We start from the raw sequence: 56,534 nt of genomic DNA on the forward strand, positions 1-56,534 counted from the left end.
GCCCAGTACCACGGCTGTCCATACAGCCAGGACCCACCAGCGGCGCCGGTAGGCCAGCCGGCCCAAGTGGTAAAGCATGGCGCCAAACCAGCCACCTGCCCAGCCGCCGGGCCCGCCCGCACCGGCCCAGCCGCCTGCCGCACCCGTCCCAAACCAGCCTCCCGCCCCGCCTCCGGGACCGCCCGCTCCGCAGTTGCCGCCCGTCCCGGAGACCGTGGTGCTTGACTGGCTGCCCATCGGCCCGGTTGGCAGGGGCGACCCCATTTGGTACAGGAACCTGAGGGGAATGGACTGCGGCTCCCTTCCCGACTACGCCGAGCCCTTCAATACGGTGGAAGAAGCGTCGAAAGCACTGTGCCTCGGCTTGACGGGAGACCAGGCTGCCTGGGATGCGGGAGCCTCTGCGCTGGACACGATGCCGCCGCCGTTCGAGGGCGACTGCTGGTCCGCCACCGCCATCGAGATCCTCCGCACCATAGCTGTGGTCCGGCAACAAAAGCCCGGTGTTTCCGTGAAACTCGCCCCTCTCCCCGGAACCGCATGCCTGCCGGAACTGACGGGCCTGGAGGACAGCGAAGGCAATTCGCCGCCCTTCCTGGTCTGCCCGGGGCAGGCAATTGTCCTGTCCGGAAACGTCACCGGCCTGCCTACCGGGACCGTCCGCTCGGTTTACGTAGGTGCCACGATCGCAGCGGTCCTGCAGCGCCAGAGCTTCATCGACACTAACCATCCGCTTGAGTTCTATTTCCTGGCACCGCCCCTCGACCCGGGGCAGCCAACCGCTGCCGAGGTTCGCATCGCCGACGCCGATTGGCCGGTGAGCGGATCCGCTTCCTTCGAGTACGCAACGGACCAGGGCACATGCCCGCAGGCGCCAGGCACCGCGCCATGACGGAGGCCGGCGGGGACGAGCGTTCCTCCTGGTCCCGCGCCCTCGGAGTGATCTCGGCTATCGGCCCGCCGGTCACGGTGGCCACAGCGCTGTTGTTCTACTTCGGCTGGGCCCGCGCCGAGGCGCAGGCGGCACAGATGGGCCTGAACGTCAGCCTGTTCGGGTATGCAGTGCAGGACTACATCCTGATCAGCATCAACGCGCTGTTCCTGCCGCTCGTCTGCATCCTGGCGGCCAGCGTCGTCTGGCTGGCCCTGGACCGCTGGCTGCGCCGCCGCATCGAAGAGGACCGCGGCCGGGCCGTCATCCTGAAGGCCGCCGGCATAACAGCCCTGCTCAGCGGACTCCTCGTGGGCGTCAGCCTGGTCCTGGCGGTTGTGGAACCCGCCCGGACAGCGCTGTTCACTCCGTATCTGATGGCGTTGGGCGTCCTGGTGGCCAGCTGGTGCATGCGCCTGCGCCGGCTGGGCCGGGACCGTACATCACCAACCCTCAGCTCCGAGCAGCGGGCGGTGGAAACCACGCTGATCCTCAGCATCGTGACGCTGCTGCTCTTCTGGGGCACGGCCGACTACGCCCAGGCGGTGGGCCGGCGGCTCGCCTTGAACTTCGAGCAGGGGGTCCAGTACATGCCCCGGGCGGAGGTTTATTCGCCCAAACCGCTGGGCATCGGTTCGGCTGCGGTCACGGAGGTCCAGGTGGGAACCGGGGACGCAGCGCTCTACCGGTACGACGGCCTCCGCCTGCTGGTCCTCAGCGGCGGACGTTTCTTCTTCCTGCACGACGGCTGGACACCGCGGGACGGAACGGTCATCGTGCTCCCGGACGACAACTCGGTACGTATCGAATTCAGGCGGTAGCGCTGTGTGGCACGGCTGATGTCAGCCGAGAACAAGTGTTACGGCCAGGGCGAGCATCACAACACCGATGGCCAGGTCCACAATCCGCCACGTCCGCGGGCTGCTGAGCACCCCGGAAAGCTTTCGGGCACCATACCCCAGGGCCGAAAACCATAGGGCGCTTCCCACCACGGCCCCGGACGCGAAGACCCACCGCGCGTCCGGACCGTGCTGGTTGGCCAGGCCGCCCAGGAGCACCACGGTGTCCAGGTAGACGTGGGGATTCAGGTAGGTCAAGGCCAAGGTGGTGGCGATGACCGACCCCTTGGACCGTGGCGCCTCAGCCGTCAGTGTTGAAGGCTTGAGTGCAGACCTGAAGGACCGCAGCGCCCACCATGCCAGGTACGCAGCACCGCCCCACCTCAGCACGTCCAGTGCCAACGGGAACCGGGACACCAAAGCACCGATCCCCACCGTGCCGCCGAGGATCAGCAACGCATCGCTGAGCATGCACAGCGCCACCACGACGCCAACGTGTTCACGGCGGATTCCCTGCCGCAGCACAAACGCGTTCTGCGCGCCGATGGCAATGATCAATGCCAGGCCCGTCATCAGCCCGGTACTCCAGATGCTCCACATGCCTTGACCGTAGCCCGGCGTTGCAGATGAAGACAAACGATAGATTCTATACTTCCATTAGAATGTCTTCATGAACTTCGAGCATCTCAGGGCCCTCGCTGCGATCGTGGACGAGGGTACTTTCGAGGCCGCGGCTGATCTGCTGGGGATCAGCCCCTCCGCCGTCAGCCAGCGCATCAGGGCCTTGGAGAAGTCCGTGGGGCAGGTGGTGGTTCGCCGCAGCGCGCCGTGCACCCCCACCGATGCTGGCTCGATCCTGCTGCGCATGTCACGTCAGGTGCAGGTCCTCGAGGCGGAAACGTGGGAGTCGCTGGGAAACGGGGTTTCCTCCCGGGCCATAACCCCTATTGCCGTCAACGCCGACTCCCTGGCCACATGGTTCGTGGACGTACTTCACGAGGCCAGCACGTGGGCGGAGACCACCCTGGACCTTCATGTGGAGGACCAGGACCACAGCAGCCAACTCCTGCGCCGCGGAGACGTACTCGGGGCGATCACCTCCGACCCCACACCGGTCAACGGCTGCCGGGTGGAACGGCTTGGCGCTATGCGGTACCTGCCAGTGTCCACCCCGGGGCTGCGCAAGCGCTTCAAAGCCGGCAACGGTGTGGACTGGCAGAGCATGCCCATGCTCCAGTTCAATGCCAAGGACAACCTGCAGCAACTGCAGCTCAAGGCCCGCGGCGTACAGCAGGCGCCGCCAACACATTTCATCCCTTCATCCGAGGGATTCCTTGCAGGTTTGAGGGCAGGCCTGGGTTGGGGCATGATTCCCGAGTTGCAGCTGGGAACGGACCTCGCCGACGGCTCCCTGGTAGTACTGAAGGAACGCGAGCACCATGACGTGGCCCTTTACTGGCAGACCTGGACCCTGGACTCACCACGGCTTGACCGCGTCACCAAGGCCATCCGCAAGGCAAGCCGCCAAAGACTGCGCGGCGCACACCCGGGTAGCTAAGTTCGAACCAGCTTCGTGGCACGCACCAACTGACCAGCCACCGGGCTTCCGGGTGGTGGGGGTGCCGTTGAGTGGTAGGTGTGTCCGGTGGGCGTCCGGTATTCGATGGTGTGCCTGGAACCCGGCCGGGGGACGGTTGTCCAGCCGTGGTTTTCCTTTGTATGGTTGCAGGCCTCGCAGAGCCCGGCCGCGTTGCCGAGGCTGGTGGCTCCGCCGGCATGCCAGGCCACCACGTGGTCGTGATGCCGGATGGGCGCATCACAATAGGGCGTGCGGCAGGTGTCATCACGGGCCTGGATAAAGCGGCGCAACCCTGACGGGAACAACCGCGCCCGAGAATCCATCCCCACCAGGTCCCCCGCCCCGGGGGCCACGTACAGCCGCCGCAGCCACACCCTGAAATCCTGCTTCCCGGGCTCGGTCTCAAGCGCTTCGGCTGCGGGCTGGCAGGCGCCGGCGGCGGGCGTCCTGCTGCCCGGACTTTCCGGTCCATCCAGCGCAGGCTCCCTGCCGCCGGCAGCTGATCCCGGACTCCTGGCTTTGCCGCCCTTGCCACCGCTGGTGGCCAGGCCGCGGGCCCAGCCGGCCGGGACAATCCCGTAACCGGGAAGGCGTGCCGGTTCAGAATCACCCTGGAACAAGGTCCTGTCGGTCATCACCAGCTGGATTTCCACCCCACTGACACCGCCCGGGGTGCCGGTGGTCCGTTCCACCAGGGCATCGGCCATGATCTGTCCCCGGGAACGGTCATCACCGCCGGCGCGCAAAGTGTCGGCATGTGCGCTCAGCGCCGCATAAGCCGCCACACCCTCCGCGACCGGCAGCAGCGCCGTCAGATGCGCCATAGTGTCCGGGGCCGGACGCAGACTCACACACCGCTCCCCGGCAGCACGGGCAGCCCGCTGAGTCACCGAACGCGGATCCCGACGGTACGCCGCCGCCCGCGCCGCAGCCACAACCGCCCGGTCCCCGGCCCCAGCAAAAGTACCCGTATCGGCGGCAAGCTCCTCATCAACAGCGCACCGGTCCGCCGCGCCCAGGCACGCCGTCTCCCTGACCACCAGCGTGGCCCGCCACTCATTCAGCCGGCCGGCATCCAGCGCAGCCAGGGTATGCGGCATCTCCGCCACCAGCGCCTTGGCCAGCCCGAGCAGCCTGCCGCCCCGGGACGGCGACTCACCCCGGGCCAGCGCAACCTGCGCCGCTACGCCCTGCCCCTGCTCCGCAACCGGTATCCCGGCCTCGGCCTGCTCAGCCCGCTGGGCAAGATCGAACGCCACAGCAACTTTCGCCTGCGCAGCCGCAGCAGCCGCCTTCAGCTCCTCCAGGCCCCGCAACTGATCAATCAGCCCGGCACCTTCCGAGGACACGGGCAAACAGCGAACCCGGCTAATCAAGTCCTGAACGGTGCCATCCATAACCACAGTCTTCCAGCGACCCCTGACAATCAGAGGCTGCCCAGACCCTATGTGGACAACGCCCAGATTCGGGCAAATGACCCTACCCGGCAGCGCCGCCCAACACCACGTTCACCGGCTCCTTGCCCTCCAGCATCAATCCAATCTGCTGCTGGACCAGCCGGACCATCCGGGGGAACATCGCCGAGCTTGCCCCGCCCACGTGCGGGGTGATCAGCACGCCGGGCGTGGTCCACAGGGGGTGGTCCGCGGGCAGCGGTTCGGGGTCCGTCACATCTACAGCGGCACGCAACCGGCCCGAGGACGCCTCGGCCAGCAGCGCATCCGTGTCCGCCACGGCGCCGCGGGCCACGTTGACCAGCAGCGCCTCGTCCGGCATCGCGGCCAGGAACTTCGCGTCCACCAGCTGGTGGGTCTGCTCACTGAGGGGCACGCTGACCACCGCGATGTCGTGCAGCGGCAGCTGCTCATACAAGGAGTCGATGCCGAAGATCTTCCCGCTGGGATCCTCGCGTTCACGGCTCGCCATCCGGGTCACCTTCGTTTCGAAGGGCAGAAGCCGGGCCTCGATGGCCTTGCCCACTCCCCCGTATCCCACCAGCAGCACCCGCCGGTCCGCAAGGCTGGGCCGCTGGCTGTTATCCCACGTGCCGCTGGCCTGGTTGCGCGCGAAGCCGTCCATGCCGCGCTGGCTGGCGATCATCATGCCCAGGGCAAGTTCCGCCGTCGACGTTTCATGGACCCCTGCCGCGTTGGCGAAAAGGCACCCTGCGGGCAGCACGTCCGCCACGCCGTCGTACCCTATCGACTGGCTCTGGACCAGGCCGATCTCCACGGACTCCAGCGCGGCCAGCACCTCCGGCCCGCGCATGTAAGGCGGCACCACAATGTCCAGCCGTTCGGCGGGGGCGGGCCCGGAAAAGTCCCACACAAAAAATTCGACGCCGGCAGTGGGCGCGAGCGCGTCCAGAAGTTTCTGGTCGGGAAGGGAAACCTGCAGCGGCGCGCTCACGCCGCCACCACAAGCTTCACGTCCGCGGCACGCAACGCCGTCTCGATTTCCCGAGGCGGGGGCGCGTCCGTCACCAGCACGTCCGCCGCGTCGAAGGCTGCCAGCCGGGCCAGCGCATACCGCAGCATTTTCTGGTGTGTTGCCACCACTACCACCTGTTCCGCAGAGTTCATGAGGGCGATCTTAGTGGCGCGCTCCACGTCCCGCTCAATGTAAAACGCTTCGTCGTGGATTCCGCTCACGCCAATGAAGGCCGTTTTGGCGCGGAGGCCCGCCGCGGCACTGACAGTCATGGGACCGTTGAATGCCTGGCTGTCCAGGAGCAGTTCACCTCCCAGGCAGATGGTCCGGGCAGCGGTCAACTGCAGGCAGCGCTGGATGGCCGGTGCGGAGTGCGTAATGATGGTGCCCGTAAAAGAGCTGGGCAGCTCCTGGGCGATCTGGTACGTGGTGGTGCCGGCGTCCAGAATGATGGCATCGCGTTCCCCAATCATGGAGATGCAGGCACGGGCCACCCGGAGCTTCGCGTCGGAATCCTCCCGCACGCGGGCGGCGAAGTCCGCGTTCTGGCCTTGGCCATGGATGGCGCTGACCCCGCCGTGGACCACCCTGGCCAGGCCCAGTTTGGACAGTACCCGGGTGTCCCGGCGCACGGTCATGTCCGATACCGCAAAAGTCTCGGCCAGGTCCGTAGTGGAAATAAACCCGCGCCGGCCAAGTTCCTCCAGGATGGTGCGCTGGCGGGGCGTCAGCGGCGCCTCTTCACGTGCGGTGCTCATATCCCCTTCTTCCCGCCCCATTCGCCGGCCCGCAAGCCCGCGAAGTGTTGCTTTTCCAACACCAACTTACCTAGTGACGTACCCCGGCACCGGCATTCGTAAGCTCAACGGGGCGTCCTTCCACGATCGAGCGCTCGGCCGCCAGCCCCATGCGGACCGACTGCAGGCCATCTGCCACCGTTACCTCAACCGGACCTTCGCCCAGGATCGCCTTCCGGTAGCCCAGGTGCTCGTAGTAGGTGGAGCCGTGGTGGGCACCGGCAGCAAGCACTGCCTCATCCACCGGAACCTCATGCTTTTCCGGTCCGAGCGGCGAGCGCGGGCTGAACTCAACCGTGGCTTCCGCTTCATCACCTTCGATCCAGTGGTTGGCCGCCACGGGGATGAGCGTCTCGATCTTCGCGGCATCCCCCACGATGGAGATCCGCTCCTGGAACTTGGAGCCCTCGGCGAACATGGACAGCTCCAGCATCGCGCGGCGGCCGCCCTTGAAGTCCACAATCACGTAGGCGTTGTCGATCATGTCCGATACCCGGCCGTCGTACACCTCATCCATGTGGTTCACGTCGTGGCCGCCGCTGGCGTACACACGGACGGGCTCATCCTGCAGGATCAGCCGCATCAGGTCGAAGAAGTGGCAGCATTTCTCCACCAGGGTTCCGCCGGTCCGCTCAGCGAAACGGTTCCAGGAGTCCACCTTGTGCAGGAACGGGAAACGGTGCTCCACGATGGACAGCATGTAGATGTTGCCGAGCTTGCCGTTGTGCGCGGCCTGGATGACTTCCTGGACCGGCGGCATGTAGCGGTATTCCATGGCAACCCATACAGGTGCCGGGTAGTCCGCGGCGAGCGCTTCCAGTTCATCTGCCTGCGCGGCGGTGGTGCACACCGGCTTTTCCACGAGCACGGGCAGATTGGTTCCGCTGGCGAAAATGTCCTTGAGGATGGCCAGGTGGGTGTCGTTGGGGCTGGCAATTACCAGTGCGTCCACCAGGCCTGAAGCGAGCAGCTCCTGGTGCGAGGGGAAGGTCTGAACCTCGTAGCCGATCTCAGCGGCGGTCTCCTCCAGGGATGCGGGCTGGGGATCGGAGACTGCGGTGATCCGGCTGCCGGGAATCAGGGCGAGGTTCCGGACGTGTTCGCGGGCCATGTGGCCTGCGCCGATGAGGCCGTATCGGATGGTCCGGACCGTTTCCGCAGAAGGCAATGACATGTGCTGCTCCGTTTCTCTACGTTGAGTTTTTGGGGGGACCGTGGCGTTGCATCCCAAACAGAACTATACAGAAAGTGTTGTTATTCCAACATAGCGTGTGTATATTTCTTCAGTACCAGCCGGAACTACAACGAGGTGGAACGTGCCCCAACCGTCAACTGGAACCCTGCTCTTCGTAGGCTGCGCCACGCTTGACTCCATCGCTTTGGTGGAGGATTACCCCGCAGCGGACAGCCGCACCGTCGCTTCGGACTTCGCGACGGCGGGTGGCGGCCCGGCCGCCACCGCAGCCGTGGCGGCCGCCCGTGCCGGAGCAAACACGGCCTTCGCAGGCGTCCTCGGCACCGACGAGGAAGGCGACCGCATCATCGCCGGCCTGCAGGCCGAAGGCGTGGACACTTCCGCGGTGATCCGCGATCCCAACGTCAAAACGGGTGCCAGCGTGATCGTGGTCAGCAAGGCATCCGAAAGCCGGGCGATTGTCACCCGGCCCGTGCCGCCGGTCAGTTTTCCGGCCGGCAGCCGGTTCCATGAACTGGTGGAATCGGCAGCCTGGGTCCACGTGGACCACCTGGGCTGGAACGCCGTCGCATCCCTTCCGGCCTTCAGCGCCGGAAGCCTGAACATCAGTGTGGATGCCGGCAACCCCATCGCGTCCTTCAGCCCGCGGGGCGTGGCCCTTTACGTCCCAACCATCGAGCGGCTCCAGGCAGAGTACGGCGGGCACCACTCCCCCGAGGCGCTCCTGGGCAAAGCAGCCGACGACGGCGCCTCCGCCGTCGTCGCCACCGCCGGCTCTGACGGTGCCTGGGTCAAGGACGGCAATGCGGACCCGCTCCACGTGCCCGCAACCCCAGCCACGATCGTCTCCACCCTGGGCGCCGGCGACGTCTACCACGGCGCCCTGCTCGCCGCCGTCGCCGCCGGCCTTTCCCTGGCTGACGCGGCAGCCTTCGCTGGCCGCACCGCCTCAGCATCCTGCGAAGGGCTGGACGGCCGCTCCGCCATCCCGCGCCAGACCATCACACCTGTCCTTACTTCCAACCACACCGCCTAGCTGAAAGAAGCAGCCCATGAGCCACACAGACCTCTCACCCCTCCAGCGCCCGTCAGGCGCCTTCGCAATGCTCGCCGTCGACCAGCGCGAAGCCATGCGCAACATGTTCGCCGAACACACCGACCAGCCCGTCACTGACCAGGACCTGCAGGACTTCAAGCTGCAGGCCGCCAAAATCCTCACCCCCTACGCATCCGGCGTCCTCATCGACCGGCAGTTCGCCCTGGACCAGGCCATCGCGGACAACGTGGTGAATCCCAGCTGCGGGCTGATCGCCTCGGCGGACCACTTCGAATCCGCGCACGGCGAGCTGGTGGGCGAGGTAACCATCGACCGTCTGGTGGACCCGCACAAATACAAGGCCCTGGGCGTCAAGGCCCTCAAGCTCCTGGTGCTGTACCGCCCGGACGAGCCCGCCGAAGGCAGGGTGGAAATGGTCCGCGAATTCGTGGACAGCTGCCGGTCCGCGGGTCTCATCAGCATCATCGAGCCCGTCTCCCGCAAGCCCCTGGCCGGCGGGGACTTCGACTGGAACGCCGGCATCCTCGCCGCCGCCAGGGAGCTGGGCAGCCTGGGGGCGGACCTGTACAAGGCTGAAGTCCCCTTCCACGGCCAGGCCCCCGAAGCCGAAGTCCGCACCGCGTGCGCCGAGCTCACCAACGCCATCGACGGACCCTGGGTGGTGCTCTCCTCCGGCGTCCCCGAAGACGTCTTTCCGGATGCAGTCCGGTGGGCCTGCCTGGAAGGTGCCAGCGGCTTCCTGTCCGGACGCGCGGTCTGGGCGTCCTGCATCGGTGCGCCCGACGTCGTCGAATCCCTGTCCACGGACGCCGTCCGCCGGCTGCAGCGCCTCTGCGCCGTGGTGGACGACGTTGTCACCGCGCAAAGGACCAACGCTTAACCACTCCGGGAGCGCCACAGCGTCAGGGCCGTGGCAAGCCCCTTTCCGCAGTCAAGCAAGCAAGGCACAGCAAAACACTCAACGAGGAGATTATTGTGAGTCAGATTTCACGCAGGCAGGCCATCGCACTCCTGGGGGCCCTGGGCTTCGGCGCCACCGCGGCAGCATGCGCCGGTCCCGGCGGTTCCACGGCGCCCGGCGGTGCCACCGGCCCCGCCGCCCCCGCCACGGGGGACATCACGGGCAAGGTGTCCTTTGCGCACTGGCGCGGTGAGGACAAGGTGGTGTTCGACGAGCTGGTCAAGCGGTTTGCTGCACTGCACGACGGCGTTGAAGTGGCCCAGGACATCTCGACGTCCAACGACTACAACGCCCAGGCCCTGCAGAAGCTGCGCGGCGGCTCCATTGGCGACGCGTTTGCCACCTTCCGCGGGTCCCAGTTCAAGAACTTCACCGAGGCCGGCATCTACACCGAGCTCAAGGACAGCAAGGCCGTCTCGAACTACCAGGAAGGACTGCTCTCCGCCGGAAAGTCCGGCGAGAGCCAGCTGGGACTGCCGTACCAGGTGGTGTTCCCCATGCCGATGGCCAACGTGGACCTGTTCGACAAGGCCGGCGCTGACCTCGCCCCCAAGAACTGGGACTCATTCCTTGCCATGTGCGAGAAGCTGGCGTCCTCCGGCGTCATCCCCATCTCCTGGCCGGGCGGCGATGTTGGAAACGGCGGCCAGCTCTTCAACTGCATGATCGCCAACAACGCTCCTGTGGACGACATGTGCGCCCAGATCGAACAGGGCAAGCTGAAGGTCACGGACGACTGGTTCATCAAGATGCTCAATCAGTACAAGGACCTGGTTCCGTACCTCCAGCCCAACGCCACCGGCACCGCCGTGGAGCCGGCCCAGAACCTGTTCTCGCAGGGCCAGGCAGCCATGCTCGCCACCGGCTCGTACCACATTGCCGCCGTCCGCGGCCTGGGCGCCCAGTTCCCCATCGAGCTGGTGTTCCCCAACACCTCCGACGGCAACGCCAAGTATGAGGGCGTCTACAACGCCACCTTCATCCTGGGCGTCAACTCGGCCAGCAAGAACCAGGCCGCAGCGGCTGCCTGGATCGACTTCCTCTCCGAGCCGGAGAATGCCGCCTACTACGCCAACGAGACGGCGCAGCACGTGTCCGTGAAGGACGTGGACTACACCAACCCGGACCTGAAGCGCCTGAGTCCCTGGCTGGATAAGAACACAGCACTGGCCGCGCGGTTCCAGTTCCAGAACCTGGATGTCCGCAACGCCGTGGAAGCCAGCGCCACCGCCGTCATCTCGGGCACCAGCCCCGAGCAGGCTGCAGAGGCCGCCCAGAAGATTGTTGACGAACGGATATGAGCACCCATACCGGGCTGCCTGCGAAGCGGAAGGCACCAGGCAGCCCTCCCGACGTGAATGCCAATAAAGGACGCCGCCGCTCCCCCACCCGGGTGAATCCGGCGCTGTACCTCTTCCCGCTTCCCGCCGTAGCCGTCATTGCCTTCTTCCTGGTAATGCCCACGCTGCAGGCCTTCCAGTACGCCCTCACGGATTGGAACGGTTTCTCGGCAGCGTTCAACTACGTGGGGCTGGACAACTTCATCCGGGCGTTCACCAACGACTCACTGTTCACGAACGCCCTCATGAACAACCTCAAGTTCGTGCTGCTGGTGGTCATCGCGCAGACCTTCTTTTCGCTGATCCTGGCGCTGCTGCTGACCAAGAACTCACGGGGAAGCGTCCTGCTCCGCGCGCTGTTCTTCTTCCCCACCATCCTGTCCTCGGTGTCCGTGGCCTTCATCTGGAAGTTCATCTACGATCCCAACTTCGGCCTGGCCAACGCGGTGCTGGGCGGGGTAGGGCTGGAAGCACTCCAGAGCTCCTACCTCGGCAACGACGCCCAAGCCCTGTACTGGGTGGCCGTGACCCAGGTGTGGTTCCACGCCGGCCAGATGATGGTGGTCTACATCGCCGGCCTGCAGGCCATCCCGCGGGAACTCTACGAGGCAGCTGAGATGGACGGTGCCAACAAGTGGCAGCAGTTCAAGTCCATCACCTGGCCCTTCGTGGCCCCGGCAACGTCCATCGTGGTGGCCTACACCACCGTGCAGTCGTTCAAGGCCTTCGACCTGATCCTGGGCATCGCCGGCAACCCGCCCAAGCAGTCCCTGGACATCCTCTCCACCCGCATCTACAGCACCTTCGCCAACTCGGAGTTCGGCTACGCCGCCGCCCAGTCGATCATCTTCATGGCCATGATCGCCCTGGTCACCTGGCTCCAGCGCCGGCTGCTCCGCCTCACCCCGAAGGGGGAATGACAGCATGCTCTCGTCAATAACCCGCCGCGGAATCCTCGCGATCTACGCGGTCATCATCATCGTTCCGCTGACCGTGGTGGGGTTCGGCAGCTTCAAGTCCACGCAGGAACTGTTTGCCGGGCCGTTCAGCCTGCCGCAGTCCCTCTCACCGGGCAACTACGCGGAGGTGATCGGCGGCCAGGACCTGGGCTCGTCCTTCATGAACAGCGTGATTGTCACCGCCATCTCCGTCCCGCTCACCCTGTTCCTGGCCAGCCTGGCCGGCTACGCCGTCGCCCGGCTCAAGGGGTTCATGTCCTGGGCCATCTTCGGCTTCCTGGTCCTGGGCATGGCCATCCCGGCACAGGCCAACATGGTTCCGCTGTATGTCCTCTTTGGCCGCCTGGGGCTGCTGGACAGCCTGGCCGGGCTGGTACTGGCGAACCTGGTATCAACCCTCCCCATCGCCGTCTTCATCCTGGGCGGGTTCATGCGGACCCTGCCCAAGGAACTCTACGAAGCATCCTCGATTGACGGCACCGGCCCGTGGCGGACGTATATCTCCATCGCACTGCCGCTGTCCGCCCCGTCCATCGCCGCGGCTGCCATCTTCCTGTTCGTCATCCACTGGAACGAACTGCTGTACCCGCTGCTGTTCATCCAGTCCCCCGGCAACCGCACGCTGCCGCTGGCGCTGCTGAGCTTCCAGGGCGAGTTCCAGACCAACTACCCGCTGCTGTTCGCCGGCGTCATCCTGGCCTCCCTGCCCGTGGTGGTGGCCTACGTCTTCCTGCAGCGGTACTTCGTTGCCGGCATCACCGCCGGCGCCAGCAAGGGATGAGCATCACGACGACGGCGGCGGGCTTCCACGCCCGCCCCGCCGTCCCGGACCTCTCCCCGCCCCACGAAAGGCATCATCCGTGAACCTCAAATCAGCCCAGCACCTCGTCAACGGCACCTGGCACGCCACCGGCACCTCCAAGCACGTGACGGACCCCGGAAACGGCAGCACCGTCGGTGAGGTTGTCTGGGGCACCGCCGGGGACGCCACCCAGGCAGCCGACGCGGCCGCCGAGGCCTTTGGGTCCTGGTCCCGCACCACGGTGCGGAACCGCGCCGACCTGCTCCGCAACGCAGCCGACCTCCTCGCCGAACGCCGTGATGAACTCGCACAGACCCTGGCCCTCGAGGCCGGCAAGCGGCTCCCTGAAGCCCAGGGCGAGGTGGACTTCTCCGTGGAATACTTCCGCTGGTTCGCCGAGGAAGTCCGGCGCACCACCGGCACCGTCAGTCCGCCCGAGCTGCAGGGCCGCCGCCACCTGAGCCTCCGGAAGCCCATCGGCGTGGCCCTCAGCCTCACGCCGTGGAATTTCCCGGTCTCCATCCAGGCCCGCAAACTCGCCGCGATGCTCGCCGCAGGCTGCACCGTGGTGGGCAGGGTCTCCGAAAAAGCGCCGCTGGCCGCCACCGGCCTGTTCGAGGTCCTGCATGACGCCGGTTTCCCGGCGGGCGTGGTCAACCTGGTCCACGGCCCGTCCCGGGAGATCACCGCGGCGCTGCTCAAGCACCCGGCCGTACGGGCAGTCAGCTTCACCGGCTCCACAGGCGTTGGCAAGCAGATCATGGCATCCGCCTCGGACCGCGTGGTCCGGCCGCTTCTTGAACTGGGCGGCAATGCGCCCTTCATCGTCTTTGAGGACGCAGACCTGGACGCAGCCGTGGAGGGGGCTGTGCTGGGCCGGCTCCGCAACACGGGCCAGTCCTGCGTGGCCGCCAACCGCTTCCTGGTCCAGGACAGCATCGCCGGGGAGTTCGCCGCCAGGCTGGCCGCGCGCTTCGACGCGATGAGCATCGGCCACGGCGTTCCCGACGACGGCACGCCGGTCCCGGACCTTGGCCCGGTGATCGACGCGGAGCGGGTCTCCGCCGTGCAGGCGCTGGTGGACGACGCCCTGGAACGCGGCGCCCGCCGCGTCACACAGCGGACCGATGTGCCCACCCACGGCTCTTTCCTGGCACCAACGCTCCTGGCGGACGTCCCGGACGACGCACCCCTGGTGACCGAAGAGGTCTTTGGTCCGGCAGCCGGCGTCGTGACCTTTTCCTCGGAGGAGGACGCCATCCGGAAGGCCAACGCCACCGAGATGGGCCTGGCCGCCTACGTCTGGAGCAGCAGCCCAAAGCGGGGCTGGGACATTCCGGAGCAGCTCGAAGCCGGCATCGTGGGCGTCAACGATCCCCTGCCGTCCGTGGCCTTCGCACCCATGGGCGGTGCCAAGCAGTCAGGCCTGGGCCGGGAAGGCGCAAGCCTGGGGCTGGAGGAGTTCGAGGAGGTCCAATACGTGGCCTGGCGGCCCTAAATGCTGACCACCGGGCTGGTGCTGGGCGCCGTTGTCATGGGTGCCGGGATGCAGCGCATCACCGGCATGGGCTTCGCCCTGGTGGCTGCCCCCTTCCTGGTGCTGCTCCTGGGCCCGGTGGAGGGGGTGGTGCTGGTGAACGTGTGCGGCGCCGTGACTGCCGGTGCCATCATCTTCCGGGTAGCCCGGGACATCGACTGGAAACGGTACGCGGCCCTCACGGCGTCGGCGGTGCTGGGGATCGTGCCGGCGGCCTTCCTGATCCGGCTCATCCCGCCGGCGGTCCTGGAGATTTCCATCGGGGTGATCCTGGCGGTCGGGCTGACCGTCCTGCTGGCCCTGAAGTCCGCCACGCTGCCGCCCCGGCGCCGCTACCTCCTCACCGCGGGCGGCCTCAGCGGGTTCATGAACACTGCGGCCGGCGTCGGCGGACCGGCGGTGAGCATGTACTCCATCGCCACACGGTGGCAGCACAAGTCCTTCGCCGCCACCATGCAGCCGTACTTCTTCACCATCGGCGCGCTGTCCCTGGCCTCGAAAGCCCTCACGGCGCCCGCCACGTTCCCCTCTCTTCCCGTGGCCATGTGGGCGGCGGTCGCCGGAGCCTGCCTCGTCGGGCTGGTCCTCGGCGATGCCGCTGCCCGTTTTGTCCCCGCCCGCGCGGCCCAGATCCTGCTGATTGTCCTGGCCTACCTGGGCGCGGCGGCCACCATTGTCCGCGGCCTGCTCGACGCCGTCGGGTAGCCAGCCACACCCATCCAACCAAACCAACCACCAACGAAAGGGCGGCCATGCCTGCCATCTCCCCGCACAAAAGCCCCTTGCGCGTGTCCACCAGCAACGGCGAGACCATCTCGCTGACGGTTGATGCCGGTGCTCCGGTGACCATTCAGCTTGACGTTGGACACGACTGCAGCCGTGGCGGCGCCGCCCGGCGCGCCGGCGCATACACAGATACCGACTTCGGCACGCGCTAACTGGACTAGTTTCGGACGTGCACCCGCATCAGAAAGAGGAAATGACATGACGTGGCTGAACAGTGCCGCCCACGCACGATGGCTCGAGGCAGAAACCGACCGGCTGATCAATTTCGCCGCGGCGTCAAAGGTGCCCACGGGATTCGGCTGGCTCGACGACAACGGCAAGGTATTCACCGACAAGCCGACCCATCTCTGGATCACCGCCCGGATGGTCCACAGTTTCGCTGTCGCCGCGCTCATGGGACGGCCGGGTGCGGGGACGCTCGTGGACCACGGCATCGCGGCGCTCAACGGTGTGTTCCGCGATGACGAGTTCGGCGGCTGGTTCGCCGAGGTGGACGGGAACGGGCCGGTGAACGACACCAAATCCGGCTACCAGCACTCCTTCGTGCTCCTCGCCGCCGCCAGCGCCGTTGCGGCAGAACGCCCAGGAGCCCGGGAACTGCTCGACGAGGCCCTGCGGATAGCCGACAGAAGGTTCTGGGACCATGAAGCCAACATGTGCTTCGACTCGTGGAACCGGGAGTTTACGGAAACCGAGGCCTACCGTGGCGGAAACGCGAGCATGCACTCAGTCGAGGCGTACCTCATCGTGGCCGATGTCACCGGGGAGGACCGCTGGCTGGAACGGGCCCTCCACATCGCCGAGGTGCTGATCCACAAATTTGCGCGCAACAACAACTACCGGGTGTTCGAGCACTTCGACCCCGAATGGACGCCCCTGCCGGAATACAACACCGATGACCGTGCCAGCCAGTTCCGGGCTTATGGCGGAACGCCCGGCCACTGGGTTGAGTGGGCACGGCTGCTGCTCCACCTCCGTGCCGGACTCGAGGCCCGCGGCCTGGACGTCCCGGACTGGCTGCTCGAAGACGCTCGCGGCCTGTTCGACGCCGCCATCCGCGACGCCTGGCAACCGGACGGCAATCCCGGATTTGTGTACACAGTCGACTGGGAGGGCAAGCCGGTGGTCACTACCCGCATCCGCTGGGTTCCCGCGGAGGCGATCGGCGGGGCGGCGGCCCTGTACATCGCCACCGGTGAGAAGAAGTATTCCGACTGGTACGAGCGGATCTGGGACCACGCCCGCGATTGGTTCATCGACTACGAGCACGGATCCTGGAAGCAGGAGCTCGACGAGCACGGCAATGTCACCTCCACCGTATGGTCCGGCAAGGCGGACATCTACCACCTCTGGCACTGCCTGGTAGTGCCGCGCCTTCCGCTGGCGCCGGGGCTCGCTCCCGCCGTCGCGGCCGGTCTGCTGGACGCACGGCTGACCGCCGCCGCGCAGGTCAGGGAACCGGCAGCCCGCTGATTCCCGAAGTGCCGCCCGACGCGCCGAAAACGGCAACGGGGACGCGCCGGGAACGGCACGGAGCAGGGGGCGGGATCCTGTAAATTTAAGGGAGGAATTCGTCCGGCCAGCGAGCCGCGTTCCACCCCTCCCCCTTGAATGGATCCCTCCCCCATGTCTTCCGCGATTTCCGCGCCGGCGCCTGCCCGTTTTCCGTACGCCGCGATGGTGGTCCTGGCCACCATCGCCTTCACGGCCATCACCACTGAGCTCCTCCCGTCCGGGCTGCTGCCGCAGATCAGCGCCGGCCTGAACGTGTCCGAGCCGGTGGCCGGCTACCTGGCTGCCGCCTATGCCGCGGTCATTGTGGTCACGGTGGTTCCGGCTGCCCGGCTGCTGGTGAAGATACCGCGGCACGCGCTGCTGGTGGGGCTGGTCCTGACGTTCGCCGCCAGCAACGCCATGGTGGGACTGGCGCCTGACTTCACGTCCGCCATGATTGCCCGTTTGGTGGGCGGCCTGGCCCATGGCCTGCTCTGGACCACCATGGCCCCGTTCGTCACCAGGGTGGTCCCGGCGGACAAGGTGGGCAAGGCCCTGGCCATCGTCTTCAGCGGGAACAGCCTGGGCCTGGCCATCGGTGCACCCGTGGGCACCGCGCTGGGCGGTTTCCTGGGCTGGCGTGCCGCGTTCATGGTGCTGGCCGGGTTCGGCCTGGTCCTCACCGTGCTGGCGTTCTTCCTGCTGCCGCGCGTCCAGCGGATTTCCGACGCCGTCCGCCCCTCACTGCGCAAGGCCATCGCCCAGCCCGGGGTGAAGCCGGTGGCCATTGCCTGGCCGCTGCTGGTCCTGGCGCACTTCGCCCTGTTCACCTACATTGCTCCGTTTATCCGCGACGCCGGCTTCCCGGACTACGCCATCAGCCTCTCGCTCACCGTGCTGGGCGGCTCCGGGCTGCTGGGCATCTGGATCGCGGGCCTCACTGTGGACTCCCGGCCCCGGCGTTCCCTGCTGGTCACGACGGCGGCGATCGCCCTGTCCATGTTTTTCCTGCCCCTGGCGGTTGGCAACTTCGCCGTGGCGTTGGTCCTCATGACCGTCTGGGGTGCAGGGCTCGGCGCGATCGGCATCTACAACCAGTCCGCCATCCTTCGGGCGGGCGGCGAGTACCAGGAAGCCGCGAACGGCCTCACCGTGCTGACTATCCAGCTCGGCATCACCGTCGGCGCACTCTACGGCTCCGCGGCGCTGGTGGTGGGCGGTCCGCTGCTGGTTCCCGTGGCCGCGGCGCTGCCGGTAGTGGCAGCCTGGATCATCACCCTGGCCAACAAAAAGCACGCCTACCCGCAGGGCCCACGGGAGCGGGTGTGGCTGGAGCCGCGGCCCATCGCCGAAGCGGCGCCGGAAAAGGTGGGCGGGCGCTCCTAGGTTCCTCTCACGAACCAGAGAAAAACCCTTGATAGGTGACCATATGGTCACCTATCATTTTCTATATGGACGCAGTGTTCAAGGCACTCTCCGATCCCACCCGCAGGGACCTCCTCGATGAACTGTTCCGCGAGGACGGGCAGTCCCTGAGTGCGCTTGAGGCCCGCTTCGACATGACCCGCTTCGGGATCGCCAAGCACCTCAAGCTCCTGGAAGATGCAGGCCTGGTGGTGACCCGCCGTCGGGGGCGGGAAAAACTGCACTTCCTGAATCCCGTGCCCATCAGGCTCATCCACGACCGCTGGGTGAGCAAGTATTCAGAACCATGGGCCGCTGGGCTCAGCGACCTCAAATCCAGATTGGAAAGTCCCATGGAAAAGATCTTCGAAATCTACATCAAGACCACGCCGGAACGGCTCTGGGAAGCCATCACGGACAGTGACATCCGGAGCAAGTACCAGTTCGGGAACACCATCGAAACGGACTGGACGCCGGGCAGCAGCTTCACTATGAACAACGTCAAGGCGGGTGCTCCGCTGGGCGAGGGCGAGAACCTGGAGGTGGACCCGCCCCGCCGGCTGGTCCAGACCATGCGGGCCCTCTGGGGCGAGGACGTCAAGGCCGAGGGAACCTCGAAGATCACGTGGGAGATCGAGCCTGTAGGCGATTCCTGCCGTCTGACCGTCACCCACAGCGACCTCCGCGAAGGCGCCAACGAACAGCTGTACGGCGGCTGGCCGATGATCCTCTCCGGCCTGAAGACCTGGCTGGAGACTGGCGAGAAGCTGACCACCCCAGGCTCGCTGATGTACACCTAGGCGCGCTTCGTGCCGGCTACTCCGTCCGCTGCCGCCACAGCAGGCTCACGGCGAACGTCACCACGCATAAGGCCAGCATTGCCAGGACCATCCGGGCCCAGCTTTCCTGGTCCACGCCGCCGCCCGCGAACATGCCGATCATCACCGTGGCCGTGATCGCGCCGACGTACCGGCATGTCTGGTAGATGCCCGCCGCGACACCCCGCTCCTGCGGCCGGATGGATACGAACATGCCCTGGTTCGTGGCGATGCCCACGGTCCCGTACGGGATACCCATCAGGGCTGTCAGCACCACCACCAGCGGGATCGCCAAGGTGCCGGTGAGCAACCACATCAGGGCGGCGGCCGCAGTCAGGAGCATGACGCCGGCAACCAGCACCCGCCGCACGCCGAACCTTCCCATCGCTTTCACCGCCCAGGGGGTGGCCAGGACGGACATGCCCGCCAAGGGCAGCATCAGCAGGCCCACCACGCCGGGCTCATAGCCGCCGGCCTCCTGCAGGAGCTGGGGCAGGCCGAAGAAGACGAAGTAATAGACGCTGCTGAACACCGCGAAGGCGACGTAAATGAGCATGAGGGGCCTGTTGCGGCCCAGGAGCCTCAGGTCCAGGAACGGGCGGGCGAAGCGGAGCTCCCGCCAGGCAAACAGTGCCGCCACTGCCGTTCCCGCTCCCAGCATCCACCAGCGGTAGCCCGGCAGGACATTCAGGGCGGCCATCATCACCAGCAGCAGCGCGGTGACGAAGCCAAGGATGCCGGGAATGTCCGAGTCCCGCAGCAGCTCGGCCACGCTGCCGCGTTCCCGGGCTTTGTCCGCCGGCGCCGCCTGCCGCACGATCAGCAGCGCGGCCAGTGCCAGCGGAATGTTGACCAGGAACAACGCCTCCCAGCCCACAAAGCCCACCAGCAGCCCTCCGGCCACAGGCCCCACCGCTGCCGCCGATGTGTTGGCCATCTGCAGGATGCCCAGCGGGCGTGCCGGTTCCACGTTGGCCCGGTGCGCAATGGCGCCCACCATCACCACGGCGCTGGGATAGGCAGTGGCCGTGCCCAGCGCCATCACGGCCCGGGCCGCGCAGAGCAGCGCAAAGTTCGGGGCAAACGGCGCCAGCGCGCAGGTGGCCGCCACCAGCGCCATTCCCAGCATGAACATCCGCCTCGGCCCAAACCTGTCGGCAAGCCTGCCCATCACCGGCTGGCCCGCAGCTGAGGCCAGGTAGAACGAGGTGACCACCCAGGTGACGGCGGCGACGTCGAGCCCGAAGTCAGCGCGGAGCACCACCAGGGCGACGGCGATCATCGAGGAGTTGAGGGGGTTCAGGGCCGTGCCCAGGCTGAGGCCGGCGACGGCCAGCGCAGTCCGGGGTTTGTTGCTCACGGAAACAGTCTGCTGCATACCGCCGGGCTGGCGCGACTTTATGGAACCTGCCGCCCTGGCACGCCCGCCTGCACGGGCGGGAACAGGGTTTCTTCAACAATGCCGGTGAGCTTGCGGATCACCTCGGACTGCCCGGGCGCAGCCGCGGGTCCGCCACCAGCGGAGCTCCTGCCAACTCGGCGATCACACAGTCGGGCGGATGCCCTGCACGTCAGCGGGCGCGGCTCGCCAGGGCTCCATCGAGGAACTCCAGGTGCGCGGGCTTCACGGCCACAGCATCGCCCGAGTATTCGGGGTGCTTGGCGAGGAACTTCTTGATGAAGGGGCAGACGGGAACAATGCCCACGCCCGCCTTGACCGTCTCGTCCAGGGCAACGGTGGCGAGCTGGCCCGCAAGGCCCTGCCCGCCGTATTCCTCGTTGATCACCGTGTGGTAGAAAATCCGCTGCGGCGAGGCGCCGCCGTCGTACTCCTTGTACGCTGCCTTGCCAATCACATTGCCAGCGTCGAGGATCTCGAAGCGGTCGCGGTCGGGGTTGTGGCGGACGGTGATGTCACTCAAGGGGATCTCCTTCGATGCGGTGTGTCCTTCAGCCTAACCTCAGCCGAAGGGCATCTATTTCCGCACCCGTCCCTTACCGGACAGCACCGTCCGCCGCCCCGCTGACGGCGGCGCCGCCTTGCCCCGTTTCGGCCTAGCTCAGGTAGCCGTTCGGATTGAGGACGTACTTGGTGGCCGCACCGGCGTCGAACTCCGCGTAGCCCTGGGGCGCCTCCTCAAGCGTGATGGCCTTGGCGTTCACGTTCTTGGCGATGTGCACCTTGTCGTTCAGGATGGCCATCATCAGTTGCCGGTTGTACTTCATCACAGGGCACTGGCCCGTGGTGAAGCTCAGCGACTTCGCCCAGCCGGTACCCAGGCTCAGGCTCAGGGCACCCTTCTTGGCCGCCTCGTCAACGCCGCCCGGATCGCCCGTCACGTACAGCCCCGGGATGCCCAGCGCACCGCCGGCAGCGGTGATGTCCATCAACGAGTTCAGCACCGTGGCCGGAGCTTCCTCGGCGTCCTTGCCGTGTCCGTGGCCGCGTGCTTCGAAGCCCACCGCGTCCACGCCGCAGTCCACTTCCGGTACGCCCAGGATCTGCTCGATCTGCTCCGCCGGTCCCCCCTTGGTGAGGTCCACCGTTTCGCAGCCGAAGCTGCGCGCCCGCGCCAGCCTGTCCTCGTTCAGGTCGCCAACAATCACGACGGCGGCGCCCAGCAGGTGTGCGCTGGTGGCCGCTGCCAGTCCCACGGGACCGGCGCCGGCAATGTAGACGGTGGATCCTACGCCCACTCCGGCGGTGACGGCGCCGTGGAAGCCTGTGGGGAAGATGTCCGAAAGCATGGCCAGGTCCAGGATTTTCTCCATGGCCCGGTCCTTGTCCGGGAACTTCAGCAGGTTCCAGTCGGCATACGGCACCAGAACGTAGTTGGCCTGTCCGCCCACCCAGCCGCCCATATCAACGTATCCGTAGGCGCTGCCCGGGCGGTCCGGGTTCACGTTCAGGCAGATGCCCGTCTTGCGTTCCTTGCAGTTCCGGCAACGGCCGCAGGCAATGTTGAACGGGACTGAACAAACGTCCCCGACCTTGATGAACTCAACGTCGCGGCCAACTTCCACCACTTCGCCGGTGATCTCATGCCCCAGCACCAGGTCCGGCGGTGCGGTGGTGCGGCCGCGCACCATGTGCTGGTCCGAGCCACAGATGTTGGTGGCCACTGTCTTCAGGATCACGCCATGGTTGACGGCGCGCCCGACGTTTGCCGGGTTGACGCCCGGCCCGTCCTTCAGTTCGAACGTGGGGTAGTCGATGTCGATCAGTTCGACTTTCCCTGGCCCCTTGTAGGCAACGGCTTTGTTCCCTGTCATCTTTTTCTCCTGTTATCCCACGGTTCGCCCGGTAGGGCGGCCGTGATTCATGAGTGGTGATGCACACCCCGCCGGACAGGCACCGTCCAGCATCTGCTGATGGCTGGGGATCAGTTGCCGGAGAGCTTCCTGGAGTGGGGTGGGCCCAGTCTAAGCACGGACCGCCGCCATATCTAGGGGTCGTAAGCCCGGCTGACTACCTGTTTGTGGATTGGGGGTTACGCGGGCATCCGCCGGAACCGATGACTTCCGCTGCGAAGCCTTGTAGTCTCGGCACGGAGGACGATCCAATGTCCCGACACTGACGCAAAAACAAGGGAGTGGACATGCCAGCCAACGAGGACGAAATGCAGATCCTGGACCAATGGAGCAACCGGCTGGCCCAGGCACTGCAGATCCTGGATCTGAAGGTGGACCATGATCTGCTCCTGGATCTGGCCCGTAAATCCGCCGACTCCGTGACCCATGCCGCAGCCCCGATCACCACCTTCATGGTGGGCTACGCCGCCGGGCTGGAAGCCGGCACGGGCAGCGCCGGCACCAAGGAGGCGTCAGCGGCCTCCGTAACGAAAGCGGCAGACGTGGCGTTCCAGCTGTGCGAGGACGGGCACGACGGCGGCCCGTCCAGCAAGGGCTGGGCTGACACCGCCCAATAGCGGCCCAGGCCCGCAAATGCGGTGCTGGCCCGCGCCGCTTATGCGGGCGCGGGCCGCTCGTGCGGGCCAGACACCCTAGCCCGCGGCGGTCGGCTCCTCCTCGAGCGCGGTAACGGGCTCCAGCTTTACGATCACGGCTTTGGAGACCGGCGTCTGGCTGCCTTCCGCCACACTCTCCAGCGGCACTAGGACGTTCGCTTCCGGATAGTAGGCGGCCGCGCATCCGCGTGCGGACGGGTAGGACACCAGCCGGTAGTTCCGCAGGACCCGTTCCACGTTGTCCGGATACACCCCGCGCACGTCCACGTGCTGCCCGTCTTCCAGGCCCAGCTCGGCCAGGTCCTCCGGATTCACGAACACCACCTCGCGGCCCTTCTTGATCCCCCGGTACCGGTCGTTGTGGCCGTAGATGGTGGTGTTGAACTGGTCGTGCGAGCGCATGCTCTGCAGGATCAGGGTGCCGGCCGGGCGCTCCACATGCTCCAGTTCGTTCACCGTGAGCATGGCCTTGCCGGTGGGCGTGTTGAACGTGCGGGAATCGCGGGGCCCGTTGGGCAGGACGAAGCCGCCTTCCTGCCGGATCTTCCGGTTGTAGTCCTCGCAGCCCACCACCACGTGGGAAATATGCTCGCGGATCAGGTCATAGTCCTTCTGGAATCCGGCCCAGTCTGCGGAAATCCTGTCTCCCAGCACACGCTGCGCCAGCTGGCAGACAATCGCCACTTCGGAGAGCAGGTGCGGGGCCACCGGTGCAACGGTGCCGTGGGAGGCGTGCACGGCACAGACCGTGTCCTCCACCGAGACGAACTGCGGGCCGGACTCCTGCATGTCGATTTCGGTGCGGCCCAGCGTGGGCAGGATCAACGCCTCGGAGCCGGTCACGGCGTGGGAGCGGTTGAGTTTCGTTGAAATCTGAACGGAGAGGTCCGTGCCGGCCATTGCCGACTCGGCAGCCCGGGTGTCTGACATGGCACCCACGAAGTTGCCGCCCATAGCGATGAAAACCTTGATCCCGCCGTCGCGCATCTGCCTGATGGTTTCCACCGCGTCCGCCCCGTGCTCCCGCGGCGGTTCGAAGCTGAACTCCTTGCCCAGGGCGTCCAGGAACGCCGGCGGCATCTGCTCCCAGATGCCCATGGTGCGGTCCCCCTGGACGTTGCTGTGCCCGCGGATGGGTGAGGCGCCCGCGCCCGGCTTGCCGATATTGCCGCGCAGCAGCAGCAGGTTGATGATCTCCTTGATGGTGGCCACACCCTTTTTATGCTGGGTGATGCCCATGGCCCACGTGATGATGACCTTCTCCGCACGGAGGTAGCGGTCGGCCAGTTCGTCGATTTCCTCGGCCCGCAGGCCGGTGGCTTCCAGGACCGCTGCTTCGTCCAATTCGGCAAGGTGCGCCCGGAGTTCCTCGAGGCCCTGGCAGTGTTCTTCGAGGAACTGATGGTCCAGCACGGTTCCCGGATTCGCGGCCTCGGCGTCGAGGACCCGCCGGGACACCGCCTGCAGCAGCGCCATGTCCCCGCCGATCCGGATATGGAGGAACTGGTCCGCCAGATCGGTGCCGCGGCCGATGACGCCCTTGACCTTCTGCGGGTTTTTGTAGCGCATCAGTCCGGCCTCGGGCAGCGGGTTGACCGCCACGATGCTTGCACCCGCTTCCTTCGCCTCCTCCAGTGCGGTGAGCATCCGCGGATGGTTGGTTCCAGGGTTCTGGCCCATGATGATGATCAGGTCAGCCTTGGCGAAGTCGTCATAGGAAACCGTGGCCTTGCCCACGCCGATGGTCTGGCCCATGCCCCAGCCGGAGGACTCGTGGCACATGTTGGAGCAGTCCGGCAGGTTGTTGGTGCCGTACCCGCGGATGAACAGCTGGTAGAGGAAGGCGGCCTCGTTCGACGTGCGGCCGCTGGTGTAGAAGGCTGCCTGGTCCGGGCTGGGCAGGGACTTCAGCTTGTCCGCAATGATTCCGAACGCTTCGTCCCAGCTGACGGGCCGGTAGTGGTCCTCCCCGGCGGGCTTGTACACCGGCTCGGTCAGGCGTCCCTGCATGCCCATCCAGTATTCGGAGCGCTTCAGCAGTTCGCTGACGGGGTGCTCCTGCCAGAAGTCGGAGCCGATCACCACCGGGGTGGCCTCCCACGTCACGGCCTTGGCGCCGTTTTCGCAGAATTCGAACGTCTTGCGGTGGCCCGGGTCCGGCCACGCGCAGCTCATGCAGTCGAACCCGTCCTTCTGGTTCAGCGCCAGCAGTGTCTTCCTGGACCGTTCCAGGCCCATGTGCTTCAGCGCGGGCTGCATGGAATGGTAGACGCCCGGGACTCCCGCTGCCCATGTCTTCGGGTGGCCGCTGACTTCAATGTCGGATTCGTCGGCCTCTTCAACTTCGGGATTCTTGCGCGTCACGGCTGGTTCTCCTTGCGTTCTGCAGGCGCGGCCATCTTCCGATGTTTCGGCGGGCCGGTTCCGTTCCCACACTTGTTCAGGGTGGCGGGGAAGTCAAGGAGGGCGGCTCCCCCGCCCGGCCGGCAGCATGGGTAACGGACGACGGCGGCACGCGGCTGGCGTTAGGCTGGTTACCTTGGCTGAAGCAAGCGGCCGGAGGAACCTCTCTGTGCGGAGCGCCCCCATGTCCGACGATCTTGCCCTTGCCGCCCTCGCGGCATCCTCTTTCTCCCTCCCCCGCCTGCGGGACGGCCAACTGGCCGGCATGGCAGCCCTCGCCGCCGGCCGCGACGTCCTGGCCGTCATGCCCACCGGCTATGGCAAGTCCGCGATCTACCAGGTCGCGGCGCAGCACCTGCACGGCACCACGGGACGTCCCGCCGTCGTGGTCTCCCCGCTCATTGCCCTGCAGGAGGACCAGTTGGAGGGGCTGGAAGCGGACCTGGGTCCGGGTGCGGCGGTGGCCGTCAACTCCTCCCGCAGTGATTCCGAGGTGGACGCGGCCTGGCAGGCGATGGAAAGCGGCACGGCCACCTTCCTGTTCCTGGCCCCGGAGCAGCTGGCCAAGCACAAGACCGTGGACCGCATCGCAGCCCTGGGCATTTCCCTGTTCGTGGTGGACGAGGCCCACTGCGTCTCGTCCTGGGGCCACGATTTCCGCCCCGACTACCTCGGCCTGGGCCACGTCCGCGAACAGCTCGGCAATCCTCCCGTTGCCGCCCTCACCGCCACCGCATCACCCCCGGTCCGGGACGAAATCGTGGAACGGCTGCGCATGAAGGACCCGCTGGTCCTGGTCCGCGGATTCGACCGGCCCAACATCAGGCTGGACGTCGTGCGCCACCACGAGGACAAGGACAAGCGCAAGGCCGTGCTGAAGCAGGTGGCCGCCCTGGCCCAAAACGGGCATGGGCTCCTCTACGCCGCCACCCGCAAGGACACCGGGAAGTACGCCGCCAAGCTGTGCAGGGAGGGGCTGCGCGCGGAGGCTTACCACGCCGGCCGTTCCGCGGCGGACCGGGAGCACATCCACGAACAGTTCCTGGACGATCAGCTCGACGTGGTGGTGGCCACTACTGCTTTCGGCATGGGGATCGATAAACCCAACGTGCGCTTCGTGGTCCATGCGGATATTCCGGAGTCGCTGGACTCCTACTACCAGGAGATCGGCCGGGCCGGACGTGACGGGGAATCGGCGGCCGCGGTGCTGCACTACCGGTCAGAGGACCTGGGGCTGCGGAAGTTCTTCGCCACCCACTCCCCGGATCCCGACTCGCTACTGGCTCTGCTGAAAGTACTGAAGGCAGCGGGCGGGCCCACGCCCAAGTCATCGTTGCCTGATCTCACGGGGCTTCCCGCCCGGCGCATCACCGGACTGCTGAACCAGCTGGAGGAAACCGGCGCCGTGGCACTTGGCAAGCGCGGTGTCCGGCTCGCCTCCGAAGCCAAGCTGCCCGCCCTGGTGCGCGGCGCCGTCGAACTCGGCGAAGCCCGCCAGCGCGTTGACCAGTCCCGGCTCACCATGATGCGCGCCTACGCCGAGGCGGACGGCTGCCGCCGCCAGTTCCTGCTGGGCTATTTCGGCGAGGAGCTGGCGGAGGCGTGCGGCAACTGTGATGCCTGCGCCGACGCCGCCAGGCACCCCGCAAGTGACAGGGCGGACGACGGCGGCGCCGCCTCGGGTGGCCGGGCGGCGGAACCGTTCCCGCTCCAGTCCGCCGTGGTCCACAAGGTGTGGGGACCGGGCCTGGTGATGCGGCACGAGGACGACGTCATCACCGTCCTGTTCGAACACGAGGGCTACAAGACCCTCTCGCGCGCAGCCGTTGTGGAACACGAACTCCTGAAGCCGGCATAGGTGGGTAGGCTTTAAGGAGACTCCGACGAAAGGCCCGCAGCATGGAAGTACCTGCTTATGTTTGGACCCTGACCATTGCCGGGATCGTGGGCCTGCTGGCTTTCGATTTCTTCTTCCATGTGCGCAAGGCCCACACGCCCACCCTCAAGGAAGCTGCCGTCTGGTCCTCGATCTATGTGGGCATCGCGGTGCTCTTCGGACTGGGCGTACTGCTGTTTGGCGGACCCACGATGGGTACCGAATACTTCGCCGGATACATCACAGAGAAGGCACTGTCCGTGGACAACCTCTTCGTGTTCCTGATCATCATGGCCAGCTTCCGGGTACCCCGCGCGGACCAGCAGAAGGTGCTGCTGTTCGGCATCGTCTTCTCCCTGATCGCCCGCACGGGATTCATCCTCCTGGGCGCTGCGCTGATCAACAGCTTCGCGTGGGTGTTCTACATCTTCGGCCTGATCCTGCTGATCACTGCAGGCAACCTGCTCAAGCCGGGCAGCCACGACGACGACTCCGAGGGCCTGGTGGTCCGGCTCGCCAAGAAGTTCCTGCCGGCGTCGGAACACTACGACGGCGACAAACTGTTCACCGTTGAGAACGGCAAGCGCGTCCTGACCCCGATGCTCCTGGTGATGGTGGCAATCGGCGGTACGGACATCCTGTTTGCGCTGGACTCCATCCCGGCGATCTTCGGCCTGACACAGAACGTCTTTATCGTCTTCACGGCCACGGCGTTCTCCCTCATGGGCCTGCGCCAGCTCTACTTCCTGATCGACGGACTGCTGGACCGGCTGATCTTCCTGTCCTACGGCCTCGCCGTCATCCTGGGTTTCATCGGCGTGAAGCTCATCCTGCACGCCCTGCACGAGAACACCCTGCCGTTCATCAACGACGGCGAGCACGTCAGCGTGGTGGAGGTCAGCACAGGCGTTTCGCTAAGCGTCATCCTCGGCGTCCTGGTGATCACGGTCCTGGCGTCCATCTTCAGCCCCAAGGGCAAGGCCAAGAATGCCGTTTCCGGCGCCCGGCGGCACGCCGTCGAGTACCTGGACCTCAACTACGAGACGGACATGAACGAGCGGGACAAGATCTTCGCCGCGATGTGCCGCGAGGAGAACGAGATCCGCAAGCTTCCGGAGAAGTACAAGCGGCTCATCCGCAACGAGACCGAGTTCCTTGACCTGCTGCGGAAAGCCCACGACGAACACGACAAAGCCCAGGTGCGGGCGGCCGCCGAAAACTGATCGTCCCACCCAACTAGGTAGCAGTAAGTGTCGTTTTGAGGGCTCAGAACGACACTTACTGCTACCTACTTTGAAGCTTGTCTGTTTGTCAGCGCCCCTTGCTACGTTTGGACCAGGCCAGGGGAACAGTCCCTGGTTCTGGCAATAACAGCCTGGCGATGACAGCCCGGCTGTCGATGGGGAGGCCCCGTGTTCTTGCTCGAAGCCGCAGAGGCCGGCGCGCCGCCGGACCTGGTGTTTTCGGCCAGCGACCTGGTTGCCGCCAGCGAGTGTGAGTACCGCACGCTCCGGATCCTGGACGAGAAGCTGGGCCGCACTGCCAAGGCGGAGTTCCCTGCGGACGAGATGCAGGTCCGCGCCGGCGAGCTGGGCGACCGGCACGAACAGACCGTCCTGGCCAGCCTGGTTGCACGGTACGGAGAGTGGGATGCCAGCCGCGGCGCCGGCGTCTATTCGCTCGAACGCGGCCAGAACCTGCGCGGGGACCTGCAGGCCAAGCATGCGGAGACCGAGCTCGCTCTGCGGTCCGGGGCTGACGTGGTGTTCCAGGCCACCTTCTTTGACGGGGAGTTCCTGGGCTACGCGGACTTCCTGGTCAACGAGGCCGCGGGCACAGGCAGCCCGGGCCGGTATGAGGTCTGGGACACCAAACTTGCACGGCACGCCAAGGTGGGCGCCCTCCTGCAGCTCGCGGCCTACGGCGACCAACTGCTAGGGATGGGGCTGGACCCCTCGCCGGTGGTCACCCTGGTCCTGGGGACCCGCGTGGGCGAAGACTGGCTCCGCAGCAGCCACTCCCTCCCGGACCTGTTGCCGGTTTTCCGCGAACGGCGGCGGCGCTTCCGCGAGCTGACCGCGGAGCACAGGGCAGGTGAAGCCACTGTGAAGTGGCAGCAACCGGGGATCGTCCACTGCGGCCGGTGCGACTACTGCGCCGAGCAGGTCCAGGCGCACCGGGACCTGTTGATGGTGGCTGGAATGTCCGTGGTGCAGCGGAAGAAGCTGCATGCGGCAGGCATCACCACCATCGATGAACTGGCGGCGATGCCTGCCGCGGACGCCAGGAATTCCGTGGTCCGGCTGCGCGCCCAGGCGCGGATGCAACTGGGACTGGACGCCGTGGCGGGGTCCCGGACCTTCACCCAGGACGGCGGGCCCCACACCGTCTCGTTCACCGTCCTGCCTGACAACACCATAGGGTTGCTCCCACCGTCCAGCCCGGGGGACATCTTCTTCGACTTCGAGGGCGATCCCCTCTGGCAGGATCCGGCTACCGGCGCCTGGGGCATCGAGTACCTGTTCGGCGTTGTTGAGGCGCCGGCCGCGGACCATGTCGGTGATCCCGTGTTCCGCCCGTTCTGGGCCCATTCCCGGTCCGAGGAGCGCCGCGCCTTCCTGGACTTCCTCGCGTACGTGGAAGAACGCCGCGCCCGCTACCCGGACATGCACGTCTACCATTACGCCGCCTATGAAAAGACGGCCCTGCGCAACCTCTCCCTGGCACACCAGGCCGGGGAGGACACCGTGGACTCCTGGCTGCGGGAAGGGCTGCTGGTGGATCTCTACGCCACGGTCCGGCAGTCGCTGCGCATCTCTGAGGCGTCCTACTCCATCAAGAAACTGGAACCGCTGTACATGGGCAGCAACCTTCGCTCGGGTGACGTCAAAGACGCCGGCGCGTCCGTGGTGGCCTACGCCGCCTACTGCGCGGCCAGGGACGCGGGGGATCACGCCGAGGCAGGAAAGGTCCTGGCGTCCATCTCCGACTACAACCACTACGACTGCCTGTCCACGCTCCGGCTTCGGGACTGGTTAGTGGACGTCGCCAGGCAGGCCGGCGGGATGGCAGCCGGAGAGGCCGAGGCCCGCCAGCCAGCGGCGGCAGGGGAACCGGCTCAGGAAACGACACAGGAAACACTCCCGGAAGCGGCTCAGGAAACGCCTGAGGAAACCGCTCTGCGCGAATACCTGGCAGGCCTGCCGGAGGACCGGGCCTGGACTGACGACGAACGCGCCATCGCCATGGTGGCCGCCGCCACCGGCTACCACCGCCGCGAACGCAAGCAGTTCTGGTGGCAGCACTTCGACCGGGTGGAGGCACCGGTCGAGAACTGGGCGGACCAGCGGAACGTGTTCCTGGTGTCGTCGGCGGAGGTTGCCTCGGACTGGGCGCTGGCCAAACCCCGGGAACGGATGCGTACCCGGACCCTCCGGCTGCGCGGCACCATGACGGAGGGCTCGGACTTCCGCGCGGACTCCACGTGGTGCCGGCTCTACGACGCGCCGCCACCGGAAGGAATGGCCGTCCCGGATGCTGCTCCCGGCGCACGGGCTTTCTCCTTTGGAACGAGGATCAGCGACGTCGCCCCGGCGCCTGACAACCCGGAGCACACCATCATCACCGTTGCCGAGCGGGAGACCGGAAAGGTGGCCGCATACCCGCACCTTCCGGTCGCCCTCACCGAGGACCAGCCGCTGGCCACCACCAGCATTGAGGCTGCCATCGCCGAGCTTGCCCGCACGGTTGGTTCCTCCGTACCGACGCTGCCAGCCCACCCCGGGCTGGACATCCTGCGGAAAAAGGCCCCGCGGTTCCGCACCCTCCCCGGCCCGGTGGAGGTACGCCATGACACCGTGGGCTCCCCGGATTACTCCGCGGCCATCACGGCGTCCCTCCGGGATCTTGAGCACTCCTACCTGGCCGTCCAGGGTCCACCCGGAACCGGAAAGACGTACGTGGGCGCCCACGTCATCGGCAGCCTGGTGGCCGGCGGCTGGAAGATCGGCGTGGTGGGCCAGTCGCATAACGTGGTGGAAAACCTGCTCTGCCGTGCCATCGACACGGGCGACGTCTCCCCCTCGGCCGTGGCCAAGAAGCTGGCTGCGCCGCACGACGTCCCCTGGACCCGGACGGCCGACGGCGACGTCGCCCGGCTGCTCGCATCGCCCGGCGGCTGCCTGGTGGGCGGAACCGCGTGGACCATGACGGGCAAGGAACTCCCGGCGGGCTCTCTGGACCTCCTGGTGATCGACGAGGCTGGACAGTTTTCGCTGGCCAACACCCTTGCCGTTGCGCGGGCGGCCAAGCGGCTCCTCCTGCTCGGTGATCCGCAGCAGCTGCCCCAGGTCACCCAGGGCGCCCACCCGGAGCCGGTGGATGAATCGGCGCTGGGCTGGCTGGCCGCGGGCCATGCCACCCTGCCCGCGAGCCTTGGCTACTTCCTGGCAGACAGCTGGCGGATGCATCCGGACCTGTGCCGTTCGGTGTCACGGCTCAGCTATGAAGGAAAGCTGCGGTCCGCACCGGCGGCTTCGCTGCGCAGCCTTGAGGAGTTGCCGCCCGGCGTCGAAACCGTGTTCGTGGGGCACTCCGGCAATACCACCGCATCCCGGGAGGAGGCCGCTGAAGTGGTCCGGCAGGCACGGCGGCACCTGGGCCTGAAGTGGAAGCCTGGCGCCGAGAATGAGTTCCGGCCCCTCGGGCAGCAGGACCTGCTGGTGGTGGCCGCCTACAACGCCCAGGTCCATCTGGTCCGCAAGGCACTGGAGGAAGCCGGCCTGCCGCAGGTCCGGGTGGGGACGGTGGACAAGTTCCAGGGGCAGGAAGCACCCGTGGTGCTCGTGTCCATGGCGTGCTCGGCCGTGGCTGAAGCACCGCGGGGAGCGGAGTTCCTGCTGAACAGGAACCGGATCAATGTTGCGGTGTCGCGAGGGCAGTGGCGGGCAGTCATCATCCGCTCCGCCGAGCTCACGAGCTACATGCCGCACCGGCCCGCAGCCCTGGAGGAACTTGGCGCGTTCCTGGGCCTTAGCCCGCGCGCCTGACGGGAAATACCTGTCAGCGGGCCCTGAACCCGCGGAAGTTGCCTTGCGCTACGGAGAGCGAGTCCTCAACCCGCTCCACCCGGCCGGGGGTGTTTCGGGAATTCAGCCAGTCGAGAAGCGCCCGGACCTGTGGCTCGGGGCCCTCGGCAACCACGGCGACCGAACCGTCGCCGAGATTCGTCACTTCGCCTCCCAGGCCCAGTTCCTCCGCCTTGCCCATGGTCCAGAAGCGGAAGCCCACCCCCTGCACCATGCCGAAAACGCGCGCCTCCAGCCGGACGGCATCCCCTTCAGGCGGGCCCGCCGCAGCGTCGTTGTCCGGCCCCTCAGGCGCCCCGGATGACGGACCTGCGTGCCTCGCCATGGTGCCTCCCCTGAGTCGGCGCCGTCCCTCCCAACTAGGTAGCAGTAAGTGTCGTTTTGAGCCTCCAAAACGACACTTAGCGCTACCTAGTTGGGCTGAAGGGCAACCCGTTAGTTGATGGTGATGTCGCGGGTGCTGTGGTTGTAGCGGATGGTGACGGTGCCGCCGGCGTGGTGCAGTTCGTGGTTGGGGCCGTCGAACGTGCCGTAAGCGCCGTAGTTCTCATCCCAGGAGCGGTTGATGGCGATCTTGAAGGTGTAGAAACCGGCGGGAAGTTCGGCGCTCTTCTTCCAGATCTGGTCCAGGAAGTCGAATTCCATCTGCGCTTCGTCGTACTGCGGAGCCCAGTTTTCGGGCGCACCCAGGATGGTGTTGAAGTCACCGGCAACAGCCACGGCTTCGGGCTGCGGGTGCGTCTCGACGTCCGCGTCCTCAAACGCCTCGGGCGCTGCGGGGGCAGCAGCTGCCTCCGTCGTGGCCGGGGCCTTGCCCTTGCGGACAGCCTTCACCACGGGTTCGACGGCGTCCTCAAGTACCTTGGCTGCCTTGCCAACGGCGGCGGCGGCCTTCTTGGCAGGTGTCTTCTTAGTGGCCTTTTTGGGTTCCGCGGCGGCAGCTGCCGTTTCGGGAACCGCGGTGGTCTTCCGGACGAAGCCCTCAGGAGCAGTGGGAACCTGGACGTCGGCAGGGATGGGCGTGCCGGCGTCGAGCGCGCTGGCGAAGGAAACCGCATCCGGGAAGGCGACCGTGGCGCGCATGCCTTCGTCGGTGATGGTCCAGCCGGAGCGGCCCTTGACCAGCCAGCCGGCCTTGACCAGCTTTGCCGTGGCCGAGGTGAGCGTCTTGTGGCCGCGGGGAATGCCGCCGCTGAGCAGCTCGGCCTCATGCTCATTGAACGGCACCCTGGCCGTTGCCTCGGCGAGGACCTGGCCCGCGTTCAGTGCATCGCCGGACCACACACCTTCGGTCAGGACATCCAATACGGTCTTGAGTCGAAGGAAGGTGTTTTCTGCGGTGGACTTGGCCATGATTCCCCTTTATAAAAGCGATCGGTCTTAGGCATCTTGCCAACTGCCCGTTAAATCGCGCGACTTGAAATGGTTAACACTGCGTGTCGTGACCGACTATTAAGCGGACGTCCCAACAAGTGAGGCTGAGGTCTCGGGAAACGGGCTGGCTGCACAACCCCTGAGCGCTGACATGGGTGCCGCACTGCACTTCCCAGACACGCCTGCGGCACCCAGTTTAGCGGTACGAGGCCACTGCTGTTGCCTCGGACACGTTACGGGTGCGCCACATCCCCGCTATTCAGTTCATCCAGCAGCTCAGCCTTCCGCTCCTCGGAAGCAAAGGACGAGTGGATGGAGTTCGCGGCGAGCCTGGCCTTGTCGAAGTCAGAGAGCTCAAAGACCGCCCCAAGCTGGGCAAAGTTATCATCCACGTAGCCGCCAAAGTAGGCCGGATCATCGGAGTTCACGGACACGTTCAGGCCGGCTGCCAGCATGGCGGGAAGGGGGTGGTCTGCCAGGGTGTCCACAGCCCGGAGCCGGACGTTGGAGAGCGGGCACACCGTCAGCGGGATGCGGGCATCCACGAGGCGCTCCACCAAATCCGGGTCGTCCATGCAGCGGATGCCGTGGTCGATCCGCTCCACGCCCAGGATGTCCAGGGCCTCGATAATGTACGACGCCGGCCCCTCCTCCCCTGCGTGCGCGGTCAGCCGCAGCCCAGCCTCGCGGGCTTTCGCATAGAGCCGCTCGAACTTGGACGGCGGGTTTCCCACCTCGGCGGAGTCCAAACCAATGGCAGCAATCGGAGCGTTCATGGCCAGCAGGCCGTCCAGGACCTCCAGCGCGGATTCCTCGGAGAGGTCACGCAGGAAGGCCGCAATCAGCAGCGTGGAGATCCCGAACTCCTCCTGGGACGTGGCCAGGACGGACGCAACGCCGTTGACGCACGTTTCCAGCGGGATTCCGCGCGAGAGGTGCGCCTGCGGGTCCATCATGATTTCGGCATGCCGCACCCCTGCGGCAGCGGCCCGCTCAAGGTAGGCGCGGGTCATATCGGCGAAGTCCTGCTCCGTCTGCAGCACGGCCATGTTGGCGTAGTACAGGTCGAGGAAGGACTGCAGGTCCGTGAACTCGTACCTTTCCCGGAGCTCGTCCAGGCCTGCATACGGGAGCGCGATGCCGTTCCGCTCCGCGAGCGCGAAGATCAGCTCCGGCTGGAGGGTTCCCTCAATGTGCAGGTGCAGCTCGGCCACCGGAAGGATCCTGGCGGGGACTTCCAGCTCTGCTGCGTCCAGTTCTGTTTCGGGCACGGCAGTGCCGCCGGCAAAGTTATCCATCGGGTCAGGATAATGCCCCGCGCCGGAATCACCACTAGAGTCGAACCAATGCAGAACGCTAAGCACGCTGATGACCTGCAGTACCCGGTTCCTGCCCCGGCCACCGACGGCTTTGTCCGGGTCCGGGGAGCCCGCGAAAACAATCTCCGCAACGTGGATGTGGATGTCCCGCGCGATGCGATCGTGGCGTTCACCGGCGTCTCCGGGTCCGGCAAGTCCTCCCTGGCGTTCGGCACCATCTATGCCGAGGCCCAGCGGCGCTACTTCGAATCCGTCGCCCCGTACGCCCGCCGCCTGATCCAGCAGGGGCACAACCCCAAGGTGGAGCTGATCAGCGGGCTGCCGCCCGCCGTCGCCCTTCAACAGCGCCGCGGCGCTCCCAGCAGCCGGTCCACGGTGGGAACCGTCACCACGCTCTCCAACTCCCTCCGCATGCTGTTCTCCCGGGCGGGCACGTACCCGGCCGGCAGCACCCAGCTGGACTCTGACGCCTTCTCCCCCAACACCGCCGCCGGCGCCTGCCGGGAATGCCACGGCTTGGGCGTCGCGCACACCGTGACAGAGTCCTCGCTGGTCCCGGATCCGTCCCTGACCATCCGCGACGGCGCCATCGCGGCCTGGCCGGGCGCCTGGCAGGGAAAGAACCTGAGGGACATCCTCACCCACCTGGGCTACGACGTCGACGTCCCGTGGCGCAAGCTGCCCAGAAAACACCGTGACTGGATCCTCTTCACCGAGGAACAGCCCGTGGTGGAGGTGACCCCGCAGCGCGACCGCGTGGCCAAACCCTACAAGGGGCGGTTCTGGAGCGCCAGGAGCTATGTCCTCCATACGCTGGCTGATTCGCAGAGCGCCTCCATGCGTGACCGCGTGCTGGCCTACATGGAGTCCGGGCCGTGCCCCCGCTGTTCCGGGACGGGCCTGGTGCCCGAGGCCCTGGCCGTCACGTTTGCGGGCAGGACCATTGCGGAACTCAACGGGCTCCCCATGGTGGAGCTCGCCGAGGTTGTCCGTCCCACCGCTGTATTGGACGACGCCGGCACGGCCTCCCGCACTCAGCTTTCCGGAGAGTCCAACGAGGTGGCTGTGGCCATCACCCGGGACCTGCTCCAGCGCATCACGGTCCTGCTGGACCTCGGGCTCGGTTACCTGGCGCTCGGCCGGGCCACCCCCACCCTTTCGCCGGGCGAGATGCAGCGGCTCAGGATTGCCACGCAGCTGCGGTCCGGCCTGTTCGGTGTGATCTACGTGCTGGATGAGCCATCCGCCGGGCTTCATCCGGCCGACGCCGAGCCGCTCCTGGAGGTGCTCGAGCAGCTGAAGTCCTCCGGCAACTCGGTGTTCGTGGTGGAACACAACATGGATGTGGTGCGCAGGGCGGACTGGCTGGTTGACGTGGGCCCCCGCGCCGGCGAAGGCGGCGGCGAAGTGCTCTACAGCGGGCCGGTTGGCGGTCTCGCCGCGGTTGAGGAGTCCGTCACCAGACCGTTCCTGTTCGACGACGGCGGATCCGTCCCGCGCGGTGGTTCCGGTGCCGGCGGGGCCAGGGAACCTGAGGAATGGCTGGAGCTGAAGGACATCACCCGGCACAACCTTCGCGGGCTGGATGCCGAGTTCCCCCTGGGCGTGCTGACGGCGGTCACCGGGGTGTCCGGCTCCGGCAAGTCCACGCTGGTGAGCAAGGTCCTGGGCGAGGCTGTCGGCTCCGGACTCAGGACCCCCGTGGAGCAGGATGGGGCCGCGGAGCCCCTGGAGCTGGGCAGCGTCCTCGGCAGTCACCGCATTGACCGCCTGGTGACTGTGGACCAGAAGCCCATCGGCCGGACCCCGCGGTCCAACCTGGCCACCTACACCGGGCTGTTCGACGCCGTCCGCAAGGAATTCGCCGCCACGGAGCAGGCCAAGGCCCGCGGCTTCGGCGCCGGGAGGTTTTCCTTCAACGTGGCAGGCGGGCGCTGCGAAACCTGCCAGGGCGAGGGGTTCGTCGCCGTCGAACTGCTCTTCCTGCCCGGCAGCTACGGCCCGTGCCCGGAGTGCGCCGGGTCCCGCTACAACCCTGAGACCCTTGAGGTGCAGTACCGCGGGCGGAACATCGCCGAGGTCCTGGCCATGACGGTTGATGCCGCATCCGGGTTCCTGGCCGCCGTGCCCGCTGCGGCCAGGAGTCTCAAGAGCCTGCGGGATGTTGGCCTGGGCTACCTGCGGCTGGGGCAGCCGGCCACGGAGCTCTCAGGCGGGGAGGCCCAGCGCATCAAGCTGGCCACCGAGCTGCAGCGGGCACAGCGCGGCCACAGCCTCTACCTCCTGGATGAACCCACCACCGGCCTGCACCCCGCCGACGTGCAGCTCCTGATGGCACAGCTCCATGGCCTGGTGGACGCCGGCAACTCAGTGGTGGTGGTTGAACACGACATGGCCGTGGTTGCCGGCGCCGACTGGGTCATTGACCTCGGCCCGTCAGGAGGGGACAAGGGCGGCCGGATCATGGCAACCGGGACACCTGCCGCCGTCGCCCTTTCCGCCGAAAGCCGCACCGCCCCGTACCTGGCAACCGCGCTCGCTCAGGGAACCACCAGCTAACGCCCAGAAACATCTCGATTTGATAACGGCAGCGCAATGTCTTAGCGTAAAAGGCATGCCCGCCGCTGGCGGACCCATGAATGCCCGGTGCTGCCTTCACCACAACTGCCCAGCAGGCAGCCACCGAAACGACCTCTATTCGTCAGGGGCGGGCAGTGGCGCAATGATCTCCGGGGACGGAAGCAGCGCAGGTGGCCTTCAGGAGCATCACCCATCATGAAAAACACCAAATTCCGTACTGCCGCTCGCCGCGGAGCAACTGTAGCCGCCATCTCCGCTGCAGGCCTGGCTCTCTCAGCCACCGCTGCCAACGCCACCACCAGCACCTCCACGTGGGATGCCCTGGCACAGTGCGAGAGCAGCGGCAACTGGTCCATCAACACCGGCAACGGCTACTCCGGCGGCCTGCAGTTCAGCCCCACCACCTGGGCTGCCTTCGGCGGCACGGGTTCCGCCGCTGACGCCAGCCGCGAGCAGCAGATCGCCGTAGCTGAGCGGGTCCAGGCATCGCAGGGCTGGGGCGCCTGGCCCTCCTGCTCCGCCCAGCTGGGCCTGAGCGGCAGCGGCACCAGCGTTGCGCCGCAGTCCGTTCCGGTCCAGAGCGCACCAGTGCAGGCGGCTCCGGTCCAGGCCGCACCGGTGCAGCAGAGCGCACCCGCCGTGCAGGCGGCTCCGGTTGCGAAGCACGTGACGGCCGTGGCCCTCAGCGGAGAGACCTACACGCTGCAGGCCGGGGACACGTTGAGCACCGTGGCTGAGAAGCTGGGGATCGCGGGCGGCTGGCAGCACCTTGCCGACGCCAACCTGGACACCATTGCGGATCCCAACCTTGTATTCGCGGGACAGGTCATCCAGCTTCCGGCCTAGTGCCTGTGAGGCTGCTGCCCTCCGGGGCACCAAAATCAGGTCGGCGATAGACAAATTCCGTTGACCGCTTACGACGCCGGCGCGCCCCCACAAGGGGATGTGCCGGCGTCGTTCTTTAACGCTTGTAAGCCGCAGCCATGGACGGGGCCTTAGGCGCCGGCGGGCAGTTCCCGGACGATCCGCACCTTCCAGGCTGAATCGTCGCTGGTGTCCAGCAGGGCGACTGTGCCGTGGGCCAGGTTGAGGGCAACGCGCTTGGCGGCGAGCAGCTCAAGGTAGAGGTGCTCGTTCATCCTTGCGGGGGTATCGATCATGTATTTCACGGCGTCGCGGACCTTGCGGTAGTTCGCGCTGCTTTCCCGGTGCTTGTGCAGCTCCAGGGCTGAGCGCTGCTTCAGCCGCGGCTCGTGCCGGTTCAGCCAGCTGACGGCGGCGTGGACGGCAACCACGAGGGTGAGCGAAACGCCGTAGATCCACCAGCCGCTCGAGAGCAGGAACAGAGGCAGGTTTCCGACGGCCACGATGGCGATCACAATGCGGAGCGCGGCGATGCGGCGCATGGTCAGGGCGACTGCGGCCATGCCGTCGCGGAAGCGGTGCTGTTCCTTGCGGGCCGCGGCGGGATCAAGGGTGAACTCGTCAAGGACAAGGATGCCCTTTGCCTCCGGGCCCAGCATCTGCCCGTAGCGGGGCAGCGCGGGGGTGGCGGCGGTGGTCTTTTCAGGAGTTGATGTCATGAGGGAGCTTCCAAAACGCTGGGGTGGTTGCGGTGATCTTAGTGGGTGAAGATCACTTACGTATGCATAGGTCCACTATGTGAACATCCAGGCCGTGCGCATGTGGTCCGTGGCACTGCAATTGGCACATCCGCCGGGTGCCGTCAGACTGAAGGGATGCAAACCTTCCTCCCGTACCCTGATTTCCGGCAGAGCGCCGCTGCCCTGGACACCGCCAGGCTGGGCAAGCAGCGCGTTGAGGCGCTGCAGACACTGCGTGCCCTGGTGATTCCCGGCTACGGCTGGCAGACCCACCCGGCCATCCGGATGTGGATGGGGTACGTGCCGGCCCTCACCATGTACGGGCTGGCAATGGTTGACGAGTGGACCAAGCGCGGGCACCCGGACAACACCTGGGCCAACATCGCGGAGTTCGCGCCGCAGGCAGCCCACCCGGACTACGCGGCGAAGATTCCCATGCCGCCGTGGCTTGGCGACCCGGATTTCCACCTGAGCCACCGCTCCAAGCTGGTGCGCAAGGAACCCAAGTTCTACACCCCGGTCTTCGCGGATGCGATACCGGAGATGGAATACGTCTGGCCGGAGCCGCGGCATGAGTTCCTGCCGCAGGAGCCTGAGGGTGACATCCTGTGGATCCTCAGGTCCCCGCACGACGACGTCGATCCCCAGACGCTCGAAACCGTGGCCCTTCCGCCGGTGAACGGGAGCACCGCTGCCGCCGCTGATGCGCCGGGTGCGGGCGGGGACTACTCCCCCGTGTTCGTCGACGACGGGTCCCGGCGCCCGTCCCGGCAGTCCCGCAAGGCACCGCCCAAGCAGCTGGTGAAGAAGCCCACCCGCAAGCGGCTGGCGCAGGAGGAGACATTCTCCACCCTTCCCGGAAAGACGCCCGTTGCCGTCCCGTTCGAGCATGGTGCGAAGTTCGCGGTGGGGCAGGTCGTGGGCCGGCCCATCACGCTGGAGGACGGCAGGTTCGGCAGGAACTTCACGGTCACCGAAGTCATCGACCGTTCCGCGTTCACCTATCCGGCGCTCCTGCAGGACCCGCGCGTGTTCTTCCCGGTGGAGGCACCGTAACCCATGACCATCCTCCTAGCCGGCTGTGGTGATCTGGGAACCGAAGCGGGGCTGCGGTTCCACGCGCTGGGCCACCGGGTGGTGGGCTGGCGCCGCTCCCCCGCAAAGCTGCCGTCCGCCATCGAAGGTGTCGCGGCTGACCTGGGCGCGCCGGGACTGCCGCCCGTTCCCGCCGACACCACCGCCGTCGTTATAGCCGTTGCTGCCGATTCGCCCTCCGAGGAGGCGTACCGCGCGAGCTATGTGGATGGACTCACCCACGTCCTCGACGCCCTGGAACGCGACCACGTACAGCCGGGCCGGGTGCTTTTTGTTTCCTCTACGGCCGTATACGGGGATGCCGGCGGTGGCTGGGTGGACGAAGACACCCCGACTGCGCCCGGCGGGTTTTCCGGACGCGTCCTGCTGGAAGCCGAGCACCTCCTCCAGGCCCGGTTCAGCGGCACGGCCACCACGGCCACGTCCCTCCGGCTGGGCGGCATCTATGGCCCTGGGCGCACCAGGTTGATCGACCAGGTCCGCAACGGTTCCGCCGTTGTTCCGGAGGACATCCGGTATACCAACCGCATCCACCGGGACGACGCTGCTGCTGCTATGGTCCACCTCGCCACGATGGCCGCCAGGCCCGAAGCGACCTATATTGGCGTGGACAACGATCCCGCCGATCTTGGCACGGTACTGCGGTTCCTCGCCACGGAGATGGGCCTCCCCGAACCCCCGGTGGGTGATGCCGGGCCGGCGCGGGGCGGCAACAAGCGCTGCCGCAACAGTCTCCTGCTCAGTACCGGATTCGCGTTCACCTATCCTTCATTCCGCGAGGGGTACCGGGCCGTCCTCGCCGGCGCCGGGGTTCGCCACCCCTAGCTCCCGCCTGGCTGCCGGTGCCGGCGCAGTGCTGCAGCCTGCCGGTGCGGCTCAGCCGGCGTCCGGACGCCAGTACCGCAGCCCGCCGCTGGTGCCGCCGTCGGGGGCGACGTCCACCACGGCATACGGGAATACCCGGCGGTCCGACTGGTCGGGTCCGCGGCCGCGCACGTCAGAACACCAGGTGCCGGTGTTGACGTACCGGGCGGCGCAGGCCCTGAGGGACGACTCCAGGGCACGGTGGGTATGGCCCGACAGATACCAGGCCACCCCGGAACCGTGCGCCTCAAGAGTACGGGCCACCCGGACCGCCGCGGCAGGGGCCTTTCCGCCGGCGGTACTGCGCCCAGCGGCCGCGAGCGCCATGCGGGTAGCGGCCGCCGGGAGCGCGGACACGGTCCGGAACCGGGACAGGCGCGCCAAGTCCCGGACAGCCACCCCGTCGAGCCCCAGCCGGAACGACTCGGCCTGCAACAGCTCGGCGTATGCGGGCTCCCGCACGCGGCGTTCCGCCCGCTCGGACGCCAGGCAGGCCTGGGCAACCGCCCCGGCACGGCCCAGGCGCGACCTGTACTGATCAGCGTTCCAGGCGGCGAGCGGGGGCAGGTCCAGTCCGTCGGTGCCGTTGACCGCAGCGCGGAGAATATCGGGTATCCGGTGCAGCGCGTGGTGCTGGTGCCCGTGCTCGGCCACCAGCACGCGGGGGACGTGCAGGAACCACGGGTGCACCTGGACCCGTGCGGGCTCGGCCGGTGACAGCAGCGCCGCCAGGCGGGCAGCCACCGAGGGGCGGGCCAGCTCCACGTCGTGGTTGCCGCACACGAAGTGCAGCTGCACTCCCCGCGCCGCACACTCCTCCAGCGCCTGGAACGTGCCGGGATGGCGGGCGCGGATGGAGTCGAGCCGGGCCACGCTCCCGTCCCCGCTGCAGCCGGCCAGCTCGAACGTGTCGCCCACAAACGCGACGTGCTGCTGCGGACCGGAGGCTGCGAGCACCTCGCGCCGCAGGAACCCGGTCAGCACCTCGCCTGGGTACCGGGGATCGTGGTCCGTCACGCCCAGGTGGAGGTCGCTGAGGAGCAACCACCGCGCGGCGCCGCTCATATGAGCAGTCCCAGCACGCGTGGAAGGAAGAGGATCAGGTACGTCACCCACATGGCGGCAACCACCTTGGTGCCCACTGCCCGGCCGAGGATCCTTGGGCGCGCGGGCTGCCCGGTGTCCGGTTGCGTGTGCCGGACCTCGAGCGCGACGAGTGTGAAAAGCAGTGCTGCGGCCGCGAGCAGGCCCGCCAAGTCGATCAACACGTCGATCATCATGACGCCTCCCTTCGCGCGCGCGCCAGGCAGGCGAGGACGGTGATGGCGCCCATCGTGACGATGCACGCCTGCCACGACCACACAGCGAGGTAGAACATCGCCGTGGACACCGCCGTGAGGGTGGCGAGGCCAAGCGCCAGGACGAGCAGTGCGCCGAGCGCGGCGTCGGTCACCGGCGTGAGCCGGGCCAGGGCCTGCCCCGGGAGCAGGACGAGGACGGCCGTCGCCGCCACCGCCTGCAGCGGTGTCGGCAGCCCGATGAGCGTCACCAGCGACAGTGCCACCGCCGCAAGACCGAGCGCCAGGGTCAGCCGGCTGACGCTGCCGCTCATGGCGCCACCCGGTACGCGCGTGCGTCGGCGTTGCCGAAGACGAACTCCACGCCGTCCTGTGCGCCCAGCCAGTCCTCCAGTTCGGCGAAGCCGCTCTCGCTGGTGGCACCCTGCAGCACGAGGCTCGCCTCTGACGAGCGCGTGAGCAGCAGCACGGCACCGGCAGGGTTGTGCCGGGCGTAATTGTAGACGAGGGGGCCGCACACCTCCGCTGACAAGTCCGTTTGGCACAGTTCGTCGATCGTCCGGTACTTGTTCTCAAGGTAGGAGTCGCTGCGCCAAGGCGTCGGGTGGGCTGCCGAGATAATCGCGGAGCCTGGGGGCGCCAGGCGCTGTGCGGCGACGACGGCGGCCATCTCGCCGTCGGTGAAGACGTCATACTGGGCGTTCCCGAAGCGCCCTGTCACGGTCAGCATGGCCAGCAGGGTGCAGGCAAGGGCAAGCCCGGCCGCGGCTCCGGCAGAGGGGCGCCTGTTGCGATGCGTGGGAAGCAGGACCGAGCAGGCCAGGACCGCCACGAAGGGCAGCGCGAACAGCGAAACGCGGATGAGCATCTCCCCGCCGTACAGCTGTGCGGGGAAAAGCAGCAGCGGGCTGACAGCCAGGAGGACCACCCTGATGTCGAGGCGCCCCCTGCGCCAGTCGCGCAGCGCGCCCACCGCCGCGAGCAGCCACAGCACCACGGTGAGGGCCATCCGGACCTGGACTACAAACACGTGTCCGGGGGTCCCGCTCACGCGGTCGACGACGTTTGCCTCGGCCGCGGCCAGCAGGCCTGCGTCCTCCAGGGGCGGGTGGCCCACGAGGTAGGCACTGGCGGGGTAGACGAGCCAGAGTGACAGCACCACAGCGGTGATCAGGGGCAGCCGGCTGGGCCAGACACGTCCGCTCAGGGTGAGGGCGATCATGGCGATGAGCAGCATGAACGGCGTCAACTGGTGGCTCGCGCAGATGACCGTGACGAGCAGGATAACCACCGCGATGGCGCTTACCCGGTGGGCATGCCGGGGCTCGGCGGGCGACCGCCGCCGCCACCACGATTCAAGGGCGGTGCGTTTGAAGCCGCCGAAGACCGGGGTCCGTGCGGCCAGGGGCCCGACGAGCAGTGCCACGACGACAAGGTAGAGGAAGAAGCCGAAGGCCTGGGGCGAAAGGTAGTCCTGGTCCTGCCAGTTGCCGAGGCAGAAGAGCCAGAGCGCAAGCCACCGGCGTCGCGGATCGCGCGTCAGGTAGCGTGTCAGCACGCCCATGGCAGCGAGCCATAGACCCATGTTGAGGACCGGCGCCCACAAAGCTACGGTGACCGGGTCGAGCCCCGTCGCCTCGAGCAGCGTCGCCAGGAGGGCGAAGAAGCCCGGCCAGTTGAAGTACGCGTCGATGTCCGGGTTGATCCCCTGGGTCTCGGAGAGGGCGTCGGCGATGCCGAGGTGGCGGAAGGCGACCTCCCCCCGAGGGATATCCGTCACGAAGGCCGCGGTCCCGAAGAGCATGAGCACGAGCACCGCGATGAGCCACAGCATGACCGGGCGGCGTGCCGGGCCCTCGCCGTCGCCGCGCAGAGCGACGGCGAAGGCGACGTTAAGGAGCAGGACCCCAGCCCAGAACGGGTAGGGCAGCACGGCGAGGAGCCCCAGGTCGCTATTAATGGGGACCTCCACCGTGGAGGCGGCCCCCGCGGCGAGAGCCAGGGACGCGGCGCCAGCCACAACGCACCCCACGTCGCGGAGCTTCCAGCGTCGCTCGGTACGGCTGGGGGCATCGATCATGCTGGTCATCGCGAGTCCTGCTTGACTCGCCGGAGGACGGCCACCAGCCGGATGCCGGCCGCCGCTGCACCGATGGAGAGCACCACCAGCCAGGCAAGCGCCATGGCGCTGGCCCCACGCTCGGCGGCCAGCAGGGCTCCGACGCAGAGGGCGGCTCCGAGTGTCACGCCAACAATGATCGCCTCAGCGTACCGTCCGCGGGCCCGGCACACGGCGTTGTAGGCCTGCAGCACGGCATATGCCACCAGTCCTGCCGCCAACAGCCGCAGGGCGTCCGCGGACGAGTCGGCGTAGCGCTCGCCCATCAGCCCGAGCAGCGGGCGGGCAAAGACGACGAGGACGACGGCGGCCAGGCCTCCTACGGCGAGCGACCATCGGAGGCTCGCCCAGGTGGTGGCTACCAGGCGGCCCGGCTCGCGGACACCTTCGGAAAACTGGACGATGCCCATCAGCATGGGAGCGGTGTAGGCGGCCCAGGCCATCATCCAGGCGGGATACCAGTAGGCGGCTGCCTCCGGCGACACCAGGTGCGCGAGCAGGAGTGGGAGCAACAGCCCGGGGGCGCGCTCGGTCAGCGTCAGGATCTGGTTCGGCAGGCCCAGGGCCAGCAGTGAACGGCCGCGCGCCGCGCGCAAGGTGGGCCTCGGCCGGTAGCCGACCAGTCTTCGCAGCTGGATCGCACCCACGACGCACGCCACGGTGGTCCCGAGCGTCCAGCAGGCCATCAGCACATCGGCGGAGGCACCGTGCGCCCGCCAGGCCACGAGCCCCGCGGCCCCGAGTGCCACCCCGCCGCCCAACGCGTACCTTGGGGCCGCGCTGGCACCTCGTCCCAGCGCTACGAGCGCCTGGTCCAGCACGATGACCAGGGTGCCGGTGACGGCAGCAACAAGGAATGTGAGCCAGAAGAGAACCGACAAGGAGGCTGTATCCGGCGTCACGGCCGCCTGCAGCACAAGGTAGCCGAGGGCCAGTCCGGTGCCCGCCACCCCCACGATGGCGAACGCGGCGTCCAGCACCCGCGCGGGCGGCTCCCCGCGTCCCACCGAGACGATCACGGCCGACCCTGCACCGAGCACCGCGAGCTGCGTGCAGAGCATCACCGCCGAGACCGCCGCCATGGTGAGCCCGACCTCGCGGTCGGACGTGGCGCGCGCGGCCACGACCCAGAAAGCGAAACCTGCGCCCGTCTGGGCGGCTTTTGCGACGACGAGGCCGAGCGAGCTGCGCAGGGCGGAGTGCCGGACGGTTGAGGCGTCCGTCTCAGCTGTCCCCCGCCCAGCCCTCACGACGCGAGACCCCGCGCCAGGCCTGCGTAGTTGTACCAGCAGAAGGCAACGTAGTAGCGCAGCCACCGGGGCTGGCCCGCCGCAAGGCTCAAGGCGCTGCCCCGGACTGCCGCGGCGGCGGGCAGCAGCACCAGCCTCGCACCGCGCCAGCCGTGTTTGCGGATCATCTTTCCCAGGCCGGTTCCGTCCATGAGGAACTGGTCGAGCGCGAAGTCGAAGTCGTCTGCAGCGAAGCGGTGTTCGACCATCACTCGCTGTGACACAGCCGTTCGCAAGCCTGAGTCCCGCATCCGCCAGCGCAGCTCAATGTCCTCCCCCGACTTAAACGAGTCGTCGAAACCCATGCCCAGCATCAGTTCCCGGTCAACGAGCGTGGCGACGAGCCCGAACCAGTTGCGGCTGCGCCCGGTGCGATGGTGGTGCGCGAGCGCCTGTCCCCAGTATCCCGGTCCGCCGACACTCTCCAACCCGGCCTGGAGGGCGTCATAGCCGCCCTCCACCAGCTCTGTGAGCAGGTCGGCGACCCCCGTGGGTCCGAACACCACGTCGGAGTCAACCAGCAGGACCCAACGGGTGCTGCTGTTCCGCACACCAAGTGTTCGCGCCCACGGCAGGCCGCGGCCCTCGTCGCTGACCACCCGGGCGCCGGCGGCGCGGGCGATGGCGACGGTTCCGTCCGTGGAGCATCCGTCCACGACGATGATCTCGGCGACCCCCGACTGTCGCAGGGCCTCCAGGCAACGGGGCAGCATGTGCTCCGCGTTGCGGGCAGGGACAACCGCGGTGACCTCGGCAGGACTGTGATCCACGGTGTCCGCCCCCTAGGCCTGCTCGTCGAGGACCGACGGCAGCAGCTGTTCGAGATGCCGGACAATGTCGTCCGATGCCTCGTCTGCCGTGTACGCGGAAGGCACCTGCAGCAGGTGGCAGGGCCGTCCGTCGAGTGCCTTGCTCAGCACAACCCCCTTGGCCGCGAAGTGCTCCCGCCACGGGACGACGGACGTGGCCGCCAGGCCGGTCACAACCTGTTGCGAAAAGCCCGCCATCTCGATATGGAAGTTGCCGATCATGCGGTCGACCATCCAATCGGCTGTCCGCTCGAGAATCCGGGTCCGTGTGCCCTCGAAGCGCTCGACGTACACTGCTGCCGCAAGTGGGGCCGCTGTGGTGACTTTCCGTCCGGGGAACGCGGTCTCCGCCGTCACCATGCGGTGCTCCGGCGACCATCTCCGGGAGAAGTCCGCGAGGCGCGGATAACGGATGACGTACGGGTGCACGATTGTGGTGAGCCTGCCGACGCCCTGCGAGAGCCGCGACGGCACAAGGGGCTTCCGGACACCTTCGAACAGGTGCGGGTAGATGGCCCGGTGATGGGGTTTGATGAACATCGGCTTTGCGTAGCCAAGCAGTGTGGCGTCCTCGGCGAGGAAGGCCCAGTCGTCACCCATGAACGACCACCCGTCGCGGCGCATCAGTTTGGCGGCGGTGCTCGTTTTGCCGGTCCCCCCGGCTGCGGGAAGCGCGATGGCCTGGCCCCGGTAAGCCATCGTTGCCGCGTGGATCATGGCGGCTCCCCGGCCGATCATGGCGGCGTCCAGGACAGGTACCACGGAGGTCAGCAGCTCACCCGCGCCGTGGATGCGCCACTGTTCTCCGTCCCTCACCACCTGGACCCTGTCGGCATTGAAGCGGACGCTGTCCTCCGTGTAGGCAAGCTCGTGCTCGAGCAGGCCCGCATCAGGCATCGGCTCCGGCTGGTCGTCGACGACGATGTCGGCCGGCCGCTCTGCGTCGGTGGCGAAACAGGCCAACATGCTCCGGAGCTGGTGTGCCGCCGGCGCCTTGGCGTCGACGCGGATGGTGACGCGGCCGTGGATATCGAAGTGCAGTGCGTTGGTCTGCGAGGTGCGCATTGTCGTCCCCTGTCTGGGTGGTGTCGGTCAGATGATGTGGACGGCGCCGGCCGTATCCACGGTGTCCGCGGTGGCGTCGCGGTGGCAGGTGGAGACGTTCACTGCACCTCCCGCCACGGACTGACCCCGGCCAGGGCCGGCTGGTCCAGGGGGCGCCCGGGAAAGTGGGCAAGGTGGCGTCCCCGGAAGTACCCCGCAGACGTAAAGGCCACCACCGCCACCACGGCAACCGCGCGGCCAAGGCCGGCAGGATCGCCACGGCTCCAGTCCCTCATCCCTGCAAAGATGGCCCGGGGCAGGATTCTGCGGACGTACCTGCGCTCGGGGCCCAGGGCCCGCTTGTGCCCCACTATGCGGCTGACCTGGGCCTTGGAGATACCTTCGGACCAGGACCTTGAAAGCATGTAGCGGACCGTTCCCCTGTTGGCGGGTACATGGTGTCGCACCAGCGCGGCCGGCTCGTAAACGATGCGGGATCCGGGCGCCCCCATCTTCGACCGAATGCAGATCTCGGTTTCCTCGCAGCCCAGCGGGATGGAACCGCGCCGGCCCAAGGAGAGGTTGAAACCGCCCACCGTTCGTATGACATCGAGCCGGAACGACATATTGGCACCAATGACGTTCCTGACTTCGGTTGCAACCCTTGGCAGGCCCCGGTAACTGCAGCCAACGATCCAGTCCAGCTCTTCGCCGAAGTACCCGGGACGGCCCGCCTCCCAGACAGGTTCCACCCGCCCACCCACTGCGAGTACCTCGGGATCGTCGTACAGAGTGATCAGGCGTTCCAGCCAGTCCGGTGCGGCCTCTGCGTCATCGTCGAGAAAGGCGACGACGTCTGAGTCCGCCAGGCCCACGCCAGTGTTGCGTGCCCCGGAAAGTCCGCGGGGGCCGGTGTTCCGGACCACGGTGACGTCATGGACGGTCCTTGCTAATTGCTCGAAGAGTTCCTCGTTGTGGTCAACAACCACGAAGACTTCGTTGGGTGCCCAGGTCTGCAAGCGGAGGGAATCGATGACGTCCAGCAGCCACACCCAGCGTTCAGCCGTGTAAGCGCAGATGATCACGGTGACCGTAGGGAACACCACATGCGTCATGTTCACGCCACGCTTATGGCAGGAAGGACGCTCATCGGATCGGTGGGCGTTCGCGGAAAGCTCACGTTGGCATAGGCGTACTTCACGCGGCGCAGCGCCTCGGGGCGTGCACCGGCAGTGGGGGCCTCCCAGAGGAGGCACTCGTGGGCCATTGTCCCCAGCACCCGCCAGCCGTCCCGGAAAGTCTGGAGGTTTGATGCCCCGGAGATGCGGTTCAACTCCAGGCTGGGGACCTCGGCTATCCGGAGGCCGGCCTTGGCGGCCCGGACGATCAGCTCAGTCTCGATCTCGAATCCGTCGGATTCCAGCTGCAGGACTTCCAGGCACTCCCGCCGGAATGCGATGTAGCCGTAGCAAAGATCAGAGTAGTTGCTGTGCAGGACCGCGTTGGCCAGCCCGGTCAGGGCACGGTTTCCTGTGCGCCGCAGCCACGTCAGGTCCTCCGACCCCCCTCCCGTGACGTACCGGGAGCCTTTGACGAAGTCGTAGTCGTGCTGGAGTGGAGAAATGAACCAGCCGATTTCCCTTGGATCCATGCTTCCGTCGGCGTCGAGCATGACGATGATATCGCCCGTGGCCGCGGCAAATCCTGACCGCAGCGCGACGCCTTTGCCTTTGCGCGGCTCGTTCACCACCACGATGTCCTTGCGCAGTGCTTGGGCCACCCCGACGGTGTTGTCCGTGGAACGGCCGTCAACAATCACCACTTCGTCCACATACAACGGCATGCGCCGAAGGACCCAGGGGATGTTTTGGGCCTCGTTCAGGGTGGGAATGACCACGCTGATGGATGCTCCCTCCGGCGCTGCCGAAGGCTTAAAGAAAGAGTTTGGGGGCTGGGTGGAAATGGACAAACGCCTCACCACTTCACTGCACTTAGAGAACTCCGGCCGCTGGACGCCCCACTGCAGGAGCAATCACCGGGCCTTGGTTCCTTCCTCGGCCCCGGGTAGGTTGAGCATAGAGTCGGCCCCGCAAGGTAGACACCAGTAATGTGTACTCGCTTTAATATCGCGTCCTACGTAGGGATTTGGCCATGGAACAACGCCCGAGCGCCGCTGCCCTCTGGCCCGATCCGCCTGACCTGCCACTGCCGGCCATCATGGACCAGCGCTGGCTTGACGCGGTTTTCCTGCATTGGCGGATCCCGGAATCATCCGCTGCCCGGTTCATGCCGCCAGGGGTGGCGCCGGACGTATTCGACGGCTCTTCCTGGGTGGGCCTCATCGGCTTCCGCATGAAGGGCGCCGGAATAGGTCGCGGCCCCGGAATTCCGTACCTGGGCAGCTTCAACGAGGTCAACGTGCGCCTCTACTCGCGGGAGCCGGACGGAACCAGGGGCGTGGTGTTCCTGAGCCTTGACGCGAACCGGCTGCCCGTTGTCCTGGCTGCCCGGCAAGCGGGGATACCTTATGTGTGGTCCCGCATCCGGTCATGGGGAACACCGCCTGAAGACGTGGGCGGCGGCCCCAGCGGCTATTCGGTCAGCCGCTTCCGGAAAGGCGCGTCCAGCCGCTTCAGCGTCACTCCCGACCCGCATTCGGTTGCTGACGACCCCCTTTCCCTCCACGTCACAGCACGGTTCGGGCTGCACAGCAGTTTCCACGGACGGACCATTTACGTACCCAACACCCACGAACCCTGGGCATTACACCACGCTGATGTCCACGAGCTTCACGATGGACTCATCAGCTCGGCAGGCATTGACGTGGACGGCCCGCCAGAATCGGTCCTGTACTCGCCCGGGGTGCGGACCCAGTTCGGCTGGCCGAGGGTGGTCACCGGCGCTCGGGGTTGAGGCCGGAAGTAAAGCCAGCGCCGGGAAGTCAGGCGTCCTGCCAGCCCCGGCCTTCGCTGAAGGTGGCCACGAGGGTTCCGACCCCGGACTGGAGCGAATTGGACGGGTCAAAGTAGAGGGAGCCTTCAGAGGCGCGGCTGTGGCTGATGAGCTGCTCAGCTTCAAGTTTCGCCTCCGGAACGGTGGCACCGATGATGCCAGTCCTGGCCGGGAGCTCCGTGGTGTGCACGGTGTCCGCTCCCGTCTCCGATAACGGAATGGTGGTGCCGGGGTTGATCTCGTCGTGGGGAAAATCAAACCCGGCGTCGTCGCCTGCGGCGGGAATCGTGTACTCCAGGAAATACGTCATGAAACCACCTTTGCAGAATCCCCTCGGCGCCGAAAGCCCGCCTGCGCGGAGGTGTTCCATGGGCCAACGCGGCGTCTTCCCACGTCAACCGGACGCTCCTATACTTGCCGGATGATGATGTCGCTGTGGTTTGGCGTCATAGCATCCAGTGCCCTGGTTCTGGGTGCCATCATCGGCGTCCGGTTCGAGCTTCCCAAGCGGCTGCTGGCCATGCTCCTGGCGTTCGCCGCCGGCGCCCTCATCACCGCCCTCGCTTTCGAACTGTTCGAGGACGCGTACGAACGCGGCGGCATCATCCGTGCCGCTATCGGCTTGATGCTGGGTGCGGTGGTCTTTACTGTCCTGAGCGCCATGCTGGACCGGTGGGCCCAGGCCGGCGACGCGAAAGGGGCCAAGGCGGCGGACGAGGTCCAGGGCAGCGCCAAGCTCGACACTGACGCGGCGGCCAGCGACAAACGCCCTACCTCGGCGTCGACAGCCGGAGCGGCAGGCCTGGCCTTGCTGGCTGCCGTAACTCTGGACGGAGTCCCGGAAAACCTTGCCCTGGGTATCTCCCTGGGCGAAGGAACGGGCGGGCTGGCACTGCTGGCCGCGATCTTTGTCTCCAACTTCCCTGAAGCGCTGGTGGGTTCAGCCTCGATGCGGAGCCAGGGCCGGTCGGCCGGAAGCATCATCGGGCTCTGGGTGGCCTGTGCCGCCCTGCTGGTCATCGCCGTCGTGCTCGGCGCCGGGCCCCTGTCCGGGACTGACCCGGAAGCCATATCCATACCGCTGGCATTTGCCGCGGGAGCCGTGATCGCATCCTTGGCGGATACCCTGATGCCGGAAGCCTATGAACATGGCGGCCCCGCGGTGGCCCTCAGCACCGCGGCGGGTTTCATCCTGGCGTTCGTCCTGTCGCTCGCCTAACCTCCACAAAAAACGGCTATTTGCCCAGGCCTGCTTTTCGCAGCGCCTCGGCCATGGCCGTATTGACCGGGGCTTCCTTTTTCGCAGGTGCCGGCGGCGCCGCGGGACGGCCGGACGACGGCGTCTTCCGCGCCTGACTGCCGCCCCGCTCCTGGCCGCGTCCCGCGTTCTGCGCATTGGCGCGTCCCGCGCCCTGTTCCCTGCCGCCAGCGCGCCCGGAACCCGTCCTGCCGCCGGCGGGTTCGTCGTCGAGGCGCAGCGTCAGGGAGATCCGCTTCCGGTCCGGGTCCGCCTCCAGCACTTTGACGCGGACCACCTGGCCGGACTTCACCACTTCCCGCGGATCGGAGACGAAGCGGTTCGCCATGGCGGACACGTGCACCAGTCCGTCCTGGTGAACGCCCACATCCACGAAGGCGCCGAACGCCGCAACGTTCGTCACGGTTCCTTCCAGCATCATCCCTGGTTTGAGGTCGGAAATCTTTTCAATCCCGTCGGAGAAGGTTGCGGCCGCAAACGCGGGACGCGGGTCCCGTCCCGGTTTATCCAGCTCGGACAGGATGTCCTGGACCGTGGGCAGGCCGAACGTCTCGTCCACGAAGTCGCGGGGGTCCAGGGATGAGGCCGGTGCCGATCCCGCCGCGGCCCGGATCTTCCGGGCAACCGAGTACGACTCGGGGTGGACACTGGAGGCGTCCAGCGGCTCCGCTCCCCCGGTGATCCGGAGGAAGCCCGCGCACTGCTCGAACGCCTTCGCACCCAGCCGCGGCACCTTCTTCAGGTCAGTGCGCCTGGCGAAGGGCCCGTGTTCGTTCCGGTAGGCCACGATGTTCTCGCTCAGCAAGGGTCCGACGCCGGCCACGCGGCTGAGCAGCGCGGGCGAAGCTGTGTTGACGTCCACGCCCACAGCGTTCACGCAGTCCTCCACCACCGCGTCCAGGCTGCGGTCCAGTTTCGAGGCTGTCACGTCGTGCTGGTACTGGCCCACGCCAATGGATTTCGGATCGATCTTTACCAGCTCGGCGAGGGGGTCCTGGAGGCGGCGGGCTATGGACACTGCGCCGCGCAGCGACACGTCCATGCCCGGCAGCTCCGCCGCAGCCAGTGCTGAGGCGGAATACACAGATGCTCCCGCTTCCGAAACCACCAGCTTCTGGGGCTTGCGGTCCACCTCCGGCAGTCGCTTGATCAGTTCGGCTGCGAGCTTGTCGGTTTCGCGGGACGCCGTGCCGTTACCGATGGCCACGAGTTCAACGCTGTGCTGCCGCGCCAGCCGGACCAGCGTGGCCAGCGCTTCGTCCCACTTCCGCGAGGGGGCGTGAGGGTACACGGTGTCGGTAGCAACCACCTTGCCGGTGCCGTCCACCACGGCCACTTTGACGCCGGTCCGGAGCCCGGGGTCCAGGCCAAGGGTTGCCCGGTTCCCTGCGGGGGCAGCCAGGAGGACGTCCCGCAGGTTCGCCGCGAACACACGGACAGCTTCATCCTCGGCGGCGGCAAACATCCGGCCGCGAAGGTCGGCCGTCAGCCGGGACAGCAGGCGGGACCGCCACGCCAGCTGGGCGGTCTGGATCAGCCAGGGGTCGGCGGGACGTCCGCGTTCGGCGACCCCGAGGCACCTGGCCACCGCTGACTCGTAGCGCGTGCGCGCGGCGGCAAGGGCGGCGTCGTCCTGTGGATCTGCCTCGGCAAGGTCCAGCTCGAGGACGCCGTCCTTTTCCCCGCGCAGCAGCGCGAGCACCCGGTGGGACGGCATGCCCGCGGGGGCCTGGGCGAACTCGAAGTAGTCAGCGAATTTCTGGCCGTCGCTTTCCTTCCCCTTCTTTACGCGTGAGACCATGCGGCCCTGCGCCCACAGCCGCTCGCGCAGGTCGGCGGCCAGGTCCGGGTCTTGGGCCACCCGCTCCACCAGGATGGAGCGTGCCCCGGCGAGCGCCGCTGCGGCGTCGGTAATGGCATGTTCGGGGTTGAGGTACTTGCCGGCCTCGCGTTCCGGGTCCAGGTCCGGCCGCTTCAGCAGGGAGTCAGCCAGGGGTTCAAGGCCGGCTTCCCGCGCGATCTGGGCTTTGGTCCGCCGCTTGGACTTGAACGGCAGGTAGATGTCCTCCAGCCGGGACTTGGTGTCCGCCGCGAGGATGGCCGTCGTCAGCTCCGGCGTCAGCTGGCCCTGCGCTTCAATCGCCTCCAGGACTGCACGACGGCGGTCGGCAAGTTCGCGGAGGTAGCGGAGCCGTTCGTCGAGCTCACGAAGCTGGGTGTCGTCCAGCGTCCCGGTGGCTTCCTTGCGGTAGCGGGCGATGAACGGCACGGTGGATCCGCCGTCGAGCAGTTCAACGGCTGCCTTCACCTGCCATGGTTTGACCCCCAGTTCGGTGGCGATCTGCGTGTAGATGGCATCGTCCGCTTTCGGGGAGGCGGACGGGGCGGAAGGGGCCTGCGGCAGTTGGGTCACCAGAACATCTTGCCTTACCGGGTTGCGCGGCTCCACTGCTGGGCACCGGTCCGCTCCACCCCGGCTGTTCCGGGCAAGGGTATTCCGCTGCCGCCGGCAAAGTGCTGTAGTTGAGGTGCCGTCACAGGCACCCAATGCTCGAGGAAGAGGCCACCATGAGGGAACTGCTTATCATTTTTCAGGAGGGGTTCGACGAGGCCAACATCACCGTGACGGTTAACGGGAAGCAGGCGAGGCGGGACATTGGGGTCTCCACCAATCCGATCCTTGGCATCGCCAACGAGGTGTCCGTGGAGCTGCCGGCGAAGGGCGCGCAGGTGGGCGTGGAGGTGACGAACCGCGGCCTGAAGGCCATCACCAAGGTGAGCGGCAGGCCGAAGAGCGTGCTGGTTTCGATCGAGGACGGCAGGCTTGTCATGAAGGAAGGGACCGGCAGGGAGGCGCTGCTGTAGCGGGTTGAAGCAGCTCAAATATGGCCCTAGTAAAAGTCCATTCGCTGGAGTACGATCTGATCACCGCCGGCATCCTGGAGGACCCGGCGGGCCAAATCTCCAGAGTTTGAGCCAAAGGCCGTCGGATGGCCTGCGGCGCCCGCTGCCGGGACAGCACACCGCGCAGCCAACGACGGCGGCACCCAAGCAGGGTGCCGCCGCCGTCGTTGATTGCCGTCCTAGTTCTGGTAGGCGGGGTAGTCCGTGTAGCCCTCCGCGCCGTCAGCGTAGAAGGTGGAGGGATCCGGCTCGTTCAGGGGAAGGCTTTCCTTCCAGCGGCGGGCGAGGTCCGGGTTGGCGATGGCGGGGCGCCCCACCACCACGGCGTCGGCATGTCCGTCGTCCACCAGGGACGCGGCCTCGTCGCGGGTGGTGATCACGCCGAAGCCGGTGTTGACCAGGAAGGTCCCACCGAAACGGACCCGGAGGTCCTGGACCAGGTCACCCGTAGGCTCGTGGTGCAGGATGCTCAGGTAGGCGAGGTTGAGCGGGGCGATGCTGTCCACCAGAACCTCGTAAGTGTCGCGGACGTCAGCGGCGTCGGTCTCGGCGATGCCCTGCACGTTGTGCTCCGGGGAGATGCGGATGCCCACGCGGTTGGCGCCCACGGCTGCCACCACGGCGTTGACTGTTTCGATGACAAACCGGGCACGGTTCTCAGGTGAGCCGCCGTAGCTGTCGTCCCGCACGTTGGAGTTCGGGGCCAGGAATTCGTGCAGCAGGTACCCGTTGGCCGAGTGCAGTTCCACGCCGTCGAATCCGGCCTCGATGGCGTTGAGTGACGCGTTGACGAATTCCTGGATCACCATGGGGAGCTCGTCCGTGGTCAGGGCATGCGGCACCGGGTAGGGCTGCTTGCCCTGCGGGGTGCGGACGATGCCGTCGATGGCGACGGCGCTGGGGGCCACCAACTCGAGTCCGCCGGTGATGTCAGGGTGCGATACCCGTCCGCCGTGCATGATCTGGGCGAACATGCGACCACCTTCGGCGTGGACGGCGTCGGTGACCTTCTTCCAGCCGGCAACCTGTTCCTCGGTGACGATGCCGGGCTGGCCGGCGTAGGAGCGGCCGGCGGGGGTTGGGAATGTTCCTTCACTGACGATGAGGCCGAGGGACGCACGCTGGCGGTAATGCTCTGCGACGAGCGGGCCGGGAACCCCTGCCTCACCTGCGCGGAGCCTCGTCAAGGGTGCCATGACCAGGCGGTTCGGAAGCTCAAGTTCGCCGAGGTTGAGGGGGGAAAACAGCATGCGCGGTTCCTTTCGAAGGCTGAAGATCTACTGCCTTGGCCAACCGGGATGCAGCTGCAACTATTCCTGTTGCGATGGGAATCACAGGACGTGGACGTTGGGCTTCGGGGCTATTGGCCGCCGCCTACCTGGCGGTCCCGGGGCAGCCCTGGCCCTGGGGGTTGGCGTTGCAGTCGTCCGCGTAGTTGCGCGTCAGCGAGCGCCACACGCTGATGGTTTGTGGAGGAGCGCTGAACTGGCCCTGGCCGGGAATCGGCAGGGGCGGCCCGGCATTGACCGAGTAGGTTCCCTGGAAGGTGGTGGTCAGCACCACCTGGAAGTCGCCGGTAGAGCCGTAAGCGTGGCTGGTCCGGGTCTTTTCGCCCCACCGGTCCTGGGGCAGCGGCCCGCCCATGGAAGGCTGGGGCCCGAACACGGTCCCGTTGCCGTAGTCCCACGTGTACTGGACCGGGGTGGCCACGATGTGTACCTGCTGCCCGAACATGGTGACGTCGAACTGCTGCTCGGCTGCT

52 protein-coding genes (1 of these 52 running past the window's edge) are annotated in these 56,534 nt (G+C 67.0%); 25 read left to right on the top strand and 27 right to left on the bottom strand.

What is annotated here, in order from left to right; translation table 11 throughout:
• The coding region (locus tag ACKAE7_RS01255) for a hypothetical protein (protein ID WP_408978307.1) at positions 1-237 on the bottom strand (237 nt) is incomplete at its 3' end.
• A gap of 49 nt (positions 238-286) precedes the next feature.
• Here ACKAE7_RS01255 and ACKAE7_RS01260 point away from each other — a divergent pair.
• Together ACKAE7_RS01260 and ACKAE7_RS01265 are read left to right on the top strand one after the other, a co-directional pair.
• Positions 287-892, top strand: a complete 606-nt coding sequence (locus ACKAE7_RS01260) for a hypothetical protein (RefSeq protein WP_408978308.1) — start codon at positions 287-289, stop codon at positions 890-892.
• Positions 862-1,752, top strand: coding sequence for a hypothetical protein (locus ACKAE7_RS01265; protein ID WP_408978309.1), 891 nt, complete (start codon positions 862-864; stop codon positions 1,750-1,752). The genes ACKAE7_RS01260 and ACKAE7_RS01265 overlap by 31 nt, the downstream gene beginning before the upstream one ends.
• 21 nt (positions 1,753-1,773) lie before the next feature.
• Here the strand turns inward: ACKAE7_RS01265 and ACKAE7_RS01270 are convergent, their stop codons facing one another.
• Positions 1,774-2,370: a LysE/ArgO family amino acid transporter gene (locus ACKAE7_RS01270; protein ID WP_408978359.1), complete on the bottom strand. Its 597-nt coding sequence runs from the start codon at positions 2,368-2,370 to the stop codon at positions 1,774-1,776.
• A gap of 70 nt (positions 2,371-2,440) precedes the next feature.
• Here ACKAE7_RS01270 and ACKAE7_RS01275 point away from each other — a divergent pair, with 70 nt between their 5' ends.
• The gene (locus ACKAE7_RS01275) at positions 2,441-3,328 is read left to right on the top strand and encodes a LysR family transcriptional regulator ArgP (protein ID WP_408978310.1); all 888 of its coding nucleotides are present in this window, start codon (positions 2,441-2,443) and stop codon (positions 3,326-3,328) included.
• Here the strand turns inward: ACKAE7_RS01275 and ACKAE7_RS01280 are convergent.
• The 4 genes from ACKAE7_RS01280 to ACKAE7_RS01295 all read right to left on the bottom strand — a co-directional run bounded on the left by ACKAE7_RS01280 (position 3,325) and on the right by ACKAE7_RS01295 (position 7,750).
• Entirely contained in the window at positions 3,325-4,746 is a 1,422-nt protein-coding gene (locus ACKAE7_RS01280) for a DUF222 domain-containing protein (RefSeq protein ID WP_408978311.1), read from the bottom strand. The genes ACKAE7_RS01275 and ACKAE7_RS01280 overlap by 4 nt on opposite strands.
• 82 nt (positions 4,747-4,828) lie before the next feature.
• Entirely contained in the window at positions 4,829-5,758 is a 930-nt protein-coding gene (locus ACKAE7_RS01285) for a 2-hydroxyacid dehydrogenase (RefSeq protein WP_191035209.1), read from the bottom strand.
• On the bottom strand, positions 5,755-6,537 hold the full coding sequence (locus tag ACKAE7_RS01290; RefSeq protein WP_190611245.1) for a DeoR/GlpR family DNA-binding transcription regulator: 783 nt from the start codon (positions 6,535-6,537) through the stop codon (positions 5,755-5,757). The genes ACKAE7_RS01285 and ACKAE7_RS01290 overlap by 4 nt, the downstream gene beginning before the upstream one ends.
• A 70-nt stretch (positions 6,538-6,607) precedes the next feature.
• The gene (locus ACKAE7_RS01295) at positions 6,608-7,750 is read right to left on the bottom strand and encodes a Gfo/Idh/MocA family protein (RefSeq protein ID WP_408978312.1); all 1,143 of its coding nucleotides are present in this window, start codon (positions 7,748-7,750) and stop codon (positions 6,608-6,610) included.
• A gap of 142 nt (positions 7,751-7,892) precedes the next feature.
• Here ACKAE7_RS01295 and ACKAE7_RS01300 point away from each other — a divergent pair, with 142 nt between their 5' ends.
• The 11 genes from ACKAE7_RS01300 (at position 7,893) to ACKAE7_RS01350 (ending at position 18,911) form a co-directional block, all read left to right on the top strand.
• Positions 7,893-8,807: a PfkB family carbohydrate kinase gene (locus ACKAE7_RS01300; RefSeq protein ID WP_408978313.1), complete on the top strand. Its 915-nt coding sequence runs from the start codon at positions 7,893-7,895 to the stop codon at positions 8,805-8,807.
• A gap of 16 nt (positions 8,808-8,823) precedes the next feature.
• A complete protein-coding gene (locus ACKAE7_RS01305) occupies positions 8,824-9,708 on the top strand; it encodes an aldolase (protein ID WP_408978314.1) in 885 nt (294 codons plus the stop codon).
• A gap of 95 nt (positions 9,709-9,803) precedes the next feature.
• Positions 9,804-11,090 (top strand): ABC transporter substrate-binding protein, encoded by a 1,287-nt coding sequence (locus tag ACKAE7_RS01310; RefSeq protein ID WP_408978315.1) that lies wholly within the window; start codon positions 9,804-9,806, stop codon positions 11,088-11,090.
• Between the two features lie 53 nt (positions 11,091-11,143).
• A complete protein-coding gene (locus tag ACKAE7_RS01315) occupies positions 11,144-12,049 on the top strand; it encodes a carbohydrate ABC transporter permease (protein WP_229666428.1) in 906 nt (301 codons plus the stop codon).
• Positions 12,050-12,053: 4 nt separating this feature from the next.
• Entirely contained in the window at positions 12,054-12,869 is an 816-nt protein-coding gene (locus ACKAE7_RS01320) for a carbohydrate ABC transporter permease (RefSeq protein ID WP_174175866.1), read from the top strand.
• A gap of 79 nt (positions 12,870-12,948) precedes the next feature.
• On the top strand, positions 12,949-14,388 hold the full coding sequence (locus tag ACKAE7_RS01325) for an NAD-dependent succinate-semialdehyde dehydrogenase (RefSeq protein ID WP_408978316.1): 1,440 nt from the start codon (positions 12,949-12,951) through the stop codon (positions 14,386-14,388).
• Positions 14,389-15,132 carry a sulfite exporter TauE/SafE family protein gene (locus tag ACKAE7_RS01330; RefSeq protein WP_408978317.1) on the top strand — a complete coding sequence of 248 codons (744 nt, stop codon included), beginning with the start codon at positions 14,389-14,391 and terminating at the stop codon, positions 15,130-15,132.
• 47 nt (positions 15,133-15,179) lie between these two features.
• Entirely contained in the window at positions 15,180-15,365 is a 186-nt protein-coding gene (locus ACKAE7_RS01335) for a hypothetical protein (RefSeq protein WP_408978318.1), read from the top strand.
• Between the two features lie 46 nt (positions 15,366-15,411).
• Positions 15,412-16,686, top strand: a complete 1,275-nt coding sequence (locus tag ACKAE7_RS01340) for an AGE family epimerase/isomerase (protein ID WP_408978319.1) — start codon at positions 15,412-15,414, stop codon at positions 16,684-16,686.
• A gap of 153 nt (positions 16,687-16,839) precedes the next feature.
• The gene (locus tag ACKAE7_RS01345; protein ID WP_408978320.1) at positions 16,840-18,093 is read left to right on the top strand and encodes an MFS transporter; all 1,254 of its coding nucleotides are present in this window, start codon (positions 16,840-16,842) and stop codon (positions 18,091-18,093) included.
• A 65-nt stretch (positions 18,094-18,158) separates the two neighbouring features.
• Positions 18,159-18,911 carry a metalloregulator ArsR/SmtB family transcription factor gene (locus ACKAE7_RS01350; protein ID WP_191035216.1) on the top strand — a complete coding sequence of 251 codons (753 nt, stop codon included), beginning with the start codon at positions 18,159-18,161 and terminating at the stop codon, positions 18,909-18,911.
• A 16-nt stretch (positions 18,912-18,927) separates the two neighbouring features.
• Here the strand turns inward: ACKAE7_RS01350 and ACKAE7_RS01355 are convergent, their stop codons facing one another.
• The 3 genes from ACKAE7_RS01355 to fdhA all read right to left on the bottom strand — a co-directional run bounded on the left by ACKAE7_RS01355 (position 18,928) and on the right by fdhA (position 22,202).
• Positions 18,928-20,289, bottom strand: a complete 1,362-nt coding sequence (locus ACKAE7_RS01355; protein ID WP_408978321.1) for an MFS transporter — start codon at positions 20,287-20,289, stop codon at positions 18,928-18,930.
• 211 nt (positions 20,290-20,500) lie between these two features.
• On the bottom strand, positions 20,501-20,851 hold the full coding sequence (locus tag ACKAE7_RS01360) for a GNAT family N-acetyltransferase (RefSeq protein WP_188811223.1): 351 nt from the start codon (positions 20,849-20,851) through the stop codon (positions 20,501-20,503).
• A gap of 133 nt (positions 20,852-20,984) precedes the next feature.
• Positions 20,985-22,202 carry a formaldehyde dehydrogenase, glutathione-independent gene (gene fdhA / locus ACKAE7_RS01365; RefSeq protein WP_188811221.1) on the bottom strand — a complete coding sequence of 406 codons (1,218 nt, stop codon included), beginning with the start codon at positions 22,200-22,202 and terminating at the stop codon, positions 20,985-20,987.
• Positions 22,203-22,528: 326 nt separating this feature from the next.
• On the opposite strand from fdhA, the gene ACKAE7_RS01370 reads away from it, so the two are divergent.
• Positions 22,529-22,858 carry a DUF6457 domain-containing protein gene (locus ACKAE7_RS01370; protein WP_408978322.1) on the top strand — a complete coding sequence of 110 codons (330 nt, stop codon included), beginning with the start codon at positions 22,529-22,531 and terminating at the stop codon, positions 22,856-22,858.
• A 75-nt stretch (positions 22,859-22,933) separates the two neighbouring features.
• On the opposite strand, the gene ACKAE7_RS01375 is transcribed toward ACKAE7_RS01370, so the two are convergent.
• A complete protein-coding gene (locus ACKAE7_RS01375; protein ID WP_408978323.1) occupies positions 22,934-25,261 on the bottom strand; it encodes an FdhF/YdeP family oxidoreductase in 2,328 nt (775 codons plus the stop codon).
• A gap of 223 nt (positions 25,262-25,484) precedes the next feature.
• On the opposite strand from ACKAE7_RS01375, the gene ACKAE7_RS01380 reads away from it, so the two are divergent.
• The 3 genes from ACKAE7_RS01380 to ACKAE7_RS01390 all read left to right on the top strand — a co-directional run bounded on the left by ACKAE7_RS01380 (position 25,485) and on the right by ACKAE7_RS01390 (position 32,224).
• Complete coding sequence (locus tag ACKAE7_RS01380) at positions 25,485-27,158, top strand: RecQ family ATP-dependent DNA helicase (RefSeq protein ID WP_408978360.1); 1,674 nt, start codon at positions 25,485-25,487, stop codon at positions 27,156-27,158.
• 41 nt (positions 27,159-27,199) lie between these two features.
• A complete protein-coding gene (locus ACKAE7_RS01385; RefSeq protein WP_190611281.1) occupies positions 27,200-28,399 on the top strand; it encodes a TerC family protein in 1,200 nt (399 codons plus the stop codon).
• A 189-nt stretch (positions 28,400-28,588) separates the two neighbouring features.
• On the top strand, positions 28,589-32,224 hold the full coding sequence (locus tag ACKAE7_RS01390) for a TM0106 family RecB-like putative nuclease (protein WP_408978324.1): 3,636 nt from the start codon (positions 28,589-28,591) through the stop codon (positions 32,222-32,224).
• A 13-nt stretch (positions 32,225-32,237) separates the two neighbouring features.
• Here ACKAE7_RS01390 and ACKAE7_RS01395 read toward each other — a convergent pair whose 3' ends face one another.
• The 3 genes from ACKAE7_RS01395 to ACKAE7_RS01405 all read right to left on the bottom strand — a co-directional run bounded on the left by ACKAE7_RS01395 (position 32,238) and on the right by ACKAE7_RS01405 (position 34,935).
• The gene (locus tag ACKAE7_RS01395) at positions 32,238-32,588 is read right to left on the bottom strand and encodes an acylphosphatase (RefSeq protein WP_408978325.1); all 351 of its coding nucleotides are present in this window, start codon (positions 32,586-32,588) and stop codon (positions 32,238-32,240) included.
• 110 nt (positions 32,589-32,698) lie between these two features.
• Positions 32,699-33,616: a glycosidase gene (locus ACKAE7_RS01400; protein WP_188811208.1), complete on the bottom strand. Its 918-nt coding sequence runs from the start codon at positions 33,614-33,616 to the stop codon at positions 32,699-32,701.
• A 254-nt stretch (positions 33,617-33,870) separates the two neighbouring features.
• On the bottom strand, positions 33,871-34,935 hold the full coding sequence (locus ACKAE7_RS01405) for an adenosine deaminase (protein ID WP_408978326.1): 1,065 nt from the start codon (positions 34,933-34,935) through the stop codon (positions 33,871-33,873).
• A gap of 48 nt (positions 34,936-34,983) precedes the next feature.
• On the opposite strand from ACKAE7_RS01405, the gene ACKAE7_RS01410 reads away from it, so the two are divergent.
• On the top strand, positions 34,984-37,515 hold the full coding sequence (locus ACKAE7_RS01410) for an ABC transporter (RefSeq protein WP_408978327.1): 2,532 nt from the start codon (positions 34,984-34,986) through the stop codon (positions 37,513-37,515).
• A 216-nt stretch (positions 37,516-37,731) separates the two neighbouring features.
• Complete coding sequence (locus ACKAE7_RS01415) at positions 37,732-38,382, top strand: transglycosylase family protein (protein ID WP_408978328.1); 651 nt, start codon at positions 37,732-37,734, stop codon at positions 38,380-38,382.
• A gap of 149 nt (positions 38,383-38,531) precedes the next feature.
• Here ACKAE7_RS01415 and ACKAE7_RS01420 read toward each other — a convergent pair whose 3' ends face one another.
• On the bottom strand, positions 38,532-39,119 hold the full coding sequence (locus ACKAE7_RS01420; protein ID WP_188811198.1) for a hypothetical protein: 588 nt from the start codon (positions 39,117-39,119) through the stop codon (positions 38,532-38,534).
• 156 nt (positions 39,120-39,275) lie between these two features.
• On the opposite strand from ACKAE7_RS01420, the gene ACKAE7_RS01425 reads away from it, so the two are divergent.
• Together ACKAE7_RS01425 and ACKAE7_RS01430 are read left to right on the top strand one after the other, a co-directional pair.
• A complete protein-coding gene (locus tag ACKAE7_RS01425; RefSeq protein ID WP_408978329.1) occupies positions 39,276-40,196 on the top strand; it encodes an MSMEG_6728 family protein in 921 nt (306 codons plus the stop codon).
• Between the two features lie 3 nt (positions 40,197-40,199).
• Entirely contained in the window at positions 40,200-41,060 is an 861-nt protein-coding gene (locus tag ACKAE7_RS01430) for an SDR family oxidoreductase (protein WP_408978330.1), read from the top strand.
• Positions 41,061-41,111: 51 nt separating this feature from the next.
• Here the strand turns inward: ACKAE7_RS01430 and ACKAE7_RS01435 are convergent, their stop codons facing one another.
• The 9 genes from ACKAE7_RS01435 to ACKAE7_RS01475 all read right to left on the bottom strand — a co-directional run bounded on the left by ACKAE7_RS01435 (position 41,112) and on the right by ACKAE7_RS01475 (position 49,555).
• Positions 41,112-42,164, bottom strand: a complete 1,053-nt coding sequence (locus ACKAE7_RS01435; RefSeq protein WP_408978331.1) for a hypothetical protein — start codon at positions 42,162-42,164, stop codon at positions 41,112-41,114.
• Complete coding sequence (locus tag ACKAE7_RS01440) at positions 42,161-42,379, bottom strand: hypothetical protein (protein WP_408978332.1); 219 nt, start codon at positions 42,377-42,379, stop codon at positions 42,161-42,163. Before ACKAE7_RS01440 ends, ACKAE7_RS01435 begins: the two co-directional genes overlap by 4 nt.
• On the bottom strand, positions 42,376-42,711 hold the full coding sequence (locus ACKAE7_RS01445; RefSeq protein ID WP_408978333.1) for a hypothetical protein: 336 nt from the start codon (positions 42,709-42,711) through the stop codon (positions 42,376-42,378). Before ACKAE7_RS01445 ends, ACKAE7_RS01440 begins: the two co-directional genes overlap by 4 nt.
• Positions 42,708-44,486 (bottom strand): glycosyltransferase, encoded by a 1,779-nt coding sequence (locus tag ACKAE7_RS01450; protein ID WP_408978334.1) that lies wholly within the window; start codon positions 44,484-44,486, stop codon positions 42,708-42,710. Before ACKAE7_RS01450 ends, ACKAE7_RS01445 begins: the two co-directional genes overlap by 4 nt.
• Complete coding sequence (locus ACKAE7_RS01455) at positions 44,483-45,766, bottom strand: lipopolysaccharide biosynthesis protein (protein ID WP_408978335.1); 1,284 nt, start codon at positions 45,764-45,766, stop codon at positions 44,483-44,485. Before ACKAE7_RS01455 ends, ACKAE7_RS01450 begins: the two co-directional genes overlap by 4 nt.
• Entirely contained in the window at positions 45,763-46,575 is an 813-nt protein-coding gene (locus tag ACKAE7_RS01460) for a glycosyltransferase (RefSeq protein WP_188811182.1), read from the bottom strand. The genes ACKAE7_RS01455 and ACKAE7_RS01460 overlap by 4 nt, the downstream gene beginning before the upstream one ends.
• Before the next feature lie 12 nt (positions 46,576-46,587).
• Positions 46,588-47,679, bottom strand: a complete 1,092-nt coding sequence (locus ACKAE7_RS01465) for a hypothetical protein (protein WP_188811180.1) — start codon at positions 47,677-47,679, stop codon at positions 46,588-46,590.
• 98 nt (positions 47,680-47,777) lie between these two features.
• Complete coding sequence (locus ACKAE7_RS01470; protein ID WP_408978361.1) at positions 47,778-48,773, bottom strand: glycosyltransferase family 2 protein; 996 nt, start codon at positions 48,771-48,773, stop codon at positions 47,778-47,780.
• A gap of 2 nt (positions 48,774-48,775) precedes the next feature.
• Entirely contained in the window at positions 48,776-49,555 is a 780-nt protein-coding gene (locus tag ACKAE7_RS01475) for a glycosyltransferase family 2 protein (RefSeq protein WP_229666426.1), read from the bottom strand.
• Positions 49,556-49,809: 254 nt separating this feature from the next.
• Here ACKAE7_RS01475 and ACKAE7_RS01480 point away from each other — a divergent pair, with 254 nt between their 5' ends.
• Entirely contained in the window at positions 49,810-50,571 is a 762-nt protein-coding gene (locus ACKAE7_RS01480) for a YqjF family protein (protein WP_408978336.1), read from the top strand.
• A 28-nt stretch (positions 50,572-50,599) separates the two neighbouring features.
• On the opposite strand, the gene ACKAE7_RS01485 is transcribed toward ACKAE7_RS01480, so the two are convergent.
• The gene (locus ACKAE7_RS01485) at positions 50,600-50,920 is read right to left on the bottom strand and encodes a hypothetical protein (RefSeq protein WP_188811174.1); all 321 of its coding nucleotides are present in this window, start codon (positions 50,918-50,920) and stop codon (positions 50,600-50,602) included.
• A gap of 111 nt (positions 50,921-51,031) precedes the next feature.
• Between ACKAE7_RS01485 and ACKAE7_RS01490 the strand changes: the two genes are divergently transcribed.
• Entirely contained in the window at positions 51,032-51,829 is a 798-nt protein-coding gene (locus ACKAE7_RS01490) for a ZIP family metal transporter (protein ID WP_188811172.1), read from the top strand.
• A 16-nt stretch (positions 51,830-51,845) separates the two neighbouring features.
• Here the strand turns inward: ACKAE7_RS01490 and ACKAE7_RS01495 are convergent, their stop codons facing one another.
• Positions 51,846-54,281, bottom strand: a complete 2,436-nt coding sequence (locus ACKAE7_RS01495) for a Tex family protein (protein WP_408978337.1) — start codon at positions 54,279-54,281, stop codon at positions 51,846-51,848.
• A 134-nt stretch (positions 54,282-54,415) separates the two neighbouring features.
• Here ACKAE7_RS01495 and ACKAE7_RS01500 point away from each other — a divergent pair, with 134 nt between their 5' ends.
• Positions 54,416-54,733: a hypothetical protein gene (locus tag ACKAE7_RS01500; RefSeq protein ID WP_104186219.1), complete on the top strand. Its 318-nt coding sequence runs from the start codon at positions 54,416-54,418 to the stop codon at positions 54,731-54,733.
• A 218-nt stretch (positions 54,734-54,951) separates the two neighbouring features.
• On the opposite strand, the gene ACKAE7_RS01505 is transcribed toward ACKAE7_RS01500, so the two are convergent.
• Both ACKAE7_RS01505 and ACKAE7_RS01510 read right to left on the bottom strand, forming a co-directional pair.
• Positions 54,952-56,022 carry an alkene reductase gene (locus ACKAE7_RS01505; RefSeq protein WP_188811168.1) on the bottom strand — a complete coding sequence of 357 codons (1,071 nt, stop codon included), beginning with the start codon at positions 56,020-56,022 and terminating at the stop codon, positions 54,952-54,954.
• Between the two features lie 124 nt (positions 56,023-56,146).
• Positions 56,147-56,534 carry the 3' portion of a hypothetical protein gene (locus ACKAE7_RS01510; protein WP_238340638.1) on the bottom strand. Its footprint extends 125 nt past the window's final position, so only the last 388 of its 513 coding nucleotides appear in the window; its start codon lies beyond the right edge, outside the window; it ends in the stop codon at positions 56,147-56,149.

Origin of the sequence: Pseudarthrobacter sp. NKDBFgelt, from assembly GCF_046097905.1 — a bacterium.
Classification (GTDB): domain Bacteria; phylum Actinomycetota; class Actinomycetes; order Actinomycetales; family Micrococcaceae; genus Arthrobacter; species Arthrobacter polychromogenes.

What these genes read in the sequence shown, in the direction of transcription:
- ACKAE7_RS01260 (WP_408978308.1), top strand. Translation starts at nt 287, where the DNA reads ATGGACTGCGGCTCCCTTCCCGACTACGCCGAGCCCTTCAATACGGTG.
- ACKAE7_RS01265 (WP_408978309.1), top strand. Translation starts at nt 862, where the DNA reads ATGCCCGCAGGCGCCAGGCACCGCGCCATGACGGAGGCCGGCGGGGAC.
- ACKAE7_RS01270 (WP_408978359.1), bottom strand. Translation starts at nt 2,370, where the DNA reads ATGTGGAGCATCTGGAGTACCGGGCTGATGACGGGCCTGGCATTGATC.
- ACKAE7_RS01275 (WP_408978310.1), top strand. Translation starts at nt 2,441, where the DNA reads ATGAACTTCGAGCATCTCAGGGCCCTCGCTGCGATCGTGGACGAGGGT.
- ACKAE7_RS01280 (WP_408978311.1), bottom strand. Translation starts at nt 4,746, where the DNA reads ATGGATGGCACCGTTCAGGACTTGATTAGCCGGGTTCGCTGTTTGCCC.
- ACKAE7_RS01290 (WP_190611245.1), bottom strand. Translation starts at nt 6,537, where the DNA reads ATGAGCACCGCACGTGAAGAGGCGCCGCTGACGCCCCGCCAGCGCACC.
- ACKAE7_RS01295 (WP_408978312.1), bottom strand. Translation starts at nt 7,750, where the DNA reads ATGTCATTGCCTTCTGCGGAAACGGTCCGGACCATCCGATACGGCCTC.
- ACKAE7_RS01305 (WP_408978314.1), top strand. Translation starts at nt 8,824, where the DNA reads ATGAGCCACACAGACCTCTCACCCCTCCAGCGCCCGTCAGGCGCCTTC.
- ACKAE7_RS01320 (WP_174175866.1), top strand. Translation starts at nt 12,054, where the DNA reads ATGCTCTCGTCAATAACCCGCCGCGGAATCCTCGCGATCTACGCGGTC.
- ACKAE7_RS01330 (WP_408978317.1), top strand. Translation starts at nt 14,389, where the DNA reads ATGCTGACCACCGGGCTGGTGCTGGGCGCCGTTGTCATGGGTGCCGGG.
- ACKAE7_RS01335 (WP_408978318.1), top strand. Translation starts at nt 15,180, where the DNA reads ATGCCTGCCATCTCCCCGCACAAAAGCCCCTTGCGCGTGTCCACCAGC.
- ACKAE7_RS01340 (WP_408978319.1), top strand. Translation starts at nt 15,412, where the DNA reads ATGACGTGGCTGAACAGTGCCGCCCACGCACGATGGCTCGAGGCAGAA.
- ACKAE7_RS01345 (WP_408978320.1), top strand. Translation starts at nt 16,840, where the DNA reads ATGTCTTCCGCGATTTCCGCGCCGGCGCCTGCCCGTTTTCCGTACGCC.
- ACKAE7_RS01350 (WP_191035216.1), top strand. Translation starts at nt 18,159, where the DNA reads ATGGACGCAGTGTTCAAGGCACTCTCCGATCCCACCCGCAGGGACCTC.
- fdhA (WP_188811221.1), bottom strand. Translation starts at nt 22,202, where the DNA reads ATGACAGGGAACAAAGCCGTTGCCTACAAGGGGCCAGGGAAAGTCGAA.
- ACKAE7_RS01370 (WP_408978322.1), top strand. Translation starts at nt 22,529, where the DNA reads ATGCCAGCCAACGAGGACGAAATGCAGATCCTGGACCAATGGAGCAAC.
- ACKAE7_RS01380 (WP_408978360.1), top strand. Translation starts at nt 25,485, where the DNA reads ATGTCCGACGATCTTGCCCTTGCCGCCCTCGCGGCATCCTCTTTCTCC.
- ACKAE7_RS01385 (WP_190611281.1), top strand. Translation starts at nt 27,200, where the DNA reads ATGGAAGTACCTGCTTATGTTTGGACCCTGACCATTGCCGGGATCGTG.
- ACKAE7_RS01395 (WP_408978325.1), bottom strand. Translation starts at nt 32,588, where the DNA reads ATGGCGAGGCACGCAGGTCCGTCATCCGGGGCGCCTGAGGGGCCGGAC.
- ACKAE7_RS01400 (WP_188811208.1), bottom strand. Translation starts at nt 33,616, where the DNA reads ATGGCCAAGTCCACCGCAGAAAACACCTTCCTTCGACTCAAGACCGTA.
- ACKAE7_RS01405 (WP_408978326.1), bottom strand. Translation starts at nt 34,935, where the DNA reads ATGGATAACTTTGCCGGCGGCACTGCCGTGCCCGAAACAGAACTGGAC.
- ACKAE7_RS01410 (WP_408978327.1), top strand. Translation starts at nt 34,984, where the DNA reads ATGCAGAACGCTAAGCACGCTGATGACCTGCAGTACCCGGTTCCTGCC.
- ACKAE7_RS01415 (WP_408978328.1), top strand. Translation starts at nt 37,732, where the DNA reads ATGAAAAACACCAAATTCCGTACTGCCGCTCGCCGCGGAGCAACTGTA.
- ACKAE7_RS01420 (WP_188811198.1), bottom strand. Translation starts at nt 39,119, where the DNA reads ATGACATCAACTCCTGAAAAGACCACCGCCGCCACCCCCGCGCTGCCC.
- ACKAE7_RS01425 (WP_408978329.1), top strand. Translation starts at nt 39,276, where the DNA reads ATGCAAACCTTCCTCCCGTACCCTGATTTCCGGCAGAGCGCCGCTGCC.
- ACKAE7_RS01430 (WP_408978330.1), top strand. Translation starts at nt 40,200, where the DNA reads ATGACCATCCTCCTAGCCGGCTGTGGTGATCTGGGAACCGAAGCGGGG.
- ACKAE7_RS01435 (WP_408978331.1), bottom strand. Translation starts at nt 42,164, where the DNA reads ATGAGCGGCGCCGCGCGGTGGTTGCTCCTCAGCGACCTCCACCTGGGC.
- ACKAE7_RS01440 (WP_408978332.1), bottom strand. Translation starts at nt 42,379, where the DNA reads ATGATGATCGACGTGTTGATCGACTTGGCGGGCCTGCTCGCGGCCGCA.
- ACKAE7_RS01445 (WP_408978333.1), bottom strand. Translation starts at nt 42,711, where the DNA reads ATGAGCGGCAGCGTCAGCCGGCTGACCCTGGCGCTCGGTCTTGCGGCG.
- ACKAE7_RS01450 (WP_408978334.1), bottom strand. Translation starts at nt 44,486, where the DNA reads ATGACCAGCATGATCGATGCCCCCAGCCGTACCGAGCGACGCTGGAAG.
- ACKAE7_RS01465 (WP_188811180.1), bottom strand. Translation starts at nt 47,679, where the DNA reads ATGCGCACCTCGCAGACCAACGCACTGCACTTCGATATCCACGGCCGC.
- ACKAE7_RS01470 (WP_408978361.1), bottom strand. Translation starts at nt 48,773, where the DNA reads ATGACGCATGTGGTGTTCCCTACGGTCACCGTGATCATCTGCGCTTAC.
- ACKAE7_RS01480 (WP_408978336.1), top strand. Translation starts at nt 49,810, where the DNA reads ATGGAACAACGCCCGAGCGCCGCTGCCCTCTGGCCCGATCCGCCTGAC.
- ACKAE7_RS01485 (WP_188811174.1), bottom strand. Translation starts at nt 50,920, where the DNA reads ATGACGTATTTCCTGGAGTACACGATTCCCGCCGCAGGCGACGACGCC.
- ACKAE7_RS01490 (WP_188811172.1), top strand. Translation starts at nt 51,032, where the DNA reads ATGATGATGTCGCTGTGGTTTGGCGTCATAGCATCCAGTGCCCTGGTT.
- ACKAE7_RS01500 (WP_104186219.1), top strand. Translation starts at nt 54,416, where the DNA reads ATGCTCGAGGAAGAGGCCACCATGAGGGAACTGCTTATCATTTTTCAG.
- ACKAE7_RS01505 (WP_188811168.1), bottom strand. Translation starts at nt 56,022, where the DNA reads ATGCTGTTTTCCCCCCTCAACCTCGGCGAACTTGAGCTTCCGAACCGC.